Here is a 56760-nt window from a genome sequence, read left to right on the forward strand (position 1 = left end):
CGCGATGCCGTGCGCGTCCTCGCCGTGGCGCTTGCGGAAGTAGTCGGGGTTCCACGCGGCCGGCGCGACACCCGACGCATTCAGCCCGGACAACCGCCCGCCGTCCCATACGAGCGCAAACGCATCGCCGCCGAGCCCGCACGACACGGGCTCGACCACGGTGATCGCGGCCGCGGCGGCCAGCGCCGCATCGACGGCATTGCCGCCCTTCCACAGCATCCGCAGCCCGGCCTGCGCGGCAAGCGGGTGCGACGTCGACACGACGTTGCGCGCAAACACCGGAATGCGGATCGTGGGATACGGGTTGTGCCAGTTGAAGCCAGTCATCGGTTCCACCTCGTCGAAAGCTGAATGAACGCGCCGCGCGCAAGATCGGCGTGCGCGGACAGTCCGCCATTGCAGCGCGATCCGTGCGATCGCGCAAATTCATTTGTCAAATGAATCCATGCACTTTCCGCATGAATGAAGGGCCACCGTGCGCCCTGCGCCGGCCGAACGCCCTTCCCGCCCCTTACAATACGCGCTCCGCCTCACGATCCGACCGCCCAGCCATGACCCGAGATCCCCGCCTCACCCTCAACGCGCGCCAGCAGGAATTGCTCGAATGGGTGCAGCGCGACGGCTTCGTGACCGTCGACGATCTCGCCGCGCACTTCGCGGTCACGCCGCAGACGATCCGCCGCGACGTCAACTGGCTCGCGGACCTGAACCTGCTGCGCCGCTACCACGGCGGCGCGAGCCTGCCGACCAGCTCGGAGAACGTGTCGTACACCGCGCGCCAGCGGATGTTCCACGACGAGAAGCGGCGCATCGCGGCGCTGGCGGCGTCGCACATCCCCGACCAGGCCTCGCTGTTCATCAACCTCGGCACGACGACCGAGGAAGTCGCGCGCGCGCTGAATCGCCATCACGGGCTGCACGTGATCACGAACAACCTGAACGTCGCGTCGATGATGAGCGGCTATCCCGACTGCGAGGTGCTGATCACGGGCGGCATCGTGCGGCCGTGGGACAAGGGCATCGTCGGCGAACTCGCGATCGACTTCATCCGCCAGTTCAAGGTCGACTACGCGATCATCGGCACGTCGGCGATCGAGGCCGACGGCACGCTGCGCGACTTCGACACGCGCGAGGTGCGCGTGGCCGAGGCGATCATGCAGCATGCGCGCACGGTCTATCTCGTCGCCGACCACTCGAAGGTCGGCCGCCCGGCGCTGGTGCGCCAGGGGCATCTGAGCCAGGTCCATGCGCTCTTCACCGACAAGCCGCTGCCGCCGGAGATGGCCGACGCGGTGGCCGCCGCGGGCACCGAAGTGTACGTCGCCGAATGACACTTCCGATGCTGCACCGCACCCGAAACTTCAAGTGAAATCAAGAAGTTGGCGCACCGACCGAACCGCTAGCGGCCCGCGTGCCTGTCAAACTGAAAATTAACGGGGCACGATTTGTCGTTGCCCGCGCGCTCGACTAGACTCCAGTTCCCCGGCCCGTTCGCACGATGCCCGTGCCAAGGCGTGTGCGAATCCCAAGGCCGGCGAATACAGCTTTCCCCCCAAGCCATACCCCGCGGGGTATCGCGCAGCGGCGTTCGCGCCAGCCGCGCGGGCATACTGGTCGCCATGGAGAGAACGATGCTGAGTCCGCATGAATTCGCCACGCTATTGCTTGTGAAGGATGCTCCCGATCAAACCAACATGGATCGGGACGAAATCGACGCACTGCTCGAACAGCAGCTCGTCCGCCTGGAAGGGCTCGGCTCGGGACGCAAATACTGCGTGACCGAGACCGGCGACGCCGCATTGCGATCTATCAGATACCGATATTCATGAAACACCACTGATCCTGACCTGAGCGCGCCGGCCGGATTCCCGGCCGCGCCGCTTTTCCCGCTTGTCCCGCTTTTCCCGCCTCCCTCAGCTTTCCCGCGTCATCCGCCGCGCAACGTCGGATCGACCGCGGCCCGCCAGCTGACGGCCTGTGCGCGTGCGCCGTTGAAATACGCGACCCAGCCGGCGCGCCCCGCCGCATCGGGTGCCGCATAGCGCGCCGAAAGTTCGTTTACGAACGTGCAATAGTTCGCTTGCGTGAGTCCGCGATACCGTTTCGCCACGTACGCGTCGTACAGCGTCGAGTAGACCGGCTGCGCGTCCGCGCCCCAATCGTGGGCGGTGCCGCCGCACGACGTCTGCAGGTCGACGAATGATGGCGCACGCCAGTTGCCGGCAAGCGGCGGCGTGCCGGCGCTGCACCCTGCCAGAACGACGGCGCAAACGCCGGCCCACATCCCAATACGCATGATTCACCTCGCGAAACGGTCGATTCCGCCAGTATCGTCCGGGATCGCCGCGCGCGCTACTGGCCCCGCTTTTTCGAACTTTACTTTTTCGATTTCGTTCGTTAAATTTCGAATTCGAACATTTCATGTTCGCCCATTTCCATCAGACGATAAGGACAGCAGGTGACCCAACCGAATCGCTACGATCTGCTCGTCGTCGGCGGCGGCATCAACGGCGCGGGCATCGCGCGCGACGCGGCCGGCCGCGGCCTGTCGGTCCTGCTCTGCGAGCAGGACGACCTCGCGTCGCACACGTCGTCGTGCAGCACGAAGCTGATTCACGGCGGCCTGCGCTACCTCGAATACAACGAATTCGGCCTCGTGCGCAAAGCGCTGCAGGAGCGCGAGACGCTGCTGCGCGCGGCGCCGCACATCATGTGGCCGCTGCGCTTCGTGATGCCGCACATGCCGAACCTGCGGCCGGCCTGGCTGATCCGCATCGGCCTGTTCCTCTACGATCACCTCGCGAAACGCGAACTGCTGCCCGGCTCGCGCGGCATCGACATGCGCCGCCATGCGGCCGGCACGCCGCTGATCGACTCGATCAAGCGCGGCTTCGTGTATTCGGACGGCTGGGTCGACGATGCGCGCCTCGTCGTGCTGAACGCGCTCGACGCAAAGGAGCGCGGCGCCGAGATCCTCACGCGCACGAAGCTCGTGTCGGCGGAGCGTCACGGCGACGAATGGGAAGCGCGGCTGCAGCACGCGGACGGCTCGATCCGCGTCGTGCGTGCGCGCGCGGTCGCGAACGCGGCCGGCCCGTGGGTCGGCGACGTGCTGCACGGCGCGCTCGGCCGCGGCGCGCAGCACAGCGTGCGGCTCGTGAAGGGCAGCCACATCATCACGCGGCGCCTGTTCGATCACGACCACGCGTACATCTTCCAGAATCCGGACAAGCGGATCATCTTCGCGATTCCGTACGAGCACGACTTCACGCTGATCGGCACGACCGACGTCGAATACACGAACGATCCCGCGAAGGTCGCGATCGATCGCGACGAGACGCAGTATCTGTGCGATTCGATCAACCGCTACTTCAAGCGCAAGATCTCGCCGGCCGACGTGCACTGGACCTATTCGGGCGTGCGCCCGCTGCTCGAGGACGAGAACGCGGCGAACGCATCGGCCGTCACGCGCGACTACCGCCTCGAGCTGGACGACGGCGCCGGCGCGCCGCTGCTGTCGGTGTTCGGCGGCAAGATCACGACCTTCCGCAAGCTCGCGGAAGAAGCCGGCGACCTGCTGTGCGGCGCGCTCGGCCGCGATGCGAAGACCTGGACCGCCGGCGCGCCGCTGCCGGGTGGCGACATCGCGAACGCGAAGTTCGACGTGTTCGCCGATGCGTTCGCGAAGCGCCATCCGTGGCTGCCCGCCGCGCTTGCGCGCCGCTATGCGCGTGCGTACGGCACGCGTGCCGTACGCGTGGTCGACGGCGCGCGCTCGCTCGCCGATCTCGGCACCGAAATCGCGCCGGGCCTGCACGACGCCGAACTGCGCTACCTGCGCGACGTCGAATGGGCGACCTGCGCGCAGGACGTGCTGTGGCGTCGCTCGAAGCTCGGCCTGCACGTCGCGCCGGGCACGCTCGACGCGGTGACGGCCGCGGTCGACGCATGGTTCGCGGCCGCGCACGCGCCGCACGCATGATCCGCTTGCAGTTGCAGTTGCAGTTGCCTTACCGATGTTGATTCACCGACGCGCCGCCCGACATGCGGCGCGCATCACAACTACGCCGATCCACGGATGGAGATGAGAGACATGCAGGACCAGTACATCCTCGCGCTTGACCAGGGCACCACGAGTTCCCGCGCAATGCTGTTCGATCGCCAGGGCAATATCGTATCGATCGCCCAGAAGGAATTCGAACAGATCTACCCGCAACCCGGCTGGGTCGAGCACGACCCTCAGGAAATCTGGTCGACGCAAGCGGGCGTCGCGGCGGAAGCCGTCACGCGCACCGGCCTGAACGGCACGTCGATCGCCGCGATCGGCATCACCAACCAGCGCGAGACGACGATCGTCTGGGATCGCGAGACGGGCCAGCCCGTCTACAACGCGATCGTCTGGCAGGACCGCCGCACCGCCGACTTCTGCGATTCGCTGAAGAAGCAGGGCCTCGAGGCGAAGGTGCGCGCGAAGACCGGCCTGCCGATCGACTCGTACTTCTCCGCGACGAAGATCCGCTGGATCCTCGACAACGTGCCGGGCGCGCGCGACAAGGCGCGCCAGGGCAAGCTTGCGTTCGGCACCGTCGACAGCTGGCTCGTGTGGAACTTCACGAAGCACGAGCTGCACGTGACCGACGTGACGAACGCGTCGCGCACGATGCTGTTCAACATCCACACGCGCGAGTGGGACAGCGAGCTGCTCGAACTGCTCGACATCCCGCGCAGCATGCTGCCGGACGTGAAGGCGTCGTCGGAAATCTACGGCCACACGAAAACCACCGTGTTCGCGTCGAAGATCCCGCTCGCGGGCATCGCCGGCGACCAGCACGCGGCGCTGTTCGGCCAGATGTGCACGACGTCGGGCATGGTGAAGAACACCTACGGCACCGGCTGCTTCCTGATGATGAACACCGGCGACAAGCCGATCGAGTCGAAGAACAACCTCGTCACGACGATCGCCTGGCAGATCGGCGACGACGTGCAGTACGCGCTCGAAGGCAGCATCTTCATCGCGGGCGCGGTCGTGCAATGGCTGCGCGACGGCGTCGGCATCATCAAGACCGCCGCCGAAATCGAAGCGCTCGCCGCGAGCGTGCCGCATACCGACGGCGTCTATCTCGTGCCTGCGTTCGCCGGCCTCGGCGCGCCGCACTGGAACGCGCGGGCGCGCGGTTCGGTGTTCGGCGTCACGCGCGGCACGACGTCCGCGCACCTCGCGCGTGCGGCGCTCGATGCGATCGCGTACCAGTCGCTCGACGTGCTGGCCGCGATGGAGGCCGACTCGGGCATCAGCATCGGCGAGCTGCGCGTCGACGGCGGCGCGAGCGCGAACGACCTGCTGATGCAGTTCCAGGCCGACCTGCTCGGCGTCGACGCGGTGCGTCCGCAGATCACCGAGACGACCGCGCTCGGCGCGGCCTACCTCGCCGGCCTCGCGATCGGCTACTGGAAGAACCTCGACGAAGTGCGCAGCCAGTGGCAGCTCGATCGCCACTTCTCGCCGTCGATGCCGAAGGAGCAGGTCGAGCAACGCATGGCCGGCTGGCAGCGCGCGGTGCGCGCCGCCAAGGCATGGGCCGACGACACGCAGTAACCGCAGCACACCTATACAAACGAAATACAACAACACCGGCGGACCGCGCGGCGCGCGAGTCCGCCGTCATCTACGAGAGACAACATGTCACCTTATATTGCGGAATTCATCGGCACGGCGATCCTCGTGCTGCTCGGCAACGGCGCGGTCGCAAACGTGCTGCTTGCGAAGACCAAGGGCAAAGGCGCGGATCTGATCGTCATCGTGATGGGCTGGGCGATGGCGGTGTTCGTCGCGGTCTACGTGACGGCTTCGTTCAGCGGCGCGCACCTGAACCCGATCGTCACGATCAGCCTCGCGCTCGCGGGCAAGTTCGCATGGTCGAAGGTCGGCGGCTACATTCTTGCGCAGATGCTCGGCGGGATGGCGGGCGCGTTGCTCGTGTGGCTCGCGTATCGCCAGCACTTCGCGAAGGAAGTCGATGCGGACCTGAAGCTCGCGGTGTTCTGCACGGCGCCCGCGATCCGCAGCGTCACGCACAACGTGCTGACCGAAGCGATCTGCACGTTCGTGCTGATTCTCGGCGTGCTGTACCTCGCGTCGCCGCAGGTCGGCCTCGGCGCGCTCGACGCGCTGCCCGTCGGCTTGCTCGTGCTCGGCATCGGCATCTCGCTCGGCGGCCCGACCGGCTATGCGATGAGCCCGGCGCGCGACCTGTCGCCGCGCCTGATGCATGCGCTGCTGCCGATCCCCGGCAAGCGCGACAGCGACTGGCGCTATGCGTGGGTGCCGGTGATCGGCCCGCTGCTCGGCGGCGCCGCCGCGGCCGGCCTGTATCTGCGTCTGCACGCGATGGCCTGAGCAACGTTTCACTCGAGTTCGAGCGCGCGGCGGCAGTTGCCGCGCGCTTCCGGTTCCTCCGCCCTTCTCCCTCCACCCTCTTCCCTCCTGGCACGGCCGCTGCTGCGCCGGCACTCCACACCGCCGCTAGCGCTCGCCCGCGGCCGGCACCAGCGACTTCAGCTTCACCCCCGCATCCGCGACCGCGGCCGGGCTCACGCCGATCCCGCGCTCGACCAGCAGGCGCGCGACACGCATCTCCTTCACGAATCCCGACGCACGGCCGAAGCCGCTCGCCGCGACGAGCCGCTCGCCCGCATCGAAGTGGAAATGGATTTCCGCGTCGTCGCCGAGCACGCGCGCGACCGTCCGCTCGCCGAGCGCGGGCTCGCCGGCGACCTGCAGCTGGGCGTCGTATTGATCGGACCAGAACCACGGCAGCTCGCGATACGGTTCGTCGGCGCCGAGCATATTGCGGGCGGCGACGCGCGCCTGCGTTTCGGCGCCGTGCCAGGTTTCCTGACGCACGAGCCGCCCTGACGCCGCGCTCGGGAACACCGCGACATCGCCGGCCGCATAGATGCCGCGCGCCGATGTCTCGAGCCGCGCGTTCACGACGATCCCGCGCTCGACGACGAGGCCCGCGTCGCGCGCCAGCTCGTCGGCCGGTTCGATCCCGATGCCGGCGACCACCGTATCGGCGATCAGCGTGTCGCCGTCGTCGAGCACGACGGCCAGCGTGCCGTCCGCCATCCGCTCGATCGCGACGGGCCGGCGGTTCAGGACGATCGACACGCCCCGCTGCACATGCAGCGCCTGCACGCGTGCCGCGATCGGCTCCGGCACCGCGCGCCCGAGCAGGCGCGGCGCCGCATCGAGCACGCTCACGCGCGCGCCGCGCGAGCGCGCCGACGCCGCGACCTCGAGGCCGATGAAGCCGCCGCCGATCAGCACGATCCGCGCATCGGGCACGAGCCGCGCGCCGAGCACCGCCGCATCGTCGAGCGTGCGCAATGCGAATACGCCGTCGAGTTGCGCACCCGGAATCGCGAGGCGGCGCGCGCGGCCGCCGGTCGCGAGCAGCAGTGCGTCGTAGGCGAAGCCGCGGCCGCCCGATACGTGTACCTCGCGCGCAACCGGATCGATCCGCTCGACCGTCGCGACGAGCGGATCGATGCCGTCCGCGCGCCACGCCTCCGGATCGCGCAGCCCGCATTGCGCCGCGCTGCGCTCGCCGGTCAGCCCCCCCTTCGACAACGGCGGCCGCTCGTACGGCAGGTGCGCCTCCGCGCCGATCAGCACGATGCGCCCGCGCCAGCCGCCCTCGCGCAGCACCTGCGCCGCTCGGCCGCCCGCATGTCCCGCGCCGACGATCGCCATCACCCGGTCGTTCGCCATCGCGTCACACCTCGATCAGGATGCGGCCGTCCTCGACCTTCGCGCGGTAGGTGCGCAGTTTTTCGCAGGCCGGCGCCGACAGCGCGCGGCCGTCGCGCACGTCGAAGCGCCCGTTGTGCTTCGGACATTCGATCACGTGGTCGATCACCAGCCCGTCCGCGAGATGCACGTGCTCGTGCGTGCACAGCCCGTCGCTCGCATACACGTTCCCGTCGATCCGGTAGATCGCGTACGTGCGGCCGTCGTGGTCGAAGCGGGCGACGTCCTCGTCGTCGATATCGTCGAGGGCGCCGGTGTCGATCCATTGCGTCATGATGCGTGTCTCCTTCGTTGGAATCTTCGATGCCGGTCACGCACGCGCGGCGTCCGGCACCGGCCGCACGACGTGATGGGACGGGTCGCGCGTCTGCCGGACGAGCGCCGGCACGATCTCCGCATACGCGGCCAGCGTGCTGGGGTACGGCGGCGGCATGTCGGCCTTCACGGCGTCGTGCAGCTTCGGCAGCGCGTGGAACGGCACCATCGGGAACATGTGGTGTTCGACGTGGTAGTTCATGTTCCAGTACAGGAAGCGGAACACCGGATTCATCATCACGGTCCGGCAGTTGCGCCGGTGATCGAGCACGTTCTCGGGCATGCCCGCGTGCTGCGTGAGGCCGAAGTACAGGTACAGCCACGCGCCGTAGAGGCTCGGCAACCCGATGTAGAGCAGCGGCAGGATCGTGTGCCAGTACAGCGCCGCGGCGATCACGACGGCATAAACGGTCAGATGAATCCGCGCTTCGCGCACGACCTTCGGCCACTCCGATTCGGGCACGTAGGTGCGCTCCGCGTCGTCGAGCCGGCCGGCGAACGCGAGCACGACCATCTTGCGCAGCTCGCTCGCCACATGCTTGAGCGCAATCACGTTCAGCGCGAGCCCGAGCCAGTCGGTCGGCTTCGGTGCGGCGATCTCCGGATCGCGCCCGACGACGAGCGTGTCGGTGTGATGGCGCGCGTGGCTCCAGCGCCATACCGTCGCGCGGCGGAACACCTGGAACGACGCGACCTGGTACAGCACGTCGTTCATCCAGCGCGTGCGGAACGCGGTGCCGTGCCCGCACTCGTGCCAGCGCGAGTCGGCCGGGCTGCAGTAGAGCGTGCCGTACACGAAGAACGCGGGAATCGCCCACGCGGAATGCGCACGCCATGCGAGCCACGCGAGCACGCCGCTCGCGACGATCGCCGCGTACCAGATCAGCGTGTCGCGGATCGCATGCGCATCGTCGCGCTGCATCAGCTGCTTCAGCAGCGGCCGCGGCACCGGGCACCGGTACCACTCGGCGTTGACGAGCCCCGCCGCCTGCGCGCGCTCGCCGGCGCCGCCGATCATTCGGTATTCCTGACGGCGCGCCGCCGCGCTGCGATCGTGCGCCTGGTCGTCCGTATGGGCCACGCGTGTCTCCTGGTTTATTCGTTCGCGGGAAGCGCGGCGAGCGCTTCGTCATGCATTCAAAATTAGGCGACGGCCCTGGCCCGCTCAATCGAAACGTTGACGAAATTTCGCCATCGCTTTAGCGTTCCGGACAGCGCCACGCATCGATGGCGACGACCCACATGGAGACGACCATGACCGACCCGTCCGGTCCGCGCTGGCGCAAGCGCACCGCGCGCTTCGACGAGATCGCGGCACTCGCCGGGGTCAGCACGACCACCGTCGACCGCGTGCTGAACGAGCGCGGCAGCGTGTCCGCGCAGGCGCGCGAACGCGTGGTGGCGGCCGCGCGCCAGCTCGGCGTGCCGCGCCAGTTGCCCGACACGCGGCACGGGCTGCTCCACGTCGACGTCCTGCTGCCGGACACCGACGCACCGTTCTTCCGGCGGCTGCAGCAGGCGCTGCAACGCTCGCTCCAGATGCTCGACCGGCGCGTGGTCGTGCACCGGACCATCCTGCCCGCCGCGGACGACGAACGCGCCGCCGCGCTGATCGAGCGGCCCGCCTATCGGCGCGCGGCGCTGATCGTCACGGCACGCGACACGCCGCGCGTGCGCGATGCGCTGGCCGGCGCGATCGCGCGCGGCGAAACCGTCGTCACGATGGTCACCGACATCGGCGGCGGCGCGCGCGTGCACTACGCGGGCATCGACAACTATCGCGCCGGGCGCACCGCCGGCTACTACATCGGCCGCCTCGCGGCGCGCCCCGGCCGCGTGCTGTTACTGGGCGGACGCATGGGCTATCGCGCGCACGCCGACCGGATGGCCGGCTGCGTCGACCAGCTGAAGGAGGCGTTCGCCGCCCTCGCCTGCGACGATGCGCCGGTCGAAACGCTCGACCAGGACGACCGCTGCTACCGCGCGGTCACGAACGCGCTGCACACGTACGACGATATCGTCGGGATCTACAACAGCGGCGCCGGCTCGGCCGGCATCGAGGCGGCGCTGCGCAAGGCGGGAGCGGCCGGACGCGTCGTCTGGGTCGGGCACGAGATGATCGACCTGCACCGCACCTACATCGAGGCCGGCTCGATGGACATCGCGATCGACCAGGATCCGGACGGCCAGGCGATCTCCGCGCTGCAGCATGTGCTGCATGCGTGCGGCATCGTCGACCAGCCGCCGCCGGGCGACCCGGTCGAATTCCGCGTGTTCTGCTCGGCCAACGTGCGCACCAGCGCGTATCTGCAGACCTGACGCCGCGTCGCGCGTCGCGCGCAGGCGCGGCGCGAAAAAATCGACCGCCGCATTGGCGATTTTTCGTCAACGTTTGTCATGCGGCGCGCGCGGCATGTCCGTACATTTGGCAGCCATCCAGGGACCAGGACGGACGGGAGACGATGGCTGAAGCGATCCTCATCGGCGTGAACCTCGACGGCGTGCTCGAACACGACGGCCTGCCGCTGCCCACACCCGCCGAGCGGTTCCGGATGATCGCCGGCGCCGGCGTGTTCGACTATGTCGAAAAGAACCCCGTGCGCGGCGAGGATCTCGCGCCGTACTTCGCGCTGGTCGACCGGCATGCGCTGCCGATTCGCGTGATCGGCGGCATCTGGTGCGCCGGCCGCGACGAAACGCACGTCGACGCGATCATCGACGCCGGCGCGCGGTTCGGCAGCACGGTGCTCAACTGCCAGCTGTACGCTCATCATGCGGACGGTCATCCGTTGTCGGACCGCGAAGTCGCCGCCTTCTACCTGCGCGCGTACGAACGCGGCGAGCCGGTCGGCTGCCTGCCGAGCCTCGAAGTGCACGTCGACATGTGGAGCGAGGATTTCCGGCGGGTCGCGCGCGTCGCGCAATGCGTCGAGCAGGCCGGCGCGCCGTTCAGGATCACGCTCGACCATTCGCATCTGCTGTTCAAGATCGGCAATCGCGGCGAACTCGACGCGTCGGGCCTGCACGAGCCGGCCGGCAGCGCGCGCCACTTGCTCGACCCGGCGTCGCCGTCGGCCGTCTACGCCGACTGGACCGCACGCGGCTGGGTCCGGCACGCGCATGCGCGCAGCGTGATCCCGAACAATCCGGCGAACCGCTGGATGCGCCGCGCGGACGGCCGGCCCGGCCGCGGAATCCAGTACCCGTTCGTCGAACCGGCGCCCGGCGCCTATCACGGCGATTGGCATGCGGCGGCGCTCGACACGTGGAAGACGGCGCTTCGGCAGTTGCTGCAGTGGCAGGTCCAAACACGACCGACACGGCTCGGGCAGATCAGCTGCGAGTTCATCCCGTTTCCGGACTACGGCGGCGGCGCCCGCTATTCGATCTTCGACAACAACGTCGCGTGCGCGCAGTGGCTGCGCGCCACGTGGCACGCGCTTGCCGCGCAGCCGCCGGACACGCCGGCCGGCGGCAGCGCGCGCAGCTTCACCTGATTCGCCCGCCCCACCCGAGACCTGAGGACCGAACGATGACGCAACCAGCATTCCATTTTTCGCTGAACCGGATGAGCGCGCCGCGCCTGCCGCTCGACCGCTATGTCGCACTGTGCCGGCGGCTCGGCGTCGACTCGATCGAGATCCGCAATGATCTCGACGGCGTCGAGATCACCGACGGCACGCCGGCGTCGGCCGTGCGCGCGACGGCCGAGGCCGGCGGCGTGACGATCCTGACGATCAACGCGCTGCAGCGCTTCGAGCAATGGAATGCCGAGCGCGCGGACGAAGCAACCGTGCTCGCCGACTACGCCGCGCAATGCGGCGCACGCGCACTGGTGCTGTGCCCGACCAACAGCCGCGCCGACACCCGCGACGCCGACACGCGCCACGCGGATCTCGTGAAGGCGCTGAACGCGCTCAAGCCGATCCTCGCTGCACGCGGCCTCCTCGGCTTCATCGAGCCGCTCGGCTTCGAGGAATGCGCGCTGCGCCGCAAGTCGGACGCGGTGAAGGGCATCTACGCCGCGGCGGGCGAACAGGTATTCCGCCTCGTGCACGACACGTTCCACCATCACCTGTCGGGCGAGGACATCTTCTTCCCGAACCTGACGGGCCTCGTGCACATCTCGGGTGTCGAGGAAAGCGACCTGCCGGTCGACCGGATGCGCGACGGCCATCGCGTGCTGGTCGGCATGGCCGACCGGCTCGGCAACGTCCGGCAACTGCGCGAGCTGCTCGCGCGCGGCTATCGCGGCGCGTTCTCGTTCGAGCCGTTCGCGAACGAGATCGCCGAAGCGGATGACATCGAACAGCGGCTGCGCGCCAGCATCGATTACCTCCGCGGCGAGCTCGCGGCTCGCTGAGCGTCGCGGCGACGCACGGTCCGTCCGGCCACGCGCCGATGTTCGCGCTCGGCGGCGCGTACAGCCTGTCGAAGCGCAGGTGCGCAACGCGAGCGGCTCGAATTTCTCGGCCGCGAACAACAACCCCGGCATGGACAACGACAACCTCGCGAATCCGCTGCCGGGCCGTTCGCGGACCGGCGCGAACATCGGCATCAACCATTCGTTCTGACGCCGCGCGCTGTCGGAACCCAACGGAGTCAACAGGAGAACGGCATGATCGAATTCGCTTTGTTCGGTGCGGGAAGAATCGGGAAGATCCACGCGGCGAATCTGGCGCGCCACCCGGGCGCGAAACTCAAGTACGTGGTCGATCGGCATGCGCCGTCGGCCGATACGCTTGCGCACACGCACGGCGCGCAGGTCGCCGACATCGAACGCGCGCTCGGCGACACGTCCGTGCAGGCCGTCGTGATTGCATCGAGCACCGATACGCACGCGGACCTGATCGTCGCGGCGGCGAACGCGGGCAAGGCCGTGTTCTGCGAGAAGCCGGTCGATCTGAGCGTCGCACGTTCGCGCGAATGCGCGGAGGTCGTGCGCCGCCGCGGCGTCACCTGCATGCTCGGCTTCCAGCGCCGCTTCGACCCGACCTTCGCCGCGCTGAAGGCGCGCGTCGAGCGCGGCGACATCGGCGCGCCGGAAATGCTGGTCGTCACGAGCCGCGACCCCGGCGCGCCGCCCGTCGACTACATCCGCAGCTCGGGCGGCATCTTCAAGGACATGCTGATCCACGACTTCGACGTGTTCCGCTGGATCCTCGGCGACGAAGCGCAGACGCTGCATGCGACCGGCAGCTGCCTGACCGATCCGGCCGTGGGCGACGCCGGCGACCTCGATTCGACCGCCGTGACGATCCGCACGCGGCGCGGCCTGCTGTGCCAGATCAATACGTCGCGCCGCGCGGCGTACGGCTACGACCAGCGCTTCGAGCTGCTCGGCAGCACAGGCATGCTGCAGGCCGGCAACGTGCGGCCGACCGAAGTGACCGCGTGGTCGGCGAACGGCATCGCCACCGATGTGCCGGAGCCGTTCTTCCTCGAGCGCTACCGGCACGCCTACGCGGCCGAAATCGCGCACTTCGTCGATGCACTGCGCGATGGCACGCCGGTCAGGACGACGATCGACGACGGGCTCGCCGCGCTCGAGCTGGCGGAGGCCGCGATGAAGTCGTGGCAGACGGGGCGCGTGATCGAGGTGTGACGCGCGCGCCGCCGCCGTGCGGCGATACCGGGCCGGATCCGGTACGCCGGCTCGGCCCGACCGCGCACGCGGCTCGCCGAACGGTGCGCGGCACGGCCGCGAAAGCACGTATCATGGCGGCATGATCGGCGTCGCCGACACCCGCCTTTTCACCACCATGCTCGATCACCTTATCTGCGACTGCGACGGCGTGCTCGTCGACAGCGAAGTCATTGCCGACCGCGTGCTGTTCGAAACGCTGTCCGCCACCTTCCCCCACCTCGATTTCGAAGACGCCGCGAAGTCCGCGTTCGGCCAGCAGACGTCGCGCTTTCTCGCCGGGCTCGAAGCACATTTCGGGATCCGGATGCCGGATGACTTCATCGAGACCATCGAGCGCAACATCGAGACCGGTCTCGCGCAATCGCTCGCGCCGATCACCGGCGTGCGCGACGCGCTGCTGAAGGTCAGCCTGCCGGCCGCGGTGGTATCGAACAGCCGGCTCGTGCGCGTGCGCAGCTCGCTGAAGCGCGCGTCGCTCACCGAAATCTTCGGCGATCGCGTGTTCAGCTCCGAGCAGGTCGCGCGGCCGAAGCCCTACCCCGACGTCTACCTGCATGCGGCGCACACGCTCGGCGTCGCACCGGAGCGCTGCATCGTCGTCGAGGACAGCGTGTCGGGCCTGAACGCCGCGCGCACGGCGGGCATGAAGACGATCGCGTTCGTCGGCGCGAGCCACATCCCCGACAACTACGCGGACGCGCTGCGCGCGATGGGCATCACGCGGATCATGCGCAGGATGGATGAACTGCCGGCGCTCGTCGCGGCCGGCCTGCGCGGCGAATTCGGCGACGTGCAGTCCTGACGGACGGCCACGCCGCAGCGACAGGACCGGCGCGCGGCGCGATTCGCACGCCGTACCGCGGGCGCATCGGCGCGCCCGCCACACCGGCTGTCAGGCCGGTTCGCAGCAGCGCTCGCGCACGGCCGCCAGCGCCTCGCGGAATTCGACCAGCTCCGCGATCGTCAGCATCGGCAGCCCGTGCTGCTGCGCGAAACGCTCGACGTCGTCACCGCGCGTCATCGTGCCGTCCGGATTCATCAGCTCGCACAGCACGCCGGCCGGCTTCAGACCCGCGAGGATCGACAGGTCGACCGTCCCTTCGGTGTGACCGCGGCGCGCCAGCACGCCGCCCGGTTGCGCACGCAACGGAAACACGTGGCCGGGGCGCACGATGTCGTACGGCTTCGCGTCGTCGGCGATCGCCGCGCGAATCGTCGTCACGCGGTCGGCCGCGGACACGCCGGTATGCACGCCTTCGCGTGCCTCGATCGATACAGTGAACGCGGTACCGTTGCGGCTTTCGTTGGTCTGCACCATCGGCGGCAACTCGAGCGCGCGGACCTTGTCGTCGGTCAGGCACAGGCACACGATGCCGCTGCACTCGCGGATCAGGAGCGCCATCGTCTCGGGCGTGATGCGCTCGGCGGCGACGATCAGGTCGGCCTCGTTTTCCCGGTCGTGATCGTCCTGCAACACGACCGCGCGGCCCGCGCGCAACGCGTCGAGCGCGGCGGCGATGCGCTGCGGCACTGGTTCGGAGTCGAGCAACGGGAGATCGGCAAAGGCGTCGGCGGGTGCCGACGAAACGGACATGAAGGACATGTGAAACGCTCCTCGCAATTTCGATTTGGGCGAAAAACGTTTCAGGGCATTGCAAACAGACAGAACGACAACCCGCCTCGCACGCACGGCAAAGCGGCCCTGACGGACATGACTATCTGCACATCTTCTCTCATCCGGACTATGACCGTCGGCTCTGGCATTCGACCAGATCTGCTGACCCCGCGCGGATGCGCGGGCGCTCGCGGGCTCGCCGGCTTTCGCCAGCCTACCGCCGGTGGGGAATTTCGCCCCGCCCTGAAGACGCACTGATTACCGGCCGGGAACTGCCCCGGAACCGGCGGGCCAAGCATACCTCAGCTGCGCGCACCGCGCAGCCAACCACACCTAAAACCTTACTGACGACTCCGTCTAACGGCATCGTCCGAACGGCCGACGCCAAGCCGACGCCAGGCCGGCGCAGCCGTCCCGAACGAAACCGGCGCCGGTCCGACCCGGCAACCCGCACGCGCTCAGCCGGCCGCGTGCGCGGCGTCGGGCACGAGCCAGCGCGGCGGCACTTCGGGGCTCACCGTCACGCGGAACGCGCGCGCCTCGCTGTCGCCCGGGTTGCGCAGGCTGTACGGCTGGTCGGCGTCGAACACGATCGCGTCGCCGGTCGCGAGCAACTGGCGGCGATCGTGCACGCTGACTTCGAGCGTGCCCTCGCTGACGACCAGGTTGACCGTCGTGCCGGGCGCGCGGCGCGTGCCGGGCTCCGTGTGCAGCGGCGCGATCCGCAGCTCGTGGAATTCGGCCGCGGCCGGTTCGCCCTCCGGATACAGCGCACGCGCCGAGAAACGGCCGCTCGAGCTGACGACGCGCGCCGCGCGCTCCGCCGCCAGATGCTCGAAGCCGTTCACCGCGTGGCGGCGCAGGAAGGCGGCGACCGACACCTTCAGCGCCGCGGCGATCTTGCAGAGCACCTTGATCGACGGCACGCTGCGTGCGGATTCGATCTGCGCGAGCATCGCGCGCGATACGCCGGACAGACGCGCAAGCGCATCGAGCGACAACTGCCGCTCGGCGCGCAAGCGCGCGAGGTTCACGCCGACGACCTGCTCGAGGACGTCGAGCGACGCGGACGTCCGCGCACCGGCGGCCTCGCCGGACTCGAAGGAAGACACGTCGCGCACCAGCGCCAGGGATGAAGACATAGCATGGCCTCCGGGCCGCCGTGCGGCCCTGCGAATGGGGTGAGCCGGAATCGGGTTGCGCCACGAACGGCGCGTATCGAGACGCTATCACCCGGCCGTGCCCCGGCAAACGAAGTTATCTTCACACCGTTATCAGCATCGCGGAGGAATGTGTTCCTCGCGAACGTTTTCCCGTCGCCATGGCGTCGGCGCAGCGCCGCTCAATGCGCGGCCGGCGCCGCGCCGCGCGCCGGCGCGCGCGCATCGAGCCGCATCGCGAACCACGTGACGACGAGCGCTGCGAACGTCACCGCCACGGCGACCCACGGCAGCGCATCGAGCGCGAAGCCGTGCTGCAGCGCCAGTCCGCCGAGCCACGCACCGCCCGCATTGCCGACGTTGAATGCGCCGATGTTCAGCGTCGACGCCAGATGCGGCGCGCTCGCGGCCTTCTCGACGACGCGCGCCTGCAGCGGCGGCACCGTCGCGAACGCGGCGATCCCCCACACGAACACCGTCGCCGCGGCCGCGACCGGCAGGTGGCTCGTCTTCGCGAACACGGCCATCACCGCCATCAGCGCGACCAGGATCGCGATCAGCGACGGCATCAGCGCGCGGTCGGCAAGCTTGCCGCCGAGCATGTTGCCGACCGTCAGGCCGGCGCCGAACAGCACGAGGATCAGCGCGACCGCCCGTGGCGAATAGCCGGTGACGGTTTCGAGAATCGGCGCGATGTACGTGAACACGACGAACACGCCGCCGAAGCCAAGCACGGTCATCAGCAGCGCGAGCCAGACCTGCGGCTCCTTCAGCACGCGCACTTCGTGGCCGAGGCCGACGGGCCCGCCGTCATGACGGTTCGGCACCAGCAGCGCGACGCCGCCGAGCGACAGCACGCCGAGCGCGGCGACGATCCAGAACGACGCGCGCCAGCCGAGCAGCTGGCCGACGAACGTGCCGAACGGCACGCCGAGCACGTTCGACAGCGTGAGGCCCGTGAACATCAGCGCGATCGCGCTCGCGCGCTTGTCGGCCGGCACGAGCGACGCGGCGACCACCGCGCCGATCCCGAAGAACGAGCCGTGCGCGAACGACGTGACGACGCGCGCGACCATCAGCATCGCGTAGCCGGACGCGGTCGCGCACAGCACGTTGCCGACGATGAAGATCGCCATCAGCAGCAGCAACGCGGCCTTGCGCGGCATGCGGCTCGTCAGCACCGCGAGCAGCGGCGCACCGACCGCGACGCCGAGCGCGTAGCCCGTGACGAGCAGGCCGGCCGACGGCAGCGACACGGCGAGGTCGCGCGCGACTTCAGGCAGGAGCCCCATGATGATGAATTCGGTGGTGCCGATGGCGAAGGCGCTGATCGCGAGCGCCAGTAACGGGATGGGCATGACGTTCTCCGGAAGGCGGCGGACGCGGCGCCCGGTCGGTGCCGCACCGCACAAAAAGCGGGATGTGCGCGCATTGTCCCGAATACGCCTATCTTTGATAATTGGCGTGGCATTTGAACCATTTTCAAAAGATTCTGGAAAATCCAATGGATCGACTGGGCGACATCCGGCTGTTCGTCGAGGCGGCGGAACTGGGCAGCCTGTCCGCGGCCGGGCGCAAGCTGAACCTCACGCCGGCCGCCGCGAGCGCGCGCCTCGCGAAACTCGAGGCAAAGGTCGCGACGCGACTGTTCGAGCGCTCCACCAGGCAGCTGCGGCTCACCGACGAAGGCCGGCTCTACCTGAACTGCTGCCGGCAGGCGCTGCAGGCGCTCGACGACGCGCACGCGCTGCTGCAGGAAGGCCGCAACGTGGTGGCCGGCAAGGTGCGGCTGTCGTCGACGTCCGATTTCGGCCGCAACCAGCTGCTCGACTGGCTCGACGAATTCACCACGCTGCATCCGGGCGTCACGTTCTCGCTGACGGCGTCCGATTCGGCGTCGAACCTGTGGCAGGACGAAATCGACCTCGCGATCCGCTTCGCCGCGCCGCCCGACGGCGCGTTGATCGCGCGCCGGCTCGCCGCGAACCGGCGCGTGCTGTGCGCGGCGCCGTCGTTCGTCGAGCGCCACGGCGTGCCGGCCGATCCGCACGATCTGGCCCGCTTTCCCTGCAACGTGATCACGATCGCGTCGGGCCCGATGAACACATGGCGCTTCACGCGCGGCGACGAAGTACAGACTCACACGGTGCCGGTGTCGACCGCGTTCGAGACCAACGACGGCGGCCTCACCCGCGAATGGACGCTGCGCGGCCACGGCATCGCGCTGAAGTCGCTGTGGGACATCGCCGACGACGTGCGCGCCGGCCGGCTGCGCGTGCTGCTGCCTGACTGGCGGCACCAGGACGCGCCGCTGCACGCGATCTATCACAGCAAGCGCTACATGGCGCCGCGCGTGCGCGTGCTGCTCGACTTCCTCGCCGAACGCTTCGCGCGCGAGGAAGCGGCGCTCGACGATCTGCTCAACGCGTGCCGCTGACGCTGACACTGACACTCGCCGCGCCGCCATATCGGGGTCGGAGCGCGGCGAATGGCGTCGCGCGACTGCAACCCGCCAGCCGCCCGGGACGGCGCGTAAAGCTATAATGGAAGGCTTGCCCGACGGCTTTTCACGAGTTCACGACAGGCTCGCTCGACGCGCACCGCGCGCCCCGGTCCGCCACGCGGCGCCGGCACGAGCCGCTGCACCGCTGCAGCCGTCCCGATACACCCTTGACGACGCCCCCAGGTCAACCACTGCGAACGGCGAATCCCCATGACGAAAAAAGTTTACGTAAAGACCTTCGGCTGCCAGATGAACGAGTACGACTCGGACAAGATGGTGGACGTGCTCAATGCGGCCGAAGGCCTCGAAAAGACCGATACCCCGGAAGACGCGGACATCATCCTGTTCAACACGTGCTCGGTGCGTGAGAAGGCGCAGGAAAAGGTGTTCTCCGACCTCGGCCGCGTGCGCGAGCTGAAGGAAGCGAAGCCGGGCCTGCTGATCGGCGTCGGCGGCTGCGTCGCCAGCCAGGAAGGCGCGTCGATCGTGTCGCGCGCACCGTACGTCGACCTCGTGTTCGGCCCGCAGACGCTGCACCGCCTGCCGCAGATGATCGACCAGCGCCGCGCGAGCGGCCGTGCGCAGGTCGACATCTCGTTCCCCGAGATCGAGAAGTTCGACCACCTGCCGCCCGCGCGCGTCGAGGGGCCGAGCGCGTTCGTGTCGATCATGGAAGGCTGTTCGAAGTACTGCAGCTACTGCGTCGTGCCGTACACGCGCGGCGACGAAGTGTCGCGCCCGCTCGACGACGTGCTGACCGAAGTGGCCGGCCTCGCCGACCAGGGCGTGCGCGAAGTCACGCTGCTCGGCCAGAACGTGAACGCGTACCGCGGCGCGCTGACGGCCGGCTCGACGGAAATCGCCGATTTCGCGACGCTGATCGAATACGTCGCCGACATCCCCGGCATCGAGCGGATCCGCTACACGACGTCGCACCCGAAGGAATTCACGCAGCGCCTGATCGACACCTACGCGAAGGTGCCGAAGCTCGTGAGCCACCTGCACCTGCCGGTCCAGCACGGCTCCGACCGCATCCTGATGGCGATGAAGCGCGGCTACACGGTGCTCGAATACAAGTCGGTGATCCGCAAGCTGCGCGCGATCCGCCCGGACCTGTCGCTGTCGACCGACATGATCGTCGGCTTCCCCGGCGAGACCGAGGAGGATTTCGACAAGATGATGGCGCTCGTGCACGAGATGAGCTACGACACCAGCTTCTCGTTCATCTACAGCCCGCGCCCCGGCACGCCGGCCGCGAACCTGCACGACGACACGCCGCGCGAGGTCAAGCTCAAACGCCTGCAACATCTGCAGGCGACCATCGAGGAAAACGTCGCGCGCATCAGCCTGTCGATGGTCGGGAAGGTCGAGCGGATCCTCGTCGAGGGCCCGTCGCGCAAGGATCCGAACGAACTGTCGGGCCGCACCGAGAACAACCGGGTCGTGAATTTCCCGGCGCCGCTCGCGTCGCACCCGCGCCTGATCGGCCAGATGATCGACGTGAAGATCAACCATGCGTACCCGCATTCGCTGCGCGGCGAGCTGCTGCTCGTGAGCGACGACGCGAGCGCGGCCACCCACTGACCGACTGACGCTCAACAGGAGCCCGACGCTACTTTGAAGACCGTCCAAGCACTGGAATTCACCGCGCCGCGCGAAGACAACGCGCGCCTCGCCAACCTCTGCGGCCCGCTCGACGAGAACCTGCGGCAGATCGAACAGGCGCTCGACGTCACGCTCGCGCGGCGCGGCCACCGGATCACGATTCGCGGGCGCGGCGCGAAGCTCGCGCTCGCGGCGCTCGAGAACTTCTACAACCGCTCGCGCGATCCGCTGTCGGTCGACGATATCCAGCTCGCGCTGGTCGAAGTGCGTCACACCACCGGCAACGGCCGCCAGGACACGCTCGACGTGCGCTTTCGCGGCGACCCGGACCATCCGTTCGACGAACCGGCCATCCAGCTCGACGACGCTGGGCCCGACGAGGAACCTGGGCCGAAGCTGTACACGCGGCGCGCCGACCTGCGCGGCCGCACGCCCGCGCAGCGCGAGTACCTGAAGCAGATCCTGTCGCACGACGTGACGTTCGGCATCGGGCCGGCCGGCACCGGCAAGACCTACCTCGCGGTCGCATGCGCGGTCGACGCGCTCGAGCGCGACCAGGTCAAGCGGATCGTGCTGACGCGCCCGGCCGTCGAGGCCGGCGAGCGGCTCGGCTTCCTGCCGGGCGATCTCGCGCAGAAGGTCGACCCGTACCTGCGGCCGCTGTACGACGCGCTGTACGACCTGCTCGGCTTCGACAAGACCGCGAAGATGTTCGAGCGCCAGATGATCGAGATCGCGCCGCTCGCGTACATGCGCGGCCGCACGCTGAACCACGCGTTCATCATCCTCGACGAGGCGCAGAACACGACGCCCGAGCAGATGAAGATGTTCCTCACGCGGATCGGCTTCGGCTCGAAGGCCGTCGTTACCGGCGACACGAGCCAGGTCGACCTGCCGCGCGGGCACAAGAGCGGCCTCGTCGAGGCGCAGCAAGTGCTCGGCGGCGTGCGCGGCATCGCGCTCACGCGCTTCACGAGCGTGGACGTCGTGCGTCATCCGCTCGTCGCACGCATCGTCGAGGCGTACGACGACTTCCACGCACAGCACAAGGACGCGTGACGCACGGGCGGCGCCCGCGCGCCGCACCGGCACACGGCCCGGCCCGGCCCGCCCGACGGCGCGCCGGGCTTTTTTTCGCCCGCGCGCGGCCGGTCCGAATTCGGGAGCGATCGGCCGTTTGGTGTATCCTCAACGCGTTCCAATCGCCGCACCCGTCATGAAATCTTCCCGTTCTCGCAAGTCCGGGCGCGACCAGTCCGCCGCGCCCGATTCCCCCCGTCTTTCGCTGTTCGATGCGAAGGGCAAGGCCAGAACCGTCGACGCGCAGGGGCTGCGAATCGACTTCCCGGACGGCCGCAGCCTGATGTTCGACCTGTCGGGCAGCTCGGGCGACGCAGCCGTCGCGATCGTCGCGCAGCACAACGATCCGGCGATGCGCGCGAAGCTCGCACTGCAGCCCGAGCATTACGACAGCGTGACCCTGCACGTCGGTGCCGAGCCCGCGCCGCGCGATGAGGAAATCGCGGAAATGGCGGATGAGCCGCGCGAGCTCGAGCTCGACCTGTCCGTGCAGTACGGCGACGAAATCACCGGCGACGTCCGCAAGGCTTGCCCCAAGCGCAAGCTGATCGCCGAATGGATCGAGCCTGCGCTGTTCGCGAGCGCGCAGCTCACCGTGCGCTTCGTCGGCGAGGAAGAAGGCCGCACGCTGAACGACGGCTACCGCCACAAGGACTACCCGACCAACGTGCTGACCTTCGCGTACGATCCGGCGCCCGACGGCACCGTGATCGGCGACCTCGTGCTGTGCTGCCCGGTCGTCGAGAAGGAAGCGCACGAACAGGGCAAGCCGCTCGCGGCCCACTACGCGCACCTGCTGGTGCACGGCGCGCTGCACGCGCAGGGCTACGATCACGAGACGAGTGAAGAAGACGCCGCCGAAATGGAAGCGCTCGAAGTCGCCATCCTCGCGAAGCTGGGCTTCCCGAACCCGTACCAGTAAGAGCCGTCCGCGCCATGCGCCACGCCGCAATGCTGCCGCCTGTCTACCCGCCGTCGATCGGCGAGGGACGGCTGCTGACGCAAGACGAGCTCGCGGCGTCGCTCGCGCACACGATGCGCGACTGGGACGGCCAGCAGGATCTCTGGCTGTTCGGCTATGGCTCGCTGATCTGGAACCCCGGGCTGCCGACCGTCGCCGCCGTGCGCGGCAAGGTACACGGCTACCATCGCGGGCTCTACCTGTGGTCGCGCGTGAACCGCGGCACGCCCGAACGTCCGGGCCTCGTGCTCGCGCTCGATCGCGGCGGCTCGTGCTCGGGCATCGCATTCCGGCTCGCGGGCCCGACCGCGCAGCCGCATCTCGAGACGTTGTGGAAACGCGAGATGCCGATGGGCTCGTACCGGCCCGCGTGGCTGCCGTGCTCGCTCGAGACCGGCGAACGCGTGAACGCGCTGGCCTTCGTGATGCGCCGCGACGCGCCGACCTACACGGGCAAGCTGACCGACCCCGTCGTGAAGGAGGTGTTCGGCTGCGCGGCCGGCCGCTACGGCACGACGCTCGACTACGTGAGCCGCACCGTGGAAGCGCTGCGCGCGAGCGGCATCCCCGATCGCGCGCTCGAAGGGCTGCTCGCGCGATGCCGGTGACGTTCGACAGGCCGGCTCGCGCCACGCCTATGCATGCGAAAGGAGGCCCCGCGGGAGGCCCCGCGCCCATGAAACCGTCACGCAGATCGCGCTATGCGCTGGCCGCGCTGCTCGTCGCCGCGAGTGTCGCGTTGTCCGGCTGCGGCATCCTGGGCTGCGGCGGCGCCGCGACCAACGGCGCGGCGGGCGGTGGCTGTTCGGCCGGCATGCGCTTCTGAATTTCCGGGCCCGCCCGCGCCGGCCCGGCCGCCCCGACCCGCGACGAAATGCCGCCGGCACCGACCGACCGGCCGGTCGCCGTTGCGCCCCGCTTTTTTGCCGCCGCTGCCCCGACGCCTCGTTCTGAGATAGGATGGATACGAAGGACGGCGGCGCCCGGCGCGGCCGTTCCCGAGCGGGGCTTGCGCGCGCCGCCTGCTCCCGGCCGGACGGCCGGGGTGACACGGCCGCGCCATGCCCTTGGTGTATCCTTGCCTACTCCGTGACCGCGCGCCCCGGCATGACCCGGGCGCACCACCATGAACGATTCGTATCCCAGTCGTAAGCTCACCGACAAACCGCAAGAAAAGCGCTCGCTGCTCGAGCGCCTGACCGACTTCATCTCGCCCGAGCCGGAATCCCGGACCGAGCTGCTGGAAATCCTCCAGGACGCCCACGAACGCAACCTGATCGACGCCGATTCGCTGTCGATGATCGAAGGCGTGTTCCAGGTGTCCGACCTGTGCGCCCGCGACATCATGGTGCCGCGCGCGCAGATGGATGCGATCAACATCGCCGACAAGCCTGAAGACTTCATCCCGTTCGTCCTCGAGAAAGCGCACTCGCGCTACCCCGTGTTCGAGGAGAACCGCGACAACGTGATCGGCGTGCTGCTCGCGAAAGACCTGCTGCGCTTCTATGCCGAAGAAGAATTCGACGTGCGCGGGATGCTGCGCCCCGCCGTGTTCATTCCCGAATCGAAGCGCCTGAACGTGCTGCTGCACGACTTCCGCGTGAACCGCAATCACCTCGCGATCGTCGTCGACGAATACGGCGGCGTCGCGGGCCTGATCACGATCGAGGACGTGCTCGAACAGATCGTCGGCGACATCGAGGACGAATACGACTTCGACGAAGAGGCCGGCAACATCATCTCGGGGCCGGATGGCCGCTACCGCGTGCGCGCGCTCACCGAGATCGAACAGTTCAACGAATCGTTCGGCACCGACTTCCCCGACGACGAGGTCGACACGATCGGCGGGCTGATCACCCATTATTTCGGCCGCGTGCCGCACCGCGGCGAGAAGCTGCAGCTCGGCAACCTCGTGTTCGAGATCCAGCGCGGCGATGCGCGCCAGGTCCACGTGCTGCTGGTGCGCCGCAACCCGCACGCGAGCCGCCGCGCCGAAACCTCGCACGAAGACTGACCGTCTCGCGCCGGCCGCGTCTCCTTCAACCGCTCGCCCCCTTTCGCTTCACATGGACGATCCGATTCCGTCCCGCCCGGCTGGCGGCCTTCTCGCGCCGGCGCCCGGCCGCGCGCTGCCGCGCTGGCACTATCCGGCCGCGCTGCTCGCCGGCGCGGCCAATACGCTCGCCTTCGCACCGACCCCGCACGGCGGCTGGCTGCAGCTCGTCGTATTCGTCTGGTTTTTCGCGCAGCTGACGCGCACGTCGAGCTGGCGCGGCGCCGCGCTCACCGGCGGCGCGTTCGGCTTCGGCAACTTCATCACCGGCATCTGGTGGCTCTACATCAGCATGCACGTGTACGGCGAGATGGCCGCGCCGCTCGCGGGTGGCGCGCTGGTGCTGTTCTCGCTGTACCTGTCGCTGTACCCGGCGTTCTCGGCCGGGCTGTGGTCGTTCTGCGCGGGCCATGCGTGGCATCGCCGCGAAGCCGACCCGCGGCCGTTCTCTCCGACCTGGCACGGCGCGTTCGCGTTCGCGAGCGCATGGGCGCTCGGCGAATGGCTGCGCGGCACCGTGTTGACCGGCTTTCCGTGGCTCGCGAGCGGCTATCCGCAGGTCGACGGCCCGTTCGCGGGCTTCGCGCCGGTGGTCGGCGTGTACGGCATCGGCTGGGTGCTCGCGCTGTTCGCCGCGCTGGTCGTGCAGGCGCTCGTCGCCGCGCGCCGGTCGCCCGCCGCTGAACGCGCCGGCGGCAACGCAAGCATCCGCATCGCCGCGCCGGCCGGCGTCGCCGTCGCGCTCGTCGCGGCCGGCATCGGGCTGTCGCAGGCCACGTGGACCGTGCCAGCGAACGCGCCGCTCAGCGTGCGGCTGCTGCAGGGCAACGTGAAGCAGGACATCAAGTTCGAGCAGGAGGGCATCGACGCGGCGATCAGGATGTACCAGCAGATGATCGTCGAAAAGCCCGCCGACCTGATCGTCACGCCGGAGACCGCGATCGCGGTGATGATCCAGGAGCTGCCCGAGCCGTTCGCCGTCGCGATCCGCAAGTTCAGCGACACGACGGGCACGGCCGTGCTGTTCGGCGCGGTCGGCGCGTCGGTGACGCCGGAGGGCCGTTACGTCGACTACACGAACAGCCTGTACGGCGTGACGCCGCATTCGCGCGACATCTATCACTACGACAAGCACCATCTCGTGCCCTTCGGCGAATTCATCCCATGGGGCTTCCGGTGGTTCGTCGACCTGATGAAGATGCCGCTCGGCGACTTCGCGCGCGGCGCGCCGGTGCAGAAGCCGTTCCTCGTGCACAACCAGCCGGTGATGGCCGACATCTGCTACGAGGACTTGTTCGGCGAGGAAATCGCCGCGACGATCCGCGACAACCCGCAGCCGCCCGGCGTGCTCGTCAACGTGACGAACCTCGCGTGGTTCGGCGACACGATCGCGCTCGACCAGCATCTGCAGATCGCGCGGATGCGCGCGCTCGAGACGGGCCGGCCGATGCTGCGCTCGACCAATACCGGGATGACGGCCGCGATCGACGCGCACGGCCGCGTGCTCGGCCAGCTGAAACCCTTCACGATCGGCTCGCTCGACGTGCGGATCGAAGGCACGAGCGGCTTCACGCCGTACGTGACGAGCGGCAACAACGTCGTGCTCGCGGTATCGCTGGTGCTGCTCGCATTCGGCTTCACGTTCGGGCCGGCCCTGCGCCGCCGCAACGGCTCGACGGCCGGCGACGACCCCAACGTGTGACGCAGCGGCCGGCCGCTCAGGCCAGCCGCTTCGCATCCGCGGCCAGGCCGCGCAGATCCCGCCCGAGCGCTTCCATCACCGGCGCCCATGCGCCGAACGTCGGCTGCCGGTACAGCGTGGCGGTCGGATACCACGGGCTGTCGGTGCGTTCGAGCAGCCACGGCCAGTGCGGATTCACGTCGAGCAGCACCCAGGTGCGCGCGCCCAGTGCGCCCGCCAGATGCGCGACCGACGTGCACACCGTGATCACCAGATCCAGCGCGCCGATGAACGCGGCCGTATCGTCGAAACTCTTCAGTTCGGCCGTGCGGTCGTCGATCGCGAAACCCGCCGCGCGCGCCGCGGCGACATCCGCGTCCGCGCCCGGCTGCAGCGAATGGAACGTGACGCCGTCGATACCGCGAAACGCATCGGCGTAGCGATCGAGCCCGACGCGCCGGAACGGGTTGCGCTGGTGTCCCGGACTGCCCGTCCAGACGAGCCCGACCTTCAACCGGCCATCGCCCGCGAGCCGCGCGCGCCACGCGTCGCGCGCGTGGCGGTCGGCATGCAGGTACGGCACCGACTCGCCGAGCGTCGACGTCTCCATCCCGAGCATCAGCGGCAGCCCGATCAACGGCACTTCGTAGTCGAAGGCAGGCAGTTCGTCGACGCTGCCGCCCGCGCTGAACGCGTCCGCGTGCGCACCGAGGCTGCGCTGCATCAGCGTGCCCACCTGCGGAAACGTGTTCCACGCGAGCCGGCCGCCCTCACGGTGCACGCGCTCGGCGAGCGGCGCGACGAAGCGCGCGAACTGCAGCACGTCGCCGAGCCCCTGCTCGCCCCACACGAGCAGCGTCTTGCCCGCGAGCGGCTCGCCCTGCCAGCGCGGGCCCGGCAGCGCCGGCCGGCGGCCGCGCAGCTCGCCCGCGCCGTCCCAGCGCGCCTCGTGGCCGCGCCAGCCGGCCGCGTAGTTACCGCGCACGAGTTGAATGATCGCGAGGTTGAAACGGAACGACGCGTCGTCGGGCGCCAGTTCGCACGCACGCGCCGCGTAGCGCTCGGCGTCGTCCCAGCGCTGCGCTTCCTTCATCGCCATCGCGATGTTGTTCAGCGCGAGCGCATTGTCGGGCGCGATCTGCGCGAGCTGGGCCGCACACGCGAGCGCGCCGTCGAGGTCCTGTGCCGCGAGCCGCGCGACGACCAGGTTGATCCATGCCTGCACGTCGTGCGGATCGGCCTCCACGGCCGCGTCGAGCAGCGCGATTTCCTCGTTGCGGTCGCCGCCCGACAGCCGCAGTGCGATCGCGAGGTTGTTGCGCAGCGACGGCCAGCGCGGAGCGAGCGCATAGGCGGCGCGATACGGCGCCACGGCCTCGGCGTGACGGCCGAGCATCTGCAGCACGTAGCCGTGATTGAAACGGGCACCGGCGCCCGGATGCACGCGTACCGCGCATTCGGCCAGCGCGAGCGCGTCGGCCGTGCGCTGTCGCGCGACGAGCGCCGACGTGAGCTGCGCGAGCGCGGCCATGTCGACCGCGTGCAGATGGCCGGCGGCGGCAAGCCACAGCGCGTGCGCATCGTGCTCGCCGCGCGCGTGCGCGTCGGCGGCCTGCCCGAGCAGTGCGAGCAGCGGCGGGATCAGCGGAATGAGGAGGTCGTTCGAATCGTCCATGCGGTCCGGAGTGGGCAATCGGTCACGCGGCAGGCGTCGCGCGCGCCGCAATACGCGCATCTTAACGCCCGCGCAAAGCGGTGCGGCAGCCGACGCGACACGCGCATCGCGACGCCGCAGGCGCGAGCGCGCCGCGCGCGCCGGCACCCCGCGCACAAGCCGCGCACGGGTCGCCGGAACACCGCCGACGGCCCCTTCGTCCGCGTTCCGGCCGCATCCGGTCGCCGATCCGGTAAAATTGCACGTTTCAGCACACTAACAAGCCGCGCCGCCGCGCGAGCCGACCCTCCGGGCCCCGCCCGGAGCGCCGTTCGCAACGGAGCGCCAGCGCCACGAAGGCTCTTCATGCTTACGTTTCAGCAAATCATCCTGACGCTGCAGTCCTACTGGGACAAGCAGGGTTGCGCTCTGCTCCAGCCCATCGACATGGAAGTCGGCGCGGGTACGTCGCACGTCCACACGTTCCTGCGCGCGATCGGCCCCGAGCCGTGGCGCGCCGCCTACGTGCAGCCGTCGCGCCGCCCGAAGGACGGTCGCTACGGCGAGAACCCGAACCGCCTGCAGCATTACTACCAGTACCAGGTCGTGCTCAAGCCGGCGCCGGAAAACATCCTCGACCTGTACCTCGGCTCGCTGGAAGCGCTCGGCTTCGACCTGAAGCAGAACGACGTGCGCTTCGTCGAGGACGACTGGGAGAACCCGACGCTCGGCGCGTGGGGCCTCGGCTGGGAAGTGTGGCTGAACGGGATGGAAGTCACGCAGTTCACGTATTTCCAGGAAGTCGGCGGCCTCGAATGCAAGCCGGTGCTCGGCGAAATCACGTATGGCCTCGAGCGCCTCGCGATGTACCTGCAGAAGGTCGAGAACGTGTACGACCTGGTCTGGACCGAGTGGGAAGAGCATGGCCCGAACGGCCCCGAGCTGCGCCGCCTGTCATACGGCGACGTCTACCACCAGAACGAGGTCGAGCAGTCGACCTACAACTTCGAGCACGCGAACGTCGACCTGCTGTTCACGTTCTTCAACAGCTACGAAGCGGAAGCGAAGAAGATGATCGACGCGCAGCTCGCGCTGCCCGCGTACGAACTCGTGCTGAAGGCCGGCCACACGTTCAACCTGCTCGATGCGCGCGGCGCGATCTCGGTCACCGAACGCGCGGCCTACATCGGCCGCATCCGCGCGCTGTCGCGTCTCGTCGCGCAGGCTTACTACGACTCGCGCGAGAAGCTCGGCTTCCCGATGCTCGGCAACCCGCCGGGCGTGCCGGGCCTCACCACCGACGCCCAGGACGCCGCGCAACCGGCATGGGCGCCGCCGCTCAAGGTCGAACGCAAGATCGATCAGGACTGACGAGACGAGATTTATTCCAGACATGACGCATAACCATCCCGCCCCCCTGCTCGTCGAACTGCTGACCGAAGAGCTGCCGCCGAAGGCCCTCGCGCGCCTCGGCGACGCATTCGCCGAAGGTCTCGCGCAACGCCTCGCGGCGCGCGACCTCGTCGAAGGCGAACTCGTGTTCGAACGCTACGCCACGCCGCGCCGCCTCGCCGTCGTCGTGCAGAACGTGCGCGCCGTCGCGCCTGAAAAGCAGGTCCGCGAAAAGGTCCTGCCCGTCTCGGTCGCGCTCGACGCCGAAGGCAAGCCGACGGCCCCGCTCGCGAAGAAGCTCGCGGCGCTCGGTCACCCGAACCTGTCGATCGCCGATCTCGAGCGCGCGCAGGACGGCAAGGCCGAAGCGTTCTTCGTCAATTACTCGGCAGCCGGCGCGACGCTCGCCGACGGCCTGCAGGCAGCGCTCGACGAAACGCTCGCGAAGCTGCCGATCCCGAAGTTCATGACCTACCAGCGCCCGGACGGCTCCGACGTGAAGTTCGTGCGCCCGGTGCACCGCCTGACCGTGCTGCACGACGATCGCGTCGTGCCCGTGACTGCGTTCGGCATCGACGCCGGCGACACCACGCTCGGCCACCGCTTCCTGTCCGACGGCCTCGTCGCGATCCAGCATGCGCACGCGTATGCCGACACGCTGCGCGACAAGGGCCGCGTGATCGCGCACTTCGCCGATCGCCGCGAAACGATCCGCACGCAGCTGAACGAACACGCGAACGGCGACACGGTCGTGATGCCCGAAGCGCTGCTCGACGAAGTGACGTCGCTGGTCGAATGGCCGGTCGTCTATCCGTGCCGCTTCGAGGACGAATTCCTGCAGGTGCCGCAGGAATGCCTGATCCTCACGATGCAGACGAACCAGAAATACTTCGCGCTGACCGACGTCGGCGGCAAGCTGCGCTCGCGCTTCCTGATCGTGTCGAACATCGACACGAAGACGCCGGGCGAGATCATCGAAGGCAACGAGCGCGTCGTGCGCCCGCGCCTCGCCGACGCGAAGTTCTTCTTCGAGCAGGACAAGAAGAAGCCGCTCGCCGACCGCGTGCCGCTGCTCGCGAACGTCGTCTATCACAACAAGCTCGGTTCGGCGCTCGCGCGCGTCGAGCGCCTCGAAGCGCTGGCCGGCGAGATCGCGCCCGCGATCGGCGCCGACGCCGCGCACGCGAAGCGCGCCGCGCGCCTCGCGAAGGCCGACCTGCTGACCGACATGGTCGGCGAGTTCCCGGAACTGCAGGGCACGATGGGCACGTACTACGCGCGTCACGACGGCGAGCCCGACGACGTCGCGCTCGCGTGCGCCGAGCACTACCAGCCGCGCTTCTCCGGCGACGCGCTGCCGACCACGGCGGTGTCGACCGCCGTCGCGCTGGCCGACAAGCTCGAGACGATCGTCGGCATCTGGGGCATCGGCCTCGCGCCGACGGGCGAAAAGGATCCGTTCGCACTGCGCCGCCACGCACTCGGCGTGCTGCGCCTGCTGCTCGAGAAGCAGCTGCCGCTCGACCTCGTGGCGCTGCTGCGCACGGCCCATGCGCGCTTCGAAGGCGTGCCGGGCGTCGCCGAATCGACCGACGCGATCTTCGCGTTCTTCATGGACCGCCTGCGCGGCCTGTTGCGCGAACGCGGCTACTCGGCCGGCGAAGTCGACGCGGTGCTGAGCCTGAACCCGACGCGCGTCGACGATCTCGTCGCGCGCCTCGACGCGGTGCGCGAATTCACGCGCCTCGCGGAAGCCGAAGCGCTCGCGGCCGCGAACAAGCGGATCTCGAACATCCTGAAGAAGTCGGAAGGCGGCGCGAACGGCACGGTGCAGCCGACGCTGCTCGTCGAGCCCGCCGAAAAGGCGCTGCACGAACAGCTCGAGGCCGTGACGCCCCACGTGCAGTCGCAGCTCGAGGCACGTGCGTACACGGGCGCGCTGTCGGCGCTCGCCGCGCTGCGCGCACCGGTCGATACGTTCTTCAACGACGTGATGGTCAACGCCGAGGACCCCGCGCTGCGCGCCAACCGTCTCGCGCTGCTGTTCGCGCTGCATCAGCAGATGAACTGTGTCGCCGACATCTCGAAGCTCGCCGCATAAAGGCCGAACGATGCCGATCAGCCCCAACCGCAAGCTCGTCGTCCTCGACCGGGACGGCGTGATCAACGTCGATTCGGACGCGTTCATCAAGACGCCCGACGAATGGATCGCGCTGCCCGGCAGCCTCGAGGCGATCGCACGGCTCAACCACGCAGGCTATCGCGTGGTCGTCGCGACCAACCAGTCCGGCATCGGCCGCGGGCTGTTCGACATGGCCGCGCTCAACGAGATGCACCAGAAGATGCATCGCGCGGCGGCCGCGGTCGGCGCGCGCATCGACGCGGTGTTCTTCTGCCCGCACGTGTCGGAAGATCGTTGCGAGTGCCGCAAGCCGAAACCCGGCATGATGCAGATGATCGCCGAGCGCTTCGAGATCGATCCCGGTCACACGCCGGTCGTCGGCGATTCGCTGCGCGACCTGCAGGCCGGCGTCGCGGTCGGCTTCCGGCCGCACCTCGTGCTGACCGGCAAGGGCAAGAAGACGCTCGCCGCGGGCAATCTGCCGGACGGCACGAAGGTCCACGACGACCTGCGCGCGTTCGCGCTCGACTTCCTTTCACACGAACACGAGTGATGCGGCCGCCGCGCGCATCCTCCTTACAACCAGACCCACGCCGATGCGCTTCGTCCGCTCCCTGCTGCTGCTGATCTACTTCATCCTGTACACGGTGCCGTACGCCACCGCGTGCTTCATCGCGTTCCCGTTCATGCGTCCCGACGCGCGCTACTGGATGGCGGCCGGCTGGTGCAAGTCGACGCTGTGGGTCGTGCGCTGGCTGAACGGCATCCACTACCGGATCGAAGGGATGGAAAACCTGCCCGACGGCCCGGCCGTCCTGCTGTCGAAGCACCAGTCGGCGTGGGAGACGCTCGCGTTTCCGGCGCTGATGCCTAAGCCGCTCTGCTACGTGTTCAAGCGCGAACTGCTCTACGTGCCGTTCTTCGGCTGGGCGCTCGGGCTGCTGCACATGGTCAACATCGACCGCAAGGCAGGCAAGAACGCGTTCACGTCGGTGATCCGCCAGGGCAAAAAGCGCCTGTCGGAAGGCGCCTGGATGATCATGTTCCCGGAAGGCACGCGCACGCAGGTCGGCAAGCAGGGCAAGTACAAGACGGGCGGCGCGCGCTTCGCGATCGAAACCAATACGCCGGTCGTGCCGATCGCGCACAATGCAGGTCGTGTGTGGCCGCGCAATTCGTTCACGAAATTCCCGGGCGTCGTCACCGTGTCGATCGGCAAGCCGATTCCCGTCGAGGGCAAGACGCCCGACGTATTGAACTCGCAGGTCGAAGCGTGGATCGAAGCGGAAATGCGCCGCATCGATCCCGATGCATATCGCCAGCCGGGCAATGCCGGCACGCGCGATGCCGCGCGCGTCTGAATCACCCGGATTGCAGCCGTTGCGAACGACGAAACGAAGCGAACTGATGAAAAAGCGTCCGCGGCCACGGCCTGCCGTCGTGGCCCTCGATCATCGCCAGATGGACCTGCCGCTCTTCGACGGGCCGGCAGCAGCCGCGCCGGCAGCGTCGGCGCCCGCCGCGCCGCCCACGCCACCTGAAGCGGCTGCGGCGCCCGCGGTGCCCACCGCGCCGCTCGATCCAGGCCCTCCGCGCGATCGCTCCCGCATCCGTACGTTCGCACTCGACAGCCGCGTGCTCGAATACCGGCTCAAGCGCTCCGCGCGCCGCACGATCGGCTTCACGATCGACGGCAGCGGCCTGTCGATCACCGCGCCGCGCTGGGTCACGCTCGCCGACATCGAAGCGGCGATCGCCGAGAAGCAGCGCTGGATCTTCGCGAAGCTCGCGGAGTGGAAGACCCGCACCGAGCAGCGCGCGCTGCCGCAAATCGACTGGCGCGACGGCGCGCAACTCCCGTATCTCGGCAAGACGATCACGATCGCGCTCGGCGCGGGCGCCGTCGCATTCGACGCCGACGCGCTGCGGCTGTCGCTGCCGCTGCCCGTGCAGGCGGACATGCAGCAGATCAAGGATCGCGTGCAGGGCTGGCTGCAGGGCGAAGCGAAGCGGATCTTCGGCGAACGTCTGGTGGTCTACGCGGAAAAGCTCGGCGTCACGTATTCGATGTATGCGCTGTCGTCGGCCGCGACGCGCTGGGGCAGCTGCTCGAGCGACGGCAAGATCCGGCTGAACTGGCGGCTGATCCATTTCCCGATGTCGATCGTCGACTACGTCGTCGCGCACGAGCTGTCGCACCTGCGCGAAATGAACCACAGCCCGGCCTTCTGGCAGACCGTCGAATCGATCTTCCCGGAATTCCGCGAAGCACGGCACACGCTCAAGCATCACCCGCCCGAACTGCTGCCGTCGCTGTAACGCGATCAGTCGCACCCACAATGCAAACGGGCGATGCGGATTCCTCCGCATCGCCCGTTTGCGTTGCCGGCGACGCCCATCGTGCGCCGCGAGCCGCTCATCCCGCGCTCAATGCGCTTTCTTCTGGATGAACTCGATCTTGTAGCCGTCCGGATCCTCGACGAATGCGATCACGGTCGTGCCGTGCTTCATCGGGCCCGCTTCGCGGGTCACCTTGCCGCCTTGCGCCTTGATTTTGTCGCAGGCCGCGTACGCGTCGTCGACTTCCAGCGCCAGGTGGCCGAAGCCGTTGCCGAGATCGTAGGACGGCGTATCCCAGTTATGGGTCAGCTCGATCACGGTGCCCGTGCTTTCCGCTTCATAGCCGACGAACGCGAGCGTGAACTTGCCTTCCGGATAATCCTCGCGACGCAGCAGCTTCATGCCGAGCAATTCGGTGTAGAACTTGATCGAGCGGTCGAGATCGCCGACTCGCAGCATCGTATGCAGCAAACGCATGTGTTGTACTCCTGTGGGGACTTTCCAGAGCCGGAAATTCTACCGGAGTCACGTGAATCTCGCCGCCGGCGCCGCGTCTGCCGCCGACTGATACCGCGCATCCGCGCAATGGGCCCGACGCCCGTGCGCCGGTGGAAGCCACCCCGTTCGACGATTCCCGCCCTCCCGGCCGATCGGGTAACATCCTCCCACTTCGCACCAGAAGCGGGCATGCCGGCCGCCGCCGGAACGCGACCACCACCCATTCAGCCACACTGCCTGCCGTGCGAAACCGCCGATTCGGGCGTGCCGGACACGCCGTCCGTCCGCCGCTGCCCCTGCCAATGTCCGTGCCCCTTCCCCGCCGCATCGGCGAGGTCCGCCGATGACCGCGCTTGCCGGCTCGCCCGTGCGCCGCGCGCTCGACACGCGCGCCATCGGCGTGATGCTGCTGCTGTGCGCGATCTGGGGCTTCCAGCAGGTCGCGATCAAGAGTACGAACGCGGCGATCCCGCCGATGTTCCAGGCCGGGCTGCGCTCGGTGATCGCCGCGCTCCTGCTGTGGGGGTGGGCGCACTCGCGCGGCACGCCGCTGTTCCGCGCGGACGGCACGCTCGGCGCGGGCATCGCCGCCGGCGCGCTGTTCGCCGGCGAGTTCATCTGCGTGTTCTTCGGGCTGACGCTGACGAGCGCATCGCACATGGCGATCTTCCTGTACACGGCACCGTGCTTCACGGCGCTCGGCCTGCACCTGTTCACACCGGGCGAGCGGCTGCAGCGCATCCAGTGGGCCGGCGTCGGCCTCGCGTTCGCCGGCATCGCGCTCGCGTTCGCGGACGGCTTCCTCAAGCCGCGCGCGCCCGGCGCATCGGTCCTCGCGGGGCTCGCCGGCGACGCACTCGGGATCCTCGGCGGCGCGATGTGGGCCGCGACGACGGTCGTCGTGCGCTCGACGTCGCTCGCGCGGGCCAGCGCGAGCAAGACGCTGTTCTACCAGCTCGCGGTCTCGGCCGTCGTGCTGGTGGCGCTCGCCGCGCTGCTCGGCCAGATGTCGTTCGCGCAGGTCACGCCGGTCGCGCTCGCGAGCCTCGCTTACCAGTCGGTGATCGTCGCGTTCGTCAGCTATCTGTCGTGGTTCTGGCTGCTGACGCGCTACAGCGCGTCGCGGCTGTCCGTGTTCACGTTCCTGTCGCCGCTGTTCGGCGTCGCGTTCGGCGTGCTGCTGCTCGGCGAATCGGTCGGCTGGCGCTTCATGTCGGCCGCCGCGCTGGTGCTGACCGGGATCGCGCTCGTCAACGCGCCGCCGCGCCGCCGCGCGTAACACGGCGCGGCCGCGGTCCGTCATCGACGAAAGCGACGAAATCGACGAAAGCGGATCGGGAAAATAAAAAGGCTGCCCGTCGGGACAGCCTCATGAACCTCGAGCCGGCGCGCGCCGCGCGCGTTGCCCGGGAGTTACCCGGAACTTGCCGTTACTCCGCGCCCTTGCGCACGGCCGCCAGCGCCTGCGCGACACCGACATATTCGGCCACGCTCACATCCTCCGCGCGTCGCGCGAGATCGAAGCCGAGCCCGTCGAAATCGATCGTCTCGCGGTAGTCGCCGAGCGTATTGCGCAGCATCTTGCGGCGCTGCGAGAACGCGGCCGTGACGACTTCGCCGAGCAGCACCGGATCGACGTCCGGCAGCTCGTGCGGTTCGTACGGAATCATCCGGACGATCGCCGAATCGACCTTCGGCGGCGGCTGGAACGATTCCGGCGGCACGTCGAGCATCTTCTCCATCACGTAGCGATACTGCAGCATCACCGACAGCCGCGAGAACGCCTTCGTGCCCGGCTCCGCGACCATCCGTTCGACGACTTCGTTCTGCAGCATGAAATGCTGGTCGATGACCGCATCGGCGAACGTCATCAGGTGAAACAGCAGCGGGCTGGAAATGTTGTACGGCAGGTTGCCGACGATCCGCAGCGACGGCTTGTCGCCGGGTGCCGCGAGCGAGCGGAAGTCGAACGCGAGCGCGTCGCCCGCGTGCAGCTCCAGCAGCGGGCCGAAGCGCTGCTGCAGGCGACCGATCAGGTCGCGGTCGAGTTCGACCGCATGCAGCGGCGACTCGGGCGTCGCGAGTCGCGCAATCAGCGGCTCGGTCAGCGCGCCGAGCCCTGGGCCGATCTCGACCATTCGCTGGCCGCGCGCGGGGCCGATCGTCGTGACGATCGAGTCGATCACGCCGTGATCGACGAGGAAGTTCTGCCCGAAGCGCTTGCGCGCGAAGTGGCCTTGGTGCTGTCTGCTGTTCGACATCGACTGAGAAAAACGAAAAATACGACGAGTTAGGTCAGGCCTGCGCCTGTGTGCGTCACGACGCGCGGCGATGGCGCGCCATCGCGACGGCCGTGTCGAGGGCGGCGACCATGCTGCCCGGATCCGCGCGGCCCGTGCCGGCCAGATCCAGTGCGGTGCCGTGATCGACCGACGTGCGGATGATCGGCAACCCGAGCGTGACGTTGATGCCCTCGCCGAACGTCGCATACTTCAGCACGGGCAAGCCCTGATCGTGGAACATCGCGAGCACGCAATCGGCGCCCTCGAGATGGCGCGGCTGGAACAGCGTGTCGGCCGGATACGGGCCGCGCGCGTCGATGCCCTGCCCTTGCGCGCGTGCGAGCGCCGGAGAGATCACGTCGATCTCCTCACGCCCGAGATAGCCGTTCTCGCCCGCGTGCGGGTTGAGCCCCGTCACGAGGATGCGCGGCGCCGCGAGACCGAAGTCGCGCCGCAGGTCGCGATCCACGATCGCCAGCGTCTCGACGAGCCCGTCGATCGTCAGCGCGGCCGACACGTCCTTCAGCGGCAGGTGCGTGGTCGCGAGCGCGACGCGCAGCGGCCGCTCGCCCGTGCCCGCCAGCATCATCACGACGCGCGGCGTGTGCGTGCGCTCCGCCAGGTATTCGGTATGGCCGGTAAACGGCACGCCGGCATCGTTGATCGTGCTCTTCTGCAGCGGTGCGGTGACGATCGCGTCGAACCGGCCCGCCAGCGCGCCGTCGATCGCGGCATCGAGCAGTCCGAGCACGTAGCGGCCGTTGACCGCGTCGAGCTTGCCCGCCTGCGCGAGCGCGGCGAGCGGATGATGCTCGACCGACACCGGCCCGCCGCCGGCGAGCAGCGCCCGGTCGGCCCCGACGGCCGCCGCGCGCGCGTCGAGCAGCGCGGCGTCGCCAAGCACGGTGAAATGCGCGTCGGGCCAGCGCCGGGCGGCATCCTGCAACGCCTGCACGGTCAGCTCCGGGCCGACACCCGCGGGTTCGCCGGTCGTGATCGCGATCTGCAGCGCGGATGCCGTCATGTGAAGCTCGCTCAGTTCGCCGGGCCGACGCCGCCGATCTTGTACTGCACGTAGGACGAATCGCGCAGCTCGCGCAGCCAGTCGGCATACGCCTGCTCGGCCTTGCGCTGGCCGATCGCCTGGCGTGCGATATCCATCTGCTGCTGCACCGAGCCTTCCGCCTCGCGGCGATCGATCACCTGGATCAGGTGATAACCGTACTCGCTACGCACCGGCTGGCTGATCTGGCCGTCCTGCAGGTTGTTCATCGCGCGCTCGAATTCCGGCACGGTCTCGCCCGGGCTGATCCAGCCGAGATCGCCGCCCTGCGACGCCGAACCGTCCTGCGAGTAGGTGCGCGCGAACTTCGCGAAATCGCCGCCGGCCTCGACCTGCCGGCGAATGTCCTGCAGCTGCTGACGGGCCTGGCCTTCCGACTTGCCCTCGCCGACGCGCAACAGGATGTGGCGCACGTGCGTCTGGACGATCTTCGGTGCCGCGGCGCTCGCGCCCTGGCTTTGGCGGCGGTCGACGAGACGCACGATCTCGAAGCCGTCCGGCACGCGGATCAGCGTCGGGTTGACCTGGCCCGGGCGCAGCTTCGATGCGGCGTCAACGACTTCGGGCGGCAGCGCACCCGGCGCCTTGAAGCCGAGGTCGCCGCCCTTCTTCGCGTCGTTCGCTTCCGAATTGTTCTTCGCGAGCTTCTCGAAATCGGCGCCCGACGTGGCCTGCTGCAGCAGCGCTTCGGCCTTCTTCTGTGCGACTTCGATCTCGTTCTGCGGCGCGTTGGTCGGCGCCTTGATGAAGATGTGCTGGAAGCGCAGGTCCTGCTGCTGCGACGCGCTCGGCCCGCGCTGGCTCGCGATGTAGTTCACGACCTCGGCGTCCGACACGGTGATCTTGCCGTCGACCTCGCGCTCGCGCAGCTTCGACAGCATCAACTCGGTGCGGGCGTCGCTCGTGAACACGCTCCAGGGCACGCCTTGCGCCTCGAGACGCGCGCGATACTGTTCGAGCGTCATCCCGTTCGCCTGCGCGAGGCGCTGCAGCGTGGACTGCACGGTCGCATCGTCGATACGGATCCCGTCGTCCTTGGCCTTCTGCACCTGGATGCGTTCGAGGACCATCTGGTTCAGCACCTGCGCACGCAACTGGTCGGCCGGCGGCACGGGTGCGTTCTGCTGCTGCAGCCGGCGCGCGATCAGGCCGACGCGCTGGTCGAGTTCGCGACCCGTGATCACGTCGTTGTTGACGACCGCGACGACTTCGTCGGCGAGCTGCGCGCCTCGCGAACCAAGCGCCTGCGCCGCGGCCGGCGCGGCGGCGAGCAGCGCGGCGGACGCGGCGAGGCTGGACACGACTGCCGCGAAACGAAGGGTTTTCTTCATTGCCACTGATACTCCATTGAAATCGTGCTGACCGGTGCAGACAAGCCGGCGTTACTCGTAGTTACTGAAGCGGGACATCGGCGGCGGCGCGGACGGCAGCGGCGTATAGCCCGGCACCCCGGCGCGGAATGCCGCCACCAGACCGTTGTCGATGCTCGACAGCCCCTTCAACGTCAGCTGCATCATGAATCGCGTCGACGAGTTCTGCTGCCCCGACGAGTTCACGCCGTTCGCGAACCGCTGGGCACCGACGCCGAGCGCCCAGCAATCCGCGTCGTATTGTAAGCCGAGCAGACCGTCGACGACCCGGTTGGCGGCCAGGTCGTAGTTGAAGCGGCCGACCGCGTACAGGCGACGCGTGAGCGGCCATTGCGCGGACACCAGGAACTGGTTGATCGGCTGGTTGTCGAGCGTCGTGTTCGCCCGCGTATAGCGGTAGCCGACGTTGATCACGCGGCGCTCGCCCGGGCTGTAACCGAAACCGATGCTCGACTTCACGAGCTGGTTGTTGTTCTGGTTGTACTGGAACGCCGTTTCCGACATGAAGCCGGAGCCGAGCTTCAGCGCGGCCCCGACGATCAGGTCCGAGTGGCGCGCCTGCACGGCGGACTGCCCCGAGTTCAGCGTCACGCGCTGATCGGCGAAGTAGTACTGCTGCGCGATCACGAAGCGCGCGCGTTCGTCGCCGGTGCGCGGATCGATGAAGCGCGACGTGAGGCCGGCCGTGATCCGGTTCGCGTCCGCGATCCGGTCGTTGCCGACGAACGTGTTCGGCTGGTAGATCTCCGCGAGGCCGAAGTCCGATTCCGCGGTGTCGAACAGCGGCGCGTTCGACTGGTCGCGATACGGCGTGTACACGTAGTACAGGCGCGGCTCGAGGGTCTGGATGAAGTCCTGGCCGAACAGGCGCACCGAGCGGTCGAAGATCAGGCCCGTGTCGAAGCTCACGGTCGGGATCGACTCGGTGAAGCGCTTCGGGCTGTTCGGCGTGCTCGACGACAGGTAGTTCAGGTCGTACGACGCGAAGTGGTACTGGACCTTCGGCACGACGAAGTAGCCGGGGCCGTACACGCCGTACGCGATGTACGGGTTGAAGACGATCCGGTCGCCTTCGGTCGCATCGGCGGTCGTGATGCGGAACCGCGAATAGTCGGCTTCCGCGCCGAAGTCGAAGCCGCCGACATTGTACTTCGTGTACTTCACGTTCAACTGCGGCTCGCGACTGTACGGCGCGATCGACGGCGGCAGCGTCTGCCAGTGCTGGTAGCGCGCGAGCACCGACCACGGGCCGTTGTTGTACGTGAGCCCGGCTTCCTGCTGGTACAGCGTCTGCGTGCCGTTGATGAACTCGTTCGTCGACCCGAGATCTTCCGGATACGTGTTGTCCGAGACCTTGTTGAAGTAGACGTAGCCGCCGAAACCGCCGCCGAAGTTCTGCTGGTGCTGCCAGTAGATCGCGTAGCGGTTGCGGTGCGCGAGCCGGTCATCCGGCAGGTAATTGGCCGTCAGCGTGCCCGAATACGTCGGCGACAGGTAGCGGAACGTCGCTTCGGTCTGCACGCCGCGCCGCGAGATGATGCGCGGCGTGATCGTCAGGTCGCGGTTCGGCGCGATGTTGAAGTAGTACGGCAGCGTCAGCTCGAACCCGTTGTTCGAGTTCATCGAGAACGTCGGCGGCAGCAGGCCGCTGCGCCGCTCGCCCGACAGCGGGAACGTCAACCACGGGCTCGCGAAGATCGGCACGCCCTGGAAGAACAGCACGCCGTTGCGCACGGTGCCTTCGTCGGCACCCGTATCGAAGTCGAAGCGGCTGCCCTTGATGTACCACGCGGGGTTCGTCGAGCACTGGCACGCGGTGTAGGTGCCATTGACGAACACCGAGCGCTCGCTGTCGAGCAGGTCGACGCGCTCCGCGCTGCCGGACCCGCCCGTCACGTTGAAGTGATACTTCGGCGCCGTCATGACGCCCTGGTTCGCCTCGACCTTCAGATGCGCTTCGGGGCCCGCGAACGACGTGCCGCCGTTGATCACCCGGACCTGGCCGTACGCATCGGCCATGTCGGTATCCTGATCGTAGTGGAGCGCGTCGGCCTTCACGACGGCGTCGCCGCGGCGCAGCTCGGCCGAGCCCTTCGCGGCCAGGTCCTGCTCGGCCGTGCCGCTCGTATGGTCGGCAATCACGAAGGCGGCCGGCTTCGCGCCGTCCTTCAGCGGATGATCCTCGAGCTGCGGGGCGAGACGCAGATCCCACGGCGAGTCGAGCGGCTGCGGCTGCGCGGCCGCGCCCGACAGCTGCGCGTACGACACGGCCGGCACGAGGCCCGGCACGGCCAGGAGCGCGAGCGCGAGCCGCCGTTTGCGCGGCGCCCCGTCACCGGGGAAAACATTCGGGAATAGCGGTTTGGGCGGCATCTATCGTTTGGCGAATCGCCCCTTGTCAACCGCACCTGCTGCACATTCGCGCGCGGCGGGCCACGCCGTCGCACCGCGACTGCGGCTGAGCGCAAACCGGGGAGGCGATCGGGCGGACGGCGCGACAGGCGGCGGGCCTGCGCGGCGCAAGCTGACGCGGGGCGCGTCAAAAAAGTCGTGGGGTATTATATGGCAAGACGTTCCCCCCTCCGCCGAGTTTCATGACGCCCCCATCCGCCGCATCCCAGCCCGACGCCCGCCTCGAAGCACTGACCGCGTGGCTGCGCCCGCTCGCCGAGCGCTTCGCCCTCGACCTGTCGACCCTCGCACCCGCGTCGTCGGACGCCAGTTTCCGCCGTTATTTCCGTGTCGCGTCGGCCACGCGCCCCGGCGGCTCGCTGATCGCGGTCGACGCGCCGCCGCCCGAGAAGTGCCGTGAATTCGTCCAGGTCGCGCAGCTGCTCGCCGCGGCCGGCGACCACGTGCCGGACGTGCTGGCCCACGATTTCGACGCGGGCTTCATGCTCGTGACCGACCTCGGCCGCACGTCGTACATCTCGGTGCTCGATCCGGCCGATCCGGTCGTGGCACGCCCGCTGATGCGCGACGCGCTCGATGCGCTGATCCGCTTCCAGCTGACGTCGCGACCGGACGTGCTGCCGCCGTTCGACGAGGCGTTCCTGCGCCGCGAGATGGAGCTGCTGCCCGAATGGTTCGTCGGCCGGCACCTCGGCAGGCCCGTCACCGACGCGATGCGCGGCACGCTCGATCGCACCTTCGCGCTGCTGGTCGCGAGCGCCCATGCGCAGCCGCAGGGCTTCATGCTGCGCGATTTCATGCCGCGCAACCTGATGGTCTGCGAGCCGAACCCGGGCGTGCTCGACTTCCAGGACGCCGTGTACGGGCCGCTGACGTACGACGTCGTGTCGCTGCTGCGCGACGCGTTCATCAGCTGGGACGAGGAGTTCGAGCTCGACTGCTTCGCGTACTACTGGGAACGGGCGAAGAAGGCCGGTCTGCCGGTCGATCCGGACTTCGGCGAGTTCTACCGTCAGCTCGAATGGATGGGGCTGCAGCGCCACATCAAGATCCTCGGCCTGTTCGCGCGCATCAACTACCGCGACGGCAAGCCGCACTACCTGAACGACCTGCCGCGCTTCGTCGCCTATGCGCGCAAGGTCGCGCTGCGCTACCGCCCGCTCGTGCCGTTCGCGAAGCTGCTCGACGAGTTCGAGGGCAAGGGCGCGGCCGACGTCGGCTATACGTTCTGACCGCTCTCACATTCAGCCGAACAACATGAGCACTACCCTGACCACGGCGATGATCTTCGCCGCCGGGCGCGGCGACCGGATGCGCCCGCTGACCGACGCCCGCCCGAAGCCGCTGCTCGAAGCCGGCGGCAAACCGCTGATCGTCTGGCAGATCGAAGCACTCGCCCGCGCGGGCATCGAGACGATCGTGATCAACCACGCGTGGCTCGGCGAACAGTTCGAGGCGACGCTCGGCGACGGCTCCCGCTGGGGCGTGCGGCTCGCGTATTCGGCCGAAGGCGAAGCGCTGGAAACCGCCGGCGGCATCGCGCAGGCGCTGCCGCTGCTCGAGCGCGACGGCCGGCCCACGGTGTTCGCGGCGGTCGCGGGCGACGTGTACTGCGCGTTCGACTACCGGACGCTCGCCGCCCGCGCCGCTCAAATGGCCGCGCTCGACGCGCCCGCGATGCATCTCGTGATGGTGCCGAACCCGCCGTTCCATCCGGCCGGCGATTTCGTGCTCCGCGACGACGGCCGGCTCGCGCTCGCCGGCGCCCCACGCGTCACGTTCGGCAGCATCGGCGTGTACGACACGCGGATGTTCCGCGACATCGTGCCCGGCGCGCATCGGCCGTTGTCGCCCTACTTCAGGGCGACCATCGAGGCCGGCCGCGCGACCGGCGAATTGTATGAAGGTATCTGGGACAACGTCGGCACGCCCGCGCAGCTCGGCGAACTCGACGCGCGGCTGCGCGCCGCGGGCTGAGCGTTTCGCGGCCGACCGCCGAGCCATCCGGCGGTGACCGCGCAACGCCGCCCGATACCGGAGCGCCGGCAAACCACCCGTTCCCGCCGCGCGCGGGCAGCCCCGCTCACGCGGCCTCGGCCGCCTCTCCGCCCGCCGCCGCGCGCTGTTGCTGCAGCGCCCACATCTGCGCATAGAGGCCGTCCGCGCGCACGAGTTCGTCGTGGGTGCCGCGCTCGACGATCCGCCCGTGGTCCATCACGAGAATCTGCTGTGCATGCACGACCGTCGACAGCCGGTGCGCGATCACGAGCGTCGTGCGGTGTCGCGCGATCTGCTCGAGCTCGTGCTGGATCGCGCGCTCCGAGCGTGAATCGAGCGCCGACGTCGCCTCGTCGAACAGCAGCACCGGCGGATCCTTCAGCAGCGTGCGCGCGATCGCCACGCGCTGCTTCTCGCCGCCCGACAGCTTCAGCCCGCGCTCGCCGACCGGCGTGTCATAGCCCTTCGGCAAGCTCTCGATGAAGTCGTGGATGTGCGCGGCGCGCGCGGCCGCGATCACTTCGTCGCGGCTCGCGGTCGGCCGGCCGTACGCGATGTTGTAGTAGATCGAATCGTTGAACAGCACGGTGTCCTGCGGCACGATCCCGATCGACGCGCGCAGCGAGTCCTGCGTGACGTCGCGGATGTCCTGGCCGTCGATCCGGATCGCGCCGCCCGCCTGCCGGTCGAGATCGTAGAAGCGGAACAGCAGGCGCGACAGCGTCGACTTGCCGGAACCGCTGTGACCGACCACCGCCGTCGTCGTGCCCGCGTCGATCGTAAACGTCACGTCGTGCAGGATCTGCCGCGACGCTTCGTACGAGAAGTTCACGTGCTCGAAGCGCACCTGCGCGCCGGCCACCGCGAGCGGCCGCGCGTCGGGCGCGTCCGGGACTTCCTTCGCGGCCGACAGCAGCCCGAACATCCGGTCCATGTCGGTGAGGCTCTGCTTCAGCTCGCGATACACGACGCCGAGAAAATTCAGCGGAATGTACAACTGCAGCATGAACGTGTTGATCAGCACGAGATCGCCGAGCGTCAGCTTGCCTGCCAGCACGCCCTGCGTCGCGCGCCACAGGATGAACACGAGCCCGGTGCCGATGATCGCCTGCTGGCCGAAGTTCAGCACCGACAGCGAGTTCTGCGAGCGGATCGCGGCCTTGCGGTAGCGCTTCAGGTTCTCGTCGTAGCGCTGCGCCTCCCACTCCTCGTTGCCGAAGTACTTCACCGTCTCGTAGTTGATCAGCGAATCGATCGCCCGCGAGTTCGCGCGCGAATCGAGCTCGTTCATCGTGCGGCGAAAGTGCGTGCGCCAGTTGGTGACCTTCACGGTGAACACGATGTACGTGACGAGCGCCGCGAACGTCACGTACGCGTAGTACGCCTCGTACTTGACCACGAAGAAGCCGAGCACGAGCCCGACCTCGACGAGCGTCGGCAGGATGCTGTACAGCGAATAGGAAATCAGCTGCTGGATGCCGCGCGTGCCGCGCTCGATGTCGCGCGACATGCCGCCCGTCTGGCGTTCGAGATGGAAGCGCAGCGACAGCCCGTGCAGATGCCGGAACACCTGCAGCGCGAGCTGGCGCACCGCGCTCTCGGTGACCTTCGAGAACAGGATCTCGCGCAGCTCGGTGAAGAGCGACGTCGACAGCCGCACGAACGCATACGCGACCACCAGCAGGCCGACGCCGCCCGCGAGCACGATGCCGGCCGACTGCTCGGCGCGGCCGAGCGCGGTGAGCTGCTGCACGGCGGACAGGTGATCGACGATGCGCTTCATCACGACCGGCACGCCGAGGTTCGCGACCTTCGCGCCGATCAGGCAGCCAAGCGCGAGCGCGACGCGCCATTTGTAGGTGGCCAGGTACGGCAGCAGCGACCGGATGGTCTGCCAGTCGTTGCGTGGCCCGGTCGGAGCCGGCGCGGGCTCGCCGGAAGCGGAATATCGGCGCATGGGGGGAAGGATCGGCGGTGCTGCCGGACGCGTGCTGCGGCGGCCGACTCGCCCGCTTTCTCGTACAATTTGCGAACGTTGTATTGTCGCAGAAGCCGCTTCGCGCCGCTGCCGGCGCCCTCGCCGGCTGGGCTGCGCGCGGCGGCGCATTTATTACAGGATGAAAGCCCCCGCCATGACCGATTCGACCCTCGAACTTCCGCAAAACCAGCCCGCGCTGCGCGTCGTCCCGCAACCGCACGACGCCAACGTCCACGGCGACGTGTTCGGCGGCTGGATCATGTCGCAGGTCGACATCGCCGGCTCGATCCCCGCGAGCCAGCGGGCGAACGGCCGCGTCGCGACGGTCGCGGTCAATTCGTTCGTGTTCAAGCAGCCGGTGTTCGTCGGCGACCTGCTGAGCTTCTACGCGACCATCACGCGCACCGGCAACACGTCGGTGACGGTCGACGTCGAGGTGTACGCGCAGCGCATGCGCCTGATGGGCGAAATCGTGAAGGTGACCGAAGCGACGCTCACCTATGTCGCGACCGGCCCCGACCGCAAGCCGCGTCAACTGCCGCCGCTCTGATCCGCACGCGCCGCGCCGCGGCGCCGCATGCGGCGCTCCCCGGGGCCCGTCAGTGCGTGGCCGTCAGCCCGAACTCCCGCATCGCCGGCAGGAAGTCGTGATTGAGCTTCGGCTTGCGCGACAGCTTCATCAGCACGTAGCGCTGGAACGGCGCGAGCCGCTGCCACTGCGCGAGCGCGGGCGCCGGCAGCCCGGCCAGCGCGCTCTGCTGCACGAGCGCGTCCGGCACCGTGTCGGTCGCGCGCCAGCTCGGCTGCTCGTCCGGCTGGAACCACGAGGGTTCGAGATCGGCATGCGTGCGCAGCATTTCGAACAGCGCGTGATCGAAATTGGGCTCGATCAGGGTGTCGTCGTCGGCCGGAAAGCGCGCGAGCAGCTTGCGGTCCTCGAGCGGCAGCAGTTGCCACTGCTCCAGTGAAATCCACAGACCGAAGCGGTCGAGATTGAAACGCACGATCATCGGAATGTACGTCAGGTTTTCCGACGAATCGTGTTCGAAATTGAATAGCAGCGGAGCGTCGCTGAGTCCCATGGTCATTACCCGAGTGGCGGATGCCGGCGCGGCCGGCCTGCCTGGGGTATTTTAGAACCTCTGCGCGCAAGCGGCGGACACGATCGTCGCCGCCCCTGCCTCGAATCAACGGGAGTGCTCGTGAATCCGACTGAAACAGAAGAACCGCGCGGCGCGATCGAGCTGTCCGTGCGCCGCACGCGCGGCGGCGCGGTCGAGACCGCCCACGACTACGTCGGCCAGGAATGGCCGGTCGCGCTGGTCTTCAACGGCATCTCGCACGCGGTGATGATGTGCACGCCGCGCGACCTCGAGGCGTTCGCGGTCGGTTTCGCGATCTCGGAAGGGATCGTCGAACGCGGCAGCGACATCAAGGACATCGACGTGATCCTGCACGTCGACGCACCGCTGCCGCACGCGGAGGTGCATCTGGAGGTCGTCCAGCAGGCGTTCGCCGCGCTGAAGGATCGGCGCCGCGCGCTCGCCGGGCGCACCGGCTGCGGCGTGTGCGGGATCGAAAGCATCGACCTGCTCGATCTCGCGCCCGAACGGGTGCCCGACACCGGCTTTCTCGCGCGCCTCGCGCCCGACGCGCTCGCGCGCGCGGCCCACGCGCTGCCGGCCCATCAGGCCCTCACGCGGCTCACCGGCGGCCTGCACGCGGCCGCATGGTGCGACGCAACAGGCACGATCCGGATGGCGTTCGAGGATGTCGGCCGCCACAACGCGCTCGACAAGCTGATCGGCTCGCTTGTGCTGGCACGCGCCGACGCGACCGACGGCTTCGTGTTCCTGTCGAGCCGGGCAAGCTACGAGCTCGTGCGCAAGTCGGCGCGGGTCGGCATCCCGATGGTCGCGACGATCTCCGCGCCATCGTCGCTCGCGATCGAGATCGCAAAGGCGGCCGGTCTGCGGCTCGTCAGCTTCTGCCGCGAAACCGGCCACGTCGATTACGGCACGGCCTGACGCCGGCCATCCGGGCGCGCCGGCGGGTCGGTGCCGGCGCGGCCCGCCGCGTCAGTCGAACTGACGGAAATCCGGCTTGCGCTTCTCGAAGAACGCCGTCATCGCCTCGCGCGCTTCCGGCGCGCGCAGCATCGTGGAGAAGTGGCCGGCTTCCTCGGCCATCCGCGCGGCAACCGCGACCCCGCCCGTATCCTTCAGCAGCGCCTTCGTCACGCGCAGCGACGACGCCGGCAGCGCCGCGAGCTTCGCGGCCTGCTTCGCCGCGAATGCGTCGAGCTCGGCGGCCGGCAGCACGCGATTCACGATGCCGATCCGGTGCGCTTCCAGCGCATCGAACGCTTCGCCGAGCAGCAGCTTCTCGGCCGCGACCTGATGGCCGGCCAGACGCGGCAGCAGCGCGCTGGATGCGGCTTCCGGGCACAGCCCGAGCTGCACGAACGGCAGCGAGAACGTCGCGACGTCGGCCGCGTAGACGAGGTCGCAGTGCAGCAGCATCGTCACGCCGACGCCGACCGCGACGCCCGGCACCGCGGCGACGATCGGCTTGCTTGCCTGGCTGATCCGCGCGAGAAACTGAAACACCGACGCGCTCTCGTCCTTCGGCGGCGTCTTCAGGAAATCCTCGAGATCGTTCCCCGCGCTGAAGTTGCCATCGCTGCCGCGCAGCAGGATCACGCGGATCGCCTTGTCTTCCTGCGCGTCGGCGAGCGCATCGGCCATCGTCTGGTACATCGCCGCCGTCAGCGCGTTCTTCTTCGCCGGGCGTGCGATCGTGATCGTCATCACGCCGTCGGCGCGTTCCACTTGAATTTCGGCCACAACCGTCTCCTTTGACTTCCTCTACCGGAATGAAAAAACGGTGCGCGAGCTCGTGGCCCGCGCACCGTCGTCGCTTGTCGTCGCGTCCCGCTTACAGGCGTTCGATGATGCCCGCCGCACCCATGCCGGTGCCGACGCACATCGTGACCATCCCGTACTTCAGGTTGCGGCGGCGCAGGCCGTGCACGACGGTCGCCGCGCGGATCGCGCCGGTCGCGCCGAGCGGGTGGCCGAGCGCGATCGCGCCGCCGACCGGGTTGACCTTCGACGGGTCGAGGCCGAGATCGCGGATCACCGCCAGCGACTGCGCGGCAAATGCCTCGTTCAGCTCGATCCAGTCGAGATCGTCCTGCTTCAGGCCCGCGGCCTTCAGCGCGGCCGGAATCGCTTCCTTCGGACCGATGCCCATGATTTCCGGCGGCACGCCGCGCACCGCGAAGCTCACGAAGCGCGCGAGCGGCGTCAGGTTGAATTCCTTGAGCACCTTCTCCGACACGACGAGCAGCGCACCCGCGCCGTCCGACGTCTGCGAGCTGTTGCCGGCCGTGACCGAGCCCTTGTTCGCGAACACCGTGCGCAGCTTCGCGAGGCCTTCGATCGACGTATCCGCGCGCGGACCTTCGTCGAGCGCGATCTCGCGCGTCTTCACGTCGACTTCGCCCGTCGCGAGGTTCGGGAAACGCTCGGTGAGCGTGTACGCGGCGATTTCGTCGCCGAACTCGCCAGCCTGCTGCGCGGCGAGCGCCTTGCGGTGCGATTCGACCGAGAACGCGTCCTGGTCTTCGCGACTCACCTTCCACTGCTCGGCGACGCGCTCGGCGGTCAGGCCCATCCCGTACGCGATACCGAAGTCTTCGCTGCGATCGAAGATGTGCGGCGACATCGACGGCTTGTTGCCCATCATCGGCACCATGCTCATCGATTCGCAGCCGCCCGCGAGCATTGCGTCGGATTCGCCGACGCGGATGCGGTCGGCCGCCATCGCCAGCGCCGTGATGCCCGACGCGCAAAAGCGGTTGACCGTCACGCCGCCGACCGTCTGCGGCAGGCCCGCGAGCAGCGCGCCCATCCGCGCGACGTTCAGGCCCTGCTCGGCTTCCGGAATCGCGCAGCCGATGATCGCGTCCTCGATCAGCTTCGTGTCGAAGCCGGGCACCTGCGCGACCGCCGACCGGATCGCGTGAACCAGCAGCTCGTCGGGACGCGTGTTCTTGAAGACACCGCGCGGGGCCTTGCCGATCGGGGTGCGGCTGGCGGCGACGATGTATGCATCTTGCAGTTGTTTGCTCATTTGAAACTCCTTGGCCTGTCGACCAGAGTTGGCGCTTCAGCGCTTACTCTGGTCCCATGCTATGCACTCGCTCACTCAGTTGCGCACCGGCTTGCCGGTCTGCAACATGCCCATGATCCGTTCCTGCGTCTTCTGCGTGCCGAGCAGCTCGACGAACGCACGGCGCTCGAGCGCGAGCAGCCACTGCTCGTCGACGAGGCTGCCGGCTTCGACGTCGCCGCCACACACGGCTTCGGCAATGCGGCTCGCGATCAGGTAGTCGTGATCGCTGATGAAGCGGCCGTCACGCATGTTGACGAGCGATGCCTTGATCGTCGCGATCGCCGAGCGGCCCGCCACCGCCACGTCCTTCGCGCGCAGCGGTGCGCGATAGCCGACGGCGGCCAGCGCACGTGCTTCCTTCTTCGCGGTGTCGAGCAGTTCGAACACGTTGAAGACGATCGTGTCGGACGGCTTCAGGTAGCCCATCGCGCGCGCATCGTGCGCCGACGACGACACCTTCGCCATCGCCGCGTTCTCGAACGACTTCGTGACGAACTTCAGGATGTCGGTGGTCGCGTTCGCGGCCGTTGCCGCCTCCGCCGCGCGCAGCGCCGCTTCCTTCAGGCCGCCGCCCGCCGGCACGAGGCCGACGCCCACTTCGACGAGACCGATGTAGCTCTCGACGTGCACGACGCGCTTCGTGCTGTGCAGCATCAGCTCGCAACCGCCGCCGAGCGCGATGCCCGACACGGCCGCGACGACCGGCACGTTCGCGTACTTCACGCGCAGCATGCCTTCCTGGAACTTCTTCACGAACGGCTCGATGCCCTTCGCGCCGCCCATCATGAACGCGGGCATCGCCTCTTCGAGGTTCGCGCCGGCCGAGAACGGGCCGCCCGGCGTGCCGAGCTTCAGCGACGTCGGCTGCCAGATCACCACGCCCTTGTAATCCTTCTCCGCGAGTTCGATCGCCTGCACGAGGCCGTCGATCACGCTCGGCCCGATCGTGTTCATCTTCGACTTGAACGACACGATCACGACGTCGTCCTCGCCCGCGCGATCATCGACCCACGCACGCACCGCGTCGGTCTCGAACAGCGTCTTGCCGTACGACTTGGGATCGGCGCCGGTTTCGCCGATGAGCGGCGCGCGGAACACTTGCCTGCCGTAGACGGCCAGATCGGAACGCGGCACGAAGCGCTTCGACGCCGGCGCCCACGAGCCTTCGGCCGTGTGCACGCCGCCCTGCTCGGCGACCGGGCCTTCGAGCACCCACGACGGCAGCGGCACGCTCGCGAGCGCCTTGCCGGCCGCGATGTCTTCCTGCACCCACTCGGCGACCTGCTTCCAGCCGGCGGCCTGCCAACCTTCGAACGGGCCTTCGTTCCAGCCGAAGCCCCAGCGGATCGCGAGGTCGACGTCGCGCGCGTTGTCGGCGATCGACTCGAGATGCACGCCGATGTAGTGGAACACGTCACGGAAGATCGACCACAGGAACTGCGCGTGCGGATGATCCGTTTCACGCAGCAGCTTCAGGCGTTCCGCCGGCGGGCGCTTCAGGATGCGGCCGACGGTTTCGTCCGCCTTCGCGCCCGCATCCACGTAGGTGCCCGTCTTCGCGTCGAGCACCTTGATCGCCTTGCCTTCCTTCTTGTAGAAACCACCGCCCGTCTTCTGGCCGAGCGCGCCCTGCTTCACCAGCTCGGCGAGCACGGCAGGCGTCTGGTAGACCGGGAAGAACGGATCGTCGGCGAGGTTGTCCTGCATCGTCTTGATCACGTGCGCCATCGTGTCGAGGCCGACCACGTCCGCGGTGCGGAACGTCGCCGACTTCGCGCGGCCGAGGCGGCTGCCCGTCAGATCGTCGACTTCGTCGAAGCGCAGGCCGAACTTGGCTGCTTCGGTGATCACCGCGAGGATCGAGAAGATGCCGACGCGGTTCGCGATGAAGTTCGGCGTGTCTTTCGCGCGCACGACGCCCTTGCCGACGATGCTCGTCAGGAACGTTTCGAGCTGGTCGAGGATGTCGGGACGCGTATGCGCGGTCGGGATCAGCTCGACGAGGTGCATGTAGCGCGGCGGGTTGAAGAAGTGCACGCCGCAGAAGCGCGACTTCAGTTCGTCCGAGAAACCTTCGGACAGCTTGGTGATCGACAGGCCCGACGTGTTGGTCGCGAAGATCGCGTTCGGTGCGATGTGCGGCGCGACCTTCTTGTACAGGTCATGCTTCCAGTCCATCCGCTCGGCGATCGCCTCGATCACGACGTCGCACTCGGCGAGTTTCGCGATGTCGTCTTCGTAGTTCGCTGCCTCGAGGTACTTCGCGTCGTCCTTCACGCCGAACGGCGCGGGCGACAGCTTCTTCAGGTTCTCGATCGCCTTCAGCGCGATCGCGTTCTTCGGGCCTTCCTTGGCCGGCAGGTCGAACAGCAGCACCGGCACGCGCGCGTTGACGAGGTGGGCGGCGATCTGCGCGCCCATCACGCCGGCGCCCAGCACGGCGACCTTGCGAATCAGGAAATTGCTCACGGGATGTCTCCGGATAGTGTCGTGCAGCGCGGGTTGTGAGGGCTGCACGGCGAAGTGAGTACCAGGAACCGTTGCGTCGGGGCGGCGCGCGGCGCGCACCGCCCCGACTCGCATCAGAACAGCGATTCGTCGACTTCCATCAGCGTCTTCGAACCGGCGCGCGCGGCGCGGATCGTCGCTGCCGTCTCAGGCAGCAGGCGCGCGAAGTAGAAGCGGGCCGTCGCGAGCTTCGACTTGTAGAACGGGTCTCCGCTACGGTCGCCCGACGCTTCCTTGTCGAGGGCGAGGCGCGCCATGCGCGCCCAGAAGTACGAGAACACCAGATGGCCGACGGTGCGCAGGTACGGCACGGCGGCGGCGCCGACTTCGTCCGGGTTCTGCATCGCCTTCATGCCGATTTCCATTGTCAGCTTCTGCACCTTGTCGCCGATGTCGGCGAGCGGGTTGATGAACTCGGCCATCTCCGGCTTCACGCCTTCGGCTTCCGCGAATTCGGTGACGAGCTTGCCGAACTTCTTCAGCTTCGCACCCATGTCGCCGAGCACCTTGCGGCCCAGCAGGTCGAGCGACTGAATCGAGTTCGTGCCTTCGTAGATCATGTTGATCCGCGCGTCGCGCACGTACTGCTCCATGCCCCACTCGGAGATGAAGCCGTGGCCACCGTAGATCTGCATGGCGTGGTTGGTCGACTCGAACGCGTTGTCGGTCAGGAACGCCTTGATGATCGGCGTGAGCAGCGCGACGAGGTCGGCCGCTTCCTTGCGCACCGCTTCGTCACCGTGCGACAGTTCCTTGTCGATCTGCAGCGCGGACCAGTACGTGAAGGCGCGCGCGCCTTCCGCGTAGGCCTTCTGCGTGAGCAGCATGCGGCGCACGTCCGGGTGCACGATGATCGGGTCGGCCGGCTTGTCCGGTGCCTTCGGGCCCGTCAGCGAGCGCATCTGCAGGCGTTCCTTCGCGTACGTCAGCGAGTTCTGGTAGGCGACTTCCGTCAGGCCCAGGCCCTGCATGCCGACGCCGAGACGCGCGGCGTTCATCATCACGAACATCGCGTTGAGGCCCTTGTTCGGCTCGCCGACCATCCAGCCCTTCGCGTTGTCGAGGTTCATCACGCACGTCGAGTTGCCGTGGATGCCCATCTTGTGCTCGATCGAGCCGCACTTGATGCCGTTGCGCTCGCCCGGCTCGCCCGCGGCGTCCGGCACGAACTTCGGCACGATGAACAGCGAGATCCCCTTCGTGCCTTGCGGCGCGTCCGGCAGGCGCGCGAGCACGAGGTGGACGATGTTCTTCGACATGTCGTGCTCGCCGCTCGAGATGAAGATCTTCGTGCCGCTGATCGAGTACGAGCCATCGCCGTTCGGCTCGGCCTTGGTGCGCAGGATGCCGAGGTCGGTGCCGCAGTGCGGCTCGGTCAGGCACATCGTGCCCGTCCATTCGCCCGACACGAGCTTCGGCAGATATTGCTGCTGCAGTTCCGGCGCGCCGTGCGCGTGCAGGCATTCGTAGGCGCCGTGCGACAGGCCCGGATACATCGTCCACGCCTGGTTCGCCGAGTTCAGCATTTCGTAGAGCGCGTTGTTCACGAACGCGGGCAGGCCCTGGCCGCCGTAGTCCGGATCGCAGCCGAGCGCCGGCCAGCCGGCCTCGACGTACTGCCGATACGCTTCCTTGAAGCCGGTCGGGGTCTTCACGACGCCGTCGCCTTCATACGTGCAGCCTTCGCGGTCGCCGACCTGGTTCAGCGGGAACAGTACCTCGGAGCAGAACTTGCCCGCCTCCTCGAGAACCTGGTTGATCGTGTCGGCGTCGAGGTCCGCATGCCGCGGCATTTGCTTGACCTCGGCTTCGACGTTCAGAAGCTCGTGCAACACGAATTGCATGTCGCGCAGCGGCGCGGCGTACTGTCCCATGACTCTCTCCAAAGGTGGGCAAAACGGCTCGAGCTCCTGGCGGGCGGTTCACGCGCCGCTAACGGCTCTCGCTCTGATACGAAACGATCGTCTTTTCCAGCGCGGCCCACGTGAGGCGCACGGCATCCGGCGAATGCAGGAATCGTGCGTCGTGATGCAAACCGAGCGTGAAGCTGTACAACTCGAAGAGCATCAGGTCCGGATCGGTATCCGCACGCAGATGGCCTTCTTCCTTCGCCTGCGAAATGGCACGCAGCATCGCGGCACGCCAGGCCGTCACGCTTGCGATCAACTGCTCGCGCACGGGGCTGTCAGGCCGGTCGTCGTACTCGACGGCTCCGCTGATGTAGATGCATCCGGTCGTCACCTCCTGGATGCGCTTCTCCGTCCAGCGAGCCAGCATCGCCCGAAGGCGCGGCAAGCCTCGCGGCTCGCGCAGGCTCGGAAAGAACACCTCGTTTTCGAAACGATGGTGATATTCGCGGACGACCTCGACCTGGAGGTCTTCGCGCGATCCGAAGTGCGCGAACACACCGCTCTTGCTCATCTGCATGCGCTCGGCCAGCAGGCCGATCGTCAGCCCCTCCAGCCCGTCACGGCTGGCGAGGTCCAAAGCAGCTTCGAGTATCGCGGCACGCGTCTGTTCGCCTTTTCGCATAGCTTTTTCTTAACCGTTCGGGGGGGTCGAATAAAATCGAACGGCCGTACTATTATTGAGTGCGGCCGCTCGCGAAACAAGGAAATTATTAGAAACCGGTGTCTAACCGAGCCGCTATTTTGCGCGATTCCGGCGGGACCGGAGCGGCTTTTCCGCACGAACGTGCGGACAGATTTTTTGAAGCGAATGCTTAGTCGTAACCGCCGACCGTCAACGCCTTCATCACGACGCGGTACGTGTTGTACGCAAGCCAGTTCAGCATACGCTCGATGCGCGGCCGGGCGGCGTACCGGGTGGCGTCGATTTCGCGGCCTTCGGCGAACGCGATCGTGATCGCGTCGCGCAGCTCGTTGGTGAGCGCATCGTAGCGCACCAGCACGACATTGGCCTCATTGTTGAGCATCAGGCTCAGCGCGTCCAGATTCGACGAACCGACCGTCGCCCAGTTGTCGTCGATCACGGCGACCTTGCCGTGCAGGATCGTCTTGTCATATTCCGCCACGCGCACGCCCGCGCGCAGCAGTGCGTGATACAGGAAAGGCACGGCCGTATCGAGCGCGGTGAACTCGTTGCGGCCGATCAGGATCCGCACGTCGACGCCGCGCCGCGCGGCACCCGTCAGCGCACGGCGCAGCTTGCGGCCCGGCATGAAATACGGATTCGCGAGCAGGATCCGCTGACGCGCCTGGCCGATTGCGGCGAGATACGCCTTCTCGATCGCGCGGCGGTTCACGACGTTGTCGCGCGCGACGAACGCGACGCTCGGCTCGGTGACGACCCGCAGCGCACCGGCCTTGATCCATCGGTGGCTGCGCATCCAGCGCCGGAACATGTCCGGGAACGCCTCGCCGCCGTGCAGGCCGGCCGCGTACTGCGCGTACGGCTTGTGGCCGAACTGGATGCGGTGCCACTGCAGCTCGAACGCCGCGCGCACGTCCGACACCGCCGGCCCGGCCATCTCGACCGCGAAGTCCCAGCGCGGATACGGCAGCGTCGCGCTGCCCTGCGTGAAGTCGTCGACGATGTTGATGCCACCGCAGTACGCGACCGCCTGATCGATCACCGCGAGCTTGCGGTGCGTGCGCGAGAAGCCGAAGCGGCCGAACAGGAAGCGGTTGTAGATGCAGTGCTCGACGCCGGCGTCGGCCCACGTGTCGAACAGCGGCAGGCGCGCGGTGCCGATGCCGTCGGTGATCACGCGCACGCGCACGCCGCGCTGCGCCGCGCGGATCAGCGCATCCGACACCGGGCGGCCGGCCGCATCGTCGCAGAAGATGTAGGTTTCGAGCATCACCTGCTCGCGCGCCGCATCGATCCGCTCGATCAGCGCGTGGAAGAATTCGCCGCCGGTCGTGCACAGTCGCACCGTGTTGCCTGCCGTGAACGCGAGCCGCGACGCGGAGCCGCGTTCCTGCAGGAACATCTGCCGCAATTGCGCGAAGCGCTTGCGGGTTTCCGCATTCATGCGGACGAGCCGTGCGGCGCCCGCGCGAGCGACACGCGCACGGGCAGTTGCAGGATCGCCTCGGCGTTCGACGGCGAGTAGCAGCGCGCGGCCGCTTCGCGGTACGGCAGCCACGCGTGGTCGACATGCTCGCGCGGCGACAGCGTCACGTCGACGCGGTGCGGCACGCACAGGCCGAACCAGTGCTCGACGTTGCGCGTGACGCCCGGCGCATAGCGATGCAGGTATTGCGGATAGATCGTGTATTCGATCCGGTGGTGCCAGTCGATCAGCGCGGAGGCCGGCACGTCGTGCGTACCGACCGAGATGCCGGTTTCCTCGGCGACTTCGCGCGCGGCTGTGAGCGCGAGCGGCTCGTCGAGCGCGTCCTTCGATCCGGTCACCGATTGCCAGAAATCGGGCTGGTCGGCGCGCTTGATCACCAGCACGTCGAGTTCGGGCGTGTAGATCACGACGAGAACGGATTCGGGAATTTTCGGCGGCTTCGTCATCTTTGTTTCATGCGACACAGGGCCGTGCGCCGGGCCTGTGCCC

At 68.3% G+C, this 56760-nt stretch carries 52 protein-coding genes and 1 riboswitch (1 of these 53 only partly in view); of the genes, 29 read left to right on the plus strand and 23 right to left on the minus strand.

All coding sequences use genetic code 11. The features are described from left to right. Positions 1–327 carry the 5' end (the start) of a gamma-glutamyltransferase family protein gene (locus tag LMA02_RS13770; protein WP_228905599.1) on the minus strand. 1314 nt of this gene lie to the left of the window's left edge, so only the first 327 of its 1641 coding nucleotides appear in the window; the start codon lies at positions 325–327; the stop codon falls past the left edge of the window. 224 nt (positions 328–551) lie between these two features. On the opposite strand from LMA02_RS13770, the gene LMA02_RS13775 reads away from it, so the two are divergent. Together LMA02_RS13775 and LMA02_RS13780 are read left to right on the plus strand one after the other, a co-directional pair. Next, on the plus strand, positions 552–1331 hold the full coding sequence (locus LMA02_RS13775) for a DeoR/GlpR family DNA-binding transcription regulator (protein ID WP_012364650.1): 780 nt from the start codon (positions 552–554) through the stop codon (positions 1329–1331). 300 nt (positions 1332–1631) lie between these two features. After that, entirely contained in the window at positions 1632–1829 is a 198-nt protein-coding gene (locus LMA02_RS13780; RefSeq protein WP_228905601.1) for a hypothetical protein, read from the plus strand. A 98-nt stretch (positions 1830–1927) separates the two neighbouring features. Here LMA02_RS13780 and LMA02_RS13785 read toward each other — a convergent pair whose 3' ends face one another. Then, positions 1928–2296 (minus strand): hypothetical protein, encoded by a 369-nt coding sequence (locus LMA02_RS13785; protein ID WP_228905603.1) that lies wholly within the window; start codon positions 2294–2296, stop codon positions 1928–1930. 162 nt (positions 2297–2458) lie between these two features. Between LMA02_RS13785 and glpD the strand changes: the two genes are divergently transcribed. The 3 genes from glpD (at position 2459) to LMA02_RS13800 (ending at position 6397) form a co-directional block, all read left to right on the plus strand. Then, positions 2459–3982, plus strand: coding sequence for a glycerol-3-phosphate dehydrogenase (gene glpD, locus LMA02_RS13790; protein ID WP_228905604.1), 1524 nt, complete (start codon positions 2459–2461; stop codon positions 3980–3982). Positions 3983–4093: 111 nt separating this feature from the next. Next, positions 4094–5596: a glycerol kinase GlpK gene (glpK, locus tag LMA02_RS13795; RefSeq protein WP_228905606.1), complete on the plus strand. Its 1503-nt coding sequence runs from the start codon at positions 4094–4096 to the stop codon at positions 5594–5596. An 84-nt stretch (positions 5597–5680) separates the two neighbouring features. Next, positions 5681–6397: an MIP/aquaporin family protein gene (locus LMA02_RS13800; protein WP_014896123.1), complete on the plus strand. Its 717-nt coding sequence runs from the start codon at positions 5681–5683 to the stop codon at positions 6395–6397. 126 nt (positions 6398–6523) lie between these two features. Here the strand turns inward: LMA02_RS13800 and LMA02_RS13805 are convergent, their stop codons facing one another. Genes LMA02_RS13805 through LMA02_RS13815 form a run of 3 tightly spaced genes read right to left on the minus strand, consistent with a single transcriptional unit; the run spans position 6524 to position 9209 of the window. After that, the gene (locus LMA02_RS13805) at positions 6524–7774 is read right to left on the minus strand and encodes an NAD(P)/FAD-dependent oxidoreductase (RefSeq protein WP_228905607.1); all 1251 of its coding nucleotides are present in this window, start codon (positions 7772–7774) and stop codon (positions 6524–6526) included. A gap of 4 nt (positions 7775–7778) precedes the next feature. Next, a complete protein-coding gene (locus LMA02_RS13810) occupies positions 7779–8087 on the minus strand; it encodes a non-heme iron oxygenase ferredoxin subunit (RefSeq protein ID WP_011657860.1) in 309 nt (102 codons plus the stop codon). A gap of 36 nt (positions 8088–8123) precedes the next feature. Continuing rightward, complete coding sequence (locus LMA02_RS13815; protein ID WP_416378651.1) at positions 8124–9209, minus strand: fatty acid desaturase family protein; 1086 nt, start codon at positions 9207–9209, stop codon at positions 8124–8126. 173 nt (positions 9210–9382) lie between these two features. On the opposite strand from LMA02_RS13815, the gene LMA02_RS13820 reads away from it, so the two are divergent. From LMA02_RS13820 to LMA02_RS13840, 6 genes are all read left to right on the plus strand, one after another. Beyond that, complete coding sequence (locus LMA02_RS13820) at positions 9383–10447, plus strand: LacI family DNA-binding transcriptional regulator (RefSeq protein WP_175656329.1); 1065 nt, start codon at positions 9383–9385, stop codon at positions 10445–10447. 143 nt (positions 10448–10590) lie between these two features. Further along, a complete protein-coding gene (locus LMA02_RS13825) occupies positions 10591–11625 on the plus strand; it encodes a xylose isomerase (RefSeq protein WP_228905608.1) in 1035 nt (344 codons plus the stop codon). Between the two features lie 35 nt (positions 11626–11660). Beyond that, the gene (locus LMA02_RS13830) at positions 11661–12491 is read left to right on the plus strand and encodes a TIM barrel protein (protein ID WP_228905610.1); all 831 of its coding nucleotides are present in this window, start codon (positions 11661–11663) and stop codon (positions 12489–12491) included. 79 nt (positions 12492–12570) lie between these two features. After that, positions 12571–12702 carry a hypothetical protein gene (locus tag LMA02_RS35265; RefSeq protein ID WP_267478967.1) on the plus strand — a complete coding sequence of 44 codons (132 nt, stop codon included), beginning with the start codon at positions 12571–12573 and terminating at the stop codon, positions 12700–12702. Between the two features lie 44 nt (positions 12703–12746). After that, positions 12747–13733, plus strand: a complete 987-nt coding sequence (iolG, locus tag LMA02_RS13835; RefSeq protein ID WP_228905613.1) for an inositol 2-dehydrogenase — start codon at positions 12747–12749, stop codon at positions 13731–13733. A 157-nt stretch (positions 13734–13890) separates the two neighbouring features. Beyond that, positions 13891–14577 carry an HAD family hydrolase gene (locus LMA02_RS13840; protein WP_228905619.1) on the plus strand — a complete coding sequence of 229 codons (687 nt, stop codon included), beginning with the start codon at positions 13891–13893 and terminating at the stop codon, positions 14575–14577. 90 nt (positions 14578–14667) lie between these two features. Here LMA02_RS13840 and ribB read toward each other — a convergent pair whose 3' ends face one another. The 3 genes from ribB to LMA02_RS13855 all read right to left on the minus strand — a co-directional run bounded on the left by ribB (position 14668) and on the right by LMA02_RS13855 (position 17908). Then, on the minus strand, positions 14668–15378 hold the full coding sequence (ribB, locus tag LMA02_RS13845) for a 3,4-dihydroxy-2-butanone-4-phosphate synthase (RefSeq protein ID WP_228905620.1): 711 nt from the start codon (positions 15376–15378) through the stop codon (positions 14668–14670). A gap of 118 nt (positions 15379–15496) precedes the next feature. Further along, a riboswitch (FMN riboswitch) is annotated at positions 15497–15645 on the minus strand. Positions 15646–15848: 203 nt separating this feature from the next. Further along, complete coding sequence (locus tag LMA02_RS13850; protein WP_166725413.1) at positions 15849–16532, minus strand: helix-turn-helix domain-containing protein; 684 nt, start codon at positions 16530–16532, stop codon at positions 15849–15851. 200 nt (positions 16533–16732) lie between these two features. Next, complete coding sequence (locus LMA02_RS13855; RefSeq protein ID WP_228905621.1) at positions 16733–17908, minus strand: MFS transporter; 1176 nt, start codon at positions 17906–17908, stop codon at positions 16733–16735. 146 nt (positions 17909–18054) lie between these two features. Between LMA02_RS13855 and LMA02_RS13860 the strand changes: the two genes are divergently transcribed. The 8 genes from LMA02_RS13860 to lnt all read left to right on the plus strand — a co-directional run bounded on the left by LMA02_RS13860 (position 18055) and on the right by lnt (position 26454). Continuing rightward, positions 18055–18987 (plus strand): LysR family transcriptional regulator, encoded by a 933-nt coding sequence (locus LMA02_RS13860; protein WP_044846801.1) that lies wholly within the window; start codon positions 18055–18057, stop codon positions 18985–18987. 276 nt (positions 18988–19263) lie between these two features. Then, positions 19264–20637, plus strand: coding sequence for a tRNA (N6-isopentenyl adenosine(37)-C2)-methylthiotransferase MiaB (gene miaB, locus LMA02_RS13865; protein ID WP_228905622.1), 1374 nt, complete (start codon positions 19264–19266; stop codon positions 20635–20637). Between the two features lie 33 nt (positions 20638–20670). After that, positions 20671–21717 (plus strand): PhoH family protein, encoded by a 1047-nt coding sequence (locus tag LMA02_RS13870; RefSeq protein ID WP_006751293.1) that lies wholly within the window; start codon positions 20671–20673, stop codon positions 21715–21717. A 157-nt stretch (positions 21718–21874) separates the two neighbouring features. Beyond that, positions 21875–22660 carry an rRNA maturation RNase YbeY gene (ybeY, locus tag LMA02_RS13875; protein ID WP_166725416.1) on the plus strand — a complete coding sequence of 262 codons (786 nt, stop codon included), beginning with the start codon at positions 21875–21877 and terminating at the stop codon, positions 22658–22660. Between the two features lie 14 nt (positions 22661–22674). Then, a complete protein-coding gene (locus LMA02_RS13880) occupies positions 22675–23307 on the plus strand; it encodes a gamma-glutamylcyclotransferase (RefSeq protein WP_006755525.1) in 633 nt (210 codons plus the stop codon). A 68-nt stretch (positions 23308–23375) separates the two neighbouring features. Further along, positions 23376–23525, plus strand: a complete 150-nt coding sequence (locus LMA02_RS13885; RefSeq protein WP_228905623.1) for a hypothetical protein — start codon at positions 23376–23378, stop codon at positions 23523–23525. 300 nt (positions 23526–23825) lie between these two features. After that, positions 23826–24713, plus strand: a complete 888-nt coding sequence (locus LMA02_RS13890) for an HlyC/CorC family transporter (protein ID WP_228905624.1) — start codon at positions 23826–23828, stop codon at positions 24711–24713. A 52-nt stretch (positions 24714–24765) separates the two neighbouring features. Beyond that, entirely contained in the window at positions 24766–26454 is a 1689-nt protein-coding gene (gene lnt, locus LMA02_RS13895; RefSeq protein ID WP_228905626.1) for an apolipoprotein N-acyltransferase, read from the plus strand. A 16-nt stretch (positions 26455–26470) separates the two neighbouring features. On the opposite strand, the gene LMA02_RS13900 is transcribed toward lnt, so the two are convergent. Next, entirely contained in the window at positions 26471–28108 is a 1638-nt protein-coding gene (locus LMA02_RS13900; protein ID WP_228905627.1) for a tetratricopeptide repeat protein, read from the minus strand. A 345-nt stretch (positions 28109–28453) separates the two neighbouring features. Between LMA02_RS13900 and glyQ the strand changes: the two genes are divergently transcribed. Genes glyQ through LMA02_RS13925 form a run of 5 tightly spaced genes read left to right on the plus strand, consistent with a single transcriptional unit; the run spans position 28454 to position 33920 of the window. Further along, entirely contained in the window at positions 28454–29458 is a 1005-nt protein-coding gene (gene glyQ, locus LMA02_RS13905) for a glycine--tRNA ligase subunit alpha (RefSeq protein WP_228905629.1), read from the plus strand. A gap of 22 nt (positions 29459–29480) precedes the next feature. Next, a complete protein-coding gene (gene glyS / locus LMA02_RS13910) occupies positions 29481–31580 on the plus strand; it encodes a glycine--tRNA ligase subunit beta (protein WP_228905630.1) in 2100 nt (699 codons plus the stop codon). A gap of 10 nt (positions 31581–31590) precedes the next feature. Beyond that, complete coding sequence (gmhB, locus tag LMA02_RS13915) at positions 31591–32154, plus strand: D-glycero-beta-D-manno-heptose 1,7-bisphosphate 7-phosphatase (RefSeq protein WP_228905635.1); 564 nt, start codon at positions 31591–31593, stop codon at positions 32152–32154. Positions 32155–32197: 43 nt separating this feature from the next. Further along, on the plus strand, positions 32198–32962 hold the full coding sequence (locus LMA02_RS13920; protein WP_228905637.1) for a lysophospholipid acyltransferase family protein: 765 nt from the start codon (positions 32198–32200) through the stop codon (positions 32960–32962). Between the two features lie 46 nt (positions 32963–33008). Next, the gene (locus LMA02_RS13925) at positions 33009–33920 is read left to right on the plus strand and encodes a M48 family metallopeptidase (RefSeq protein WP_228905642.1); all 912 of its coding nucleotides are present in this window, start codon (positions 33009–33011) and stop codon (positions 33918–33920) included. Between the two features lie 108 nt (positions 33921–34028). Here the strand turns inward: LMA02_RS13925 and gloA are convergent, their stop codons facing one another. After that, positions 34029–34418 (minus strand): lactoylglutathione lyase, encoded by a 390-nt coding sequence (gloA, locus tag LMA02_RS13930; RefSeq protein WP_006751482.1) that lies wholly within the window; start codon positions 34416–34418, stop codon positions 34029–34031. A 364-nt stretch (positions 34419–34782) separates the two neighbouring features. On the opposite strand from gloA, the gene LMA02_RS13935 reads away from it, so the two are divergent. Then, a complete protein-coding gene (locus LMA02_RS13935; RefSeq protein ID WP_228905644.1) occupies positions 34783–35718 on the plus strand; it encodes a DMT family transporter in 936 nt (311 codons plus the stop codon). 151 nt (positions 35719–35869) lie between these two features. On the opposite strand, the gene rsmA is transcribed toward LMA02_RS13935, so the two are convergent. The 4 genes from rsmA to LMA02_RS13955 are packed head-to-tail and all read right to left on the minus strand — an operon-like array spanning position 35870 to position 41527. Then, a complete protein-coding gene (gene rsmA, locus LMA02_RS13940) occupies positions 35870–36700 on the minus strand; it encodes a 16S rRNA (adenine(1518)-N(6)/adenine(1519)-N(6))-dimethyltransferase RsmA (protein ID WP_175730439.1) in 831 nt (276 codons plus the stop codon). A 55-nt stretch (positions 36701–36755) separates the two neighbouring features. Next, the gene (pdxA, locus tag LMA02_RS13945) at positions 36756–37745 is read right to left on the minus strand and encodes a 4-hydroxythreonine-4-phosphate dehydrogenase PdxA (protein WP_228905647.1); all 990 of its coding nucleotides are present in this window, start codon (positions 37743–37745) and stop codon (positions 36756–36758) included. An 11-nt stretch (positions 37746–37756) separates the two neighbouring features. Then, entirely contained in the window at positions 37757–39115 is a 1359-nt protein-coding gene (locus LMA02_RS13950; protein WP_228905648.1) for a peptidylprolyl isomerase, read from the minus strand. A gap of 51 nt (positions 39116–39166) precedes the next feature. Then, the gene (locus tag LMA02_RS13955) at positions 39167–41527 is read right to left on the minus strand and encodes an LPS-assembly protein LptD (RefSeq protein ID WP_228905650.1); all 2361 of its coding nucleotides are present in this window, start codon (positions 41525–41527) and stop codon (positions 39167–39169) included. Positions 41528–41748: 221 nt separating this feature from the next. Between LMA02_RS13955 and LMA02_RS13960 the strand changes: the two genes are divergently transcribed. Both LMA02_RS13960 and murU read left to right on the plus strand, forming a co-directional pair. Then, entirely contained in the window at positions 41749–42798 is a 1050-nt protein-coding gene (locus LMA02_RS13960) for an aminoglycoside phosphotransferase family protein (protein ID WP_228905652.1), read from the plus strand. A 25-nt stretch (positions 42799–42823) separates the two neighbouring features. Continuing rightward, the gene (murU, locus tag LMA02_RS13965; protein WP_228905653.1) at positions 42824–43543 is read left to right on the plus strand and encodes an N-acetylmuramate alpha-1-phosphate uridylyltransferase MurU; all 720 of its coding nucleotides are present in this window, start codon (positions 42824–42826) and stop codon (positions 43541–43543) included. A 106-nt stretch (positions 43544–43649) separates the two neighbouring features. Here the strand turns inward: murU and LMA02_RS13970 are convergent, their stop codons facing one another. After that, positions 43650–45521, minus strand: coding sequence for an ABCB family ABC transporter ATP-binding protein/permease (locus LMA02_RS13970; RefSeq protein ID WP_228905654.1), 1872 nt, complete (start codon positions 45519–45521; stop codon positions 43650–43652). A gap of 175 nt (positions 45522–45696) precedes the next feature. Here LMA02_RS13970 and LMA02_RS13975 point away from each other — a divergent pair, with 175 nt between their 5' ends. Then, positions 45697–46092, plus strand: a complete 396-nt coding sequence (locus LMA02_RS13975) for an acyl-CoA thioesterase (protein ID WP_105785017.1) — start codon at positions 45697–45699, stop codon at positions 46090–46092. Positions 46093–46141: 49 nt separating this feature from the next. Here the strand turns inward: LMA02_RS13975 and LMA02_RS13980 are convergent, their stop codons facing one another. After that, positions 46142–46624, minus strand: a complete 483-nt coding sequence (locus tag LMA02_RS13980; RefSeq protein ID WP_228905655.1) for a nitrate reductase associated protein — start codon at positions 46622–46624, stop codon at positions 46142–46144. A gap of 114 nt (positions 46625–46738) precedes the next feature. Between LMA02_RS13980 and fdhD the strand changes: the two genes are divergently transcribed. Continuing rightward, the gene (fdhD, locus tag LMA02_RS13985; RefSeq protein WP_228905656.1) at positions 46739–47569 is read left to right on the plus strand and encodes a formate dehydrogenase accessory sulfurtransferase FdhD; all 831 of its coding nucleotides are present in this window, start codon (positions 46739–46741) and stop codon (positions 47567–47569) included. A 51-nt stretch (positions 47570–47620) separates the two neighbouring features. Here the strand turns inward: fdhD and LMA02_RS13990 are convergent, their stop codons facing one another. The 7 genes from LMA02_RS13990 to nudB all read right to left on the minus strand — a co-directional run bounded on the left by LMA02_RS13990 (position 47621) and on the right by nudB (position 56717). Next, a complete protein-coding gene (locus LMA02_RS13990; protein WP_228905657.1) occupies positions 47621–48388 on the minus strand; it encodes an enoyl-CoA hydratase in 768 nt (255 codons plus the stop codon). A gap of 91 nt (positions 48389–48479) precedes the next feature. After that, positions 48480–49679 (minus strand): acetyl-CoA C-acyltransferase, encoded by a 1200-nt coding sequence (locus LMA02_RS13995; protein ID WP_175672433.1) that lies wholly within the window; start codon positions 49677–49679, stop codon positions 48480–48482. Between the two features lie 75 nt (positions 49680–49754). Further along, positions 49755–52190, minus strand: a complete 2436-nt coding sequence (locus LMA02_RS14000; protein ID WP_228905658.1) for a 3-hydroxyacyl-CoA dehydrogenase/enoyl-CoA hydratase family protein — start codon at positions 52188–52190, stop codon at positions 49755–49757. Positions 52191–52303: 113 nt separating this feature from the next. Continuing rightward, entirely contained in the window at positions 52304–54103 is a 1800-nt protein-coding gene (locus LMA02_RS14005; protein WP_228905660.1) for an acyl-CoA dehydrogenase C-terminal domain-containing protein, read from the minus strand. Positions 54104–54161: 58 nt separating this feature from the next. Next, on the minus strand, positions 54162–54761 hold the full coding sequence (locus LMA02_RS14010) for a TetR/AcrR family transcriptional regulator (RefSeq protein WP_006751498.1): 600 nt from the start codon (positions 54759–54761) through the stop codon (positions 54162–54164). A 190-nt stretch (positions 54762–54951) separates the two neighbouring features. Further along, on the minus strand, positions 54952–56226 hold the full coding sequence (clsB, locus tag LMA02_RS14015) for a cardiolipin synthase ClsB (protein ID WP_228905662.1): 1275 nt from the start codon (positions 56224–56226) through the stop codon (positions 54952–54954). Next, on the minus strand, positions 56223–56717 hold the full coding sequence (gene nudB, locus LMA02_RS14020; RefSeq protein ID WP_228905665.1) for a dihydroneopterin triphosphate diphosphatase: 495 nt from the start codon (positions 56715–56717) through the stop codon (positions 56223–56225). Before nudB ends, clsB begins: the two co-directional genes overlap by 4 nt. Positions 56718–56760: the final 43 nt, after the last annotated feature.

It is taken from the genome of Burkholderia sp. B21-005 (genome assembly GCF_020843965.1).
GTDB lineage: Bacteria > Pseudomonadota > Gammaproteobacteria > Burkholderiales > Burkholderiaceae > Burkholderia > Burkholderia ambifaria.

Excerpts from the sequence above, each read along its gene's own strand:
- LMA02_RS13840 (WP_228905619.1), top strand. The coding sequence starts at position 13,891 with ATGCTCGATCACCTTATCTGCGACTGCGACGGCGTGCTCGTCGACAGC.
- clsB (WP_228905662.1), bottom strand. The coding sequence starts at position 56,226 with ATGAATGCGGAAACCCGCAAGCGCTTCGCGCAATTGCGGCAGATGTTC.
- LMA02_RS13850 (WP_166725413.1), bottom strand. The coding sequence starts at position 16,532 with ATGTCTTCATCCCTGGCGCTGGTGCGCGACGTGTCTTCCTTCGAGTCC.
- LMA02_RS13975 (WP_105785017.1), top strand. The coding sequence starts at position 45,697 with ATGACCGATTCGACCCTCGAACTTCCGCAAAACCAGCCCGCGCTGCGC.
- LMA02_RS13785 (WP_228905603.1), bottom strand. The coding sequence starts at position 2,296 with ATGCGTATTGGGATGTGGGCCGGCGTTTGCGCCGTCGTTCTGGCAGGG.
- LMA02_RS13935 (WP_228905644.1), top strand. The coding sequence starts at position 34,783 with ATGACCGCGCTTGCCGGCTCGCCCGTGCGCCGCGCGCTCGACACGCGC.
- LMA02_RS13900 (WP_228905627.1), bottom strand. The coding sequence starts at position 28,108 with ATGGACGATTCGAACGACCTCCTCATTCCGCTGATCCCGCCGCTGCTC.
- LMA02_RS13800 (WP_014896123.1), top strand. The coding sequence starts at position 5,681 with ATGTCACCTTATATTGCGGAATTCATCGGCACGGCGATCCTCGTGCTG.
- iolG (WP_228905613.1), top strand. The coding sequence starts at position 12,747 with ATGATCGAATTCGCTTTGTTCGGTGCGGGAAGAATCGGGAAGATCCAC.
- glpK (WP_228905606.1), top strand. The coding sequence starts at position 4,094 with ATGCAGGACCAGTACATCCTCGCGCTTGACCAGGGCACCACGAGTTCC.
- LMA02_RS13970 (WP_228905654.1), bottom strand. The coding sequence starts at position 45,521 with ATGCGCCGATATTCCGCTTCCGGCGAGCCCGCGCCGGCTCCGACCGGG.
- LMA02_RS13860 (WP_044846801.1), top strand. The coding sequence starts at position 18,055 with ATGGATCGACTGGGCGACATCCGGCTGTTCGTCGAGGCGGCGGAACTG.
- LMA02_RS13825 (WP_228905608.1), top strand. The coding sequence starts at position 10,591 with ATGGCTGAAGCGATCCTCATCGGCGTGAACCTCGACGGCGTGCTCGAA.
- LMA02_RS13950 (WP_228905648.1), bottom strand. The coding sequence starts at position 39,115 with ATGAAGAAAACCCTTCGTTTCGCGGCAGTCGTGTCCAGCCTCGCCGCG.
- LMA02_RS13925 (WP_228905642.1), top strand. The coding sequence starts at position 33,009 with ATGAAAAAGCGTCCGCGGCCACGGCCTGCCGTCGTGGCCCTCGATCAT.
- LMA02_RS13890 (WP_228905624.1), top strand. The coding sequence starts at position 23,826 with ATGAACGATTCGTATCCCAGTCGTAAGCTCACCGACAAACCGCAAGAA.
- LMA02_RS13980 (WP_228905655.1), bottom strand. The coding sequence starts at position 46,624 with ATGGGACTCAGCGACGCTCCGCTGCTATTCAATTTCGAACACGATTCG.
- LMA02_RS13780 (WP_228905601.1), top strand. The coding sequence starts at position 1,632 with ATGCTGAGTCCGCATGAATTCGCCACGCTATTGCTTGTGAAGGATGCT.
- LMA02_RS13810 (WP_011657860.1), bottom strand. The coding sequence starts at position 8,087 with ATGACGCAATGGATCGACACCGGCGCCCTCGACGATATCGACGACGAG.
- LMA02_RS14005 (WP_228905660.1), bottom strand. The coding sequence starts at position 54,103 with ATGGGACAGTACGCCGCGCCGCTGCGCGACATGCAATTCGTGTTGCAC.
- glyQ (WP_228905629.1), top strand. The coding sequence starts at position 28,454 with ATGCTTACGTTTCAGCAAATCATCCTGACGCTGCAGTCCTACTGGGAC.
- gloA (WP_006751482.1), bottom strand. The coding sequence starts at position 34,418 with ATGCGTTTGCTGCATACGATGCTGCGAGTCGGCGATCTCGACCGCTCG.
- ybeY (WP_166725416.1), top strand. The coding sequence starts at position 21,875 with ATGAAATCTTCCCGTTCTCGCAAGTCCGGGCGCGACCAGTCCGCCGCG.
- murU (WP_228905653.1), top strand. The coding sequence starts at position 42,824 with ATGAGCACTACCCTGACCACGGCGATGATCTTCGCCGCCGGGCGCGGC.
- nudB (WP_228905665.1), bottom strand. The coding sequence starts at position 56,717 with ATGACGAAGCCGCCGAAAATTCCCGAATCCGTTCTCGTCGTGATCTAC.
- LMA02_RS13805 (WP_228905607.1), bottom strand. The coding sequence starts at position 7,774 with ATGGCGAACGACCGGGTGATGGCGATCGTCGGCGCGGGACATGCGGGC.
- LMA02_RS13995 (WP_175672433.1), bottom strand. The coding sequence starts at position 49,679 with ATGAGCAAACAACTGCAAGATGCATACATCGTCGCCGCCAGCCGCACC.
- LMA02_RS13855 (WP_228905621.1), bottom strand. The coding sequence starts at position 17,908 with ATGCCCATCCCGTTACTGGCGCTCGCGATCAGCGCCTTCGCCATCGGC.
- LMA02_RS13880 (WP_006755525.1), top strand. The coding sequence starts at position 22,675 with ATGCGCCACGCCGCAATGCTGCCGCCTGTCTACCCGCCGTCGATCGGC.
- rsmA (WP_175730439.1), bottom strand. The coding sequence starts at position 36,700 with ATGTCGAACAGCAGACAGCACCAAGGCCACTTCGCGCGCAAGCGCTTC.
- LMA02_RS13820 (WP_175656329.1), top strand. The coding sequence starts at position 9,383 with ATGACCGACCCGTCCGGTCCGCGCTGGCGCAAGCGCACCGCGCGCTTC.
- lnt (WP_228905626.1), top strand. The coding sequence starts at position 24,766 with ATGGACGATCCGATTCCGTCCCGCCCGGCTGGCGGCCTTCTCGCGCCG.
- glyS (WP_228905630.1), top strand. The coding sequence starts at position 29,481 with ATGACGCATAACCATCCCGCCCCCCTGCTCGTCGAACTGCTGACCGAA.
- ribB (WP_228905620.1), bottom strand. The coding sequence starts at position 15,378 with ATGTCCTTCATGTCCGTTTCGTCGGCACCCGCCGACGCCTTTGCCGAT.
- LMA02_RS13960 (WP_228905652.1), top strand. The coding sequence starts at position 41,749 with ATGACGCCCCCATCCGCCGCATCCCAGCCCGACGCCCGCCTCGAAGCA.
- LMA02_RS13885 (WP_228905623.1), top strand. The coding sequence starts at position 23,376 with ATGAAACCGTCACGCAGATCGCGCTATGCGCTGGCCGCGCTGCTCGTC.
- pdxA (WP_228905647.1), bottom strand. The coding sequence starts at position 37,745 with ATGACGGCATCCGCGCTGCAGATCGCGATCACGACCGGCGAACCCGCG.
- LMA02_RS13955 (WP_228905650.1), bottom strand. The coding sequence starts at position 41,527 with ATGCCGCCCAAACCGCTATTCCCGAATGTTTTCCCCGGTGACGGGGCG.
- LMA02_RS13920 (WP_228905637.1), top strand. The coding sequence starts at position 32,198 with ATGCGCTTCGTCCGCTCCCTGCTGCTGCTGATCTACTTCATCCTGTAC.
- LMA02_RS14010 (WP_006751498.1), bottom strand. The coding sequence starts at position 54,761 with ATGCGAAAAGGCGAACAGACGCGTGCCGCGATACTCGAAGCTGCTTTG.
- LMA02_RS13775 (WP_012364650.1), top strand. The coding sequence starts at position 552 with ATGACCCGAGATCCCCGCCTCACCCTCAACGCGCGCCAGCAGGAATTG.
- miaB (WP_228905622.1), top strand. The coding sequence starts at position 19,264 with ATGACGAAAAAAGTTTACGTAAAGACCTTCGGCTGCCAGATGAACGAG.
- LMA02_RS13830 (WP_228905610.1), top strand. The coding sequence starts at position 11,661 with ATGACGCAACCAGCATTCCATTTTTCGCTGAACCGGATGAGCGCGCCG.
- gmhB (WP_228905635.1), top strand. The coding sequence starts at position 31,591 with ATGCCGATCAGCCCCAACCGCAAGCTCGTCGTCCTCGACCGGGACGGC.